This is a genomic window from Stenotrophomonas sp. GW821-FHT01H02A (assembly GCF_059422145.1).
The window spans coordinates 57,672-114,683 of the sequence record NZ_JBWKWI010000005.1 but is presented as its reverse complement, the minus strand read 5'-3'; the positions used below and the strand labels follow the sequence as shown (position 1 = coordinate 114,683).

51 protein-coding genes (2 of these 51 running past the window's edge) are annotated in these 57,012 nt (G+C 67.7%); 26 read left to right on the top strand and 25 right to left on the bottom strand.

Annotation, left to right across the window (positions count from 1 at the left end):
* From fabZ to AC07WC_RS09395, 7 genes are all read left to right on the top strand, one after another.
* On the top strand, window positions 1-417 hold the 3' portion of the coding sequence (gene fabZ, locus AC07WC_RS09425; protein ID WP_019184406.1) for a 3-hydroxyacyl-ACP dehydratase FabZ. Its footprint begins 39 nt before the window's first position; only the last 417 of its 456 coding nucleotides appear in the window; the start codon falls outside the window, past its left edge; its stop codon occupies window positions 415-417.
* A gap of 19 nt (window positions 418-436) precedes the next feature.
* A complete protein-coding gene (gene lpxA, locus AC07WC_RS09420; RefSeq protein ID WP_346490483.1) occupies window positions 437-1,228 on the top strand; it encodes an acyl-ACP--UDP-N-acetylglucosamine O-acyltransferase in 792 nt (263 codons plus the stop codon).
* A 59-nt stretch (window positions 1,229-1,287) separates the two neighbouring features.
* Window positions 1,288-2,505, top strand: a complete 1,218-nt coding sequence (lpxB, locus tag AC07WC_RS09415; RefSeq protein ID WP_495209935.1) for a lipid-A-disaccharide synthase — start codon at window positions 1,288-1,290, stop codon at window positions 2,503-2,505.
* Window positions 2,502-3,164 carry a ribonuclease HII gene (gene rnhB, locus AC07WC_RS09410; RefSeq protein WP_495209773.1) on the top strand — a complete coding sequence of 221 codons (663 nt, stop codon included), beginning with the start codon at window positions 2,502-2,504 and terminating at the stop codon, window positions 3,162-3,164. Before lpxB ends, rnhB begins: the two co-directional genes overlap by 4 nt.
* A gap of 513 nt (window positions 3,165-3,677) precedes the next feature.
* Entirely contained in the window at window positions 3,678-7,259 is a 3,582-nt protein-coding gene (dnaE, locus tag AC07WC_RS09405; protein WP_495209772.1) for a DNA polymerase III subunit alpha, read from the top strand.
* Between the two features lie 36 nt (window positions 7,260-7,295).
* Complete coding sequence (locus tag AC07WC_RS09400) at window positions 7,296-8,168, top strand: hypothetical protein (RefSeq protein WP_495209771.1); 873 nt, start codon at window positions 7,296-7,298, stop codon at window positions 8,166-8,168.
* A gap of 113 nt (window positions 8,169-8,281) precedes the next feature.
* The gene (locus AC07WC_RS09395; protein WP_019184412.1) at window positions 8,282-9,241 is read left to right on the top strand and encodes an acetyl-CoA carboxylase carboxyltransferase subunit alpha; all 960 of its coding nucleotides are present in this window, start codon (window positions 8,282-8,284) and stop codon (window positions 9,239-9,241) included.
* Between the two features lie 103 nt (window positions 9,242-9,344).
* Here the strand turns inward: AC07WC_RS09395 and AC07WC_RS09390 are convergent, their stop codons facing one another.
* Window positions 9,345-9,800: a CopD family protein gene (locus AC07WC_RS09390; protein ID WP_495209770.1), complete on the bottom strand. Its 456-nt coding sequence runs from the start codon at window positions 9,798-9,800 to the stop codon at window positions 9,345-9,347.
* 160 nt (window positions 9,801-9,960) lie between these two features.
* Here AC07WC_RS09390 and AC07WC_RS09385 point away from each other — a divergent pair, with 160 nt between their 5' ends.
* Window positions 9,961-10,557 (top strand): class I SAM-dependent DNA methyltransferase, encoded by a 597-nt coding sequence (locus AC07WC_RS09385; protein ID WP_495209769.1) that lies wholly within the window; start codon window positions 9,961-9,963, stop codon window positions 10,555-10,557.
* A 97-nt stretch (window positions 10,558-10,654) separates the two neighbouring features.
* The gene (locus AC07WC_RS09380) at window positions 10,655-11,971 is read left to right on the top strand and encodes a polyhydroxyalkanoate depolymerase (protein ID WP_495209768.1); all 1,317 of its coding nucleotides are present in this window, start codon (window positions 10,655-10,657) and stop codon (window positions 11,969-11,971) included.
* A gap of 87 nt (window positions 11,972-12,058) precedes the next feature.
* Here the strand turns inward: AC07WC_RS09380 and AC07WC_RS09375 are convergent, their stop codons facing one another.
* Window positions 12,059-13,039, bottom strand: coding sequence for a sensor domain-containing protein (locus tag AC07WC_RS09375; protein ID WP_495209767.1), 981 nt, complete (start codon window positions 13,037-13,039; stop codon window positions 12,059-12,061).
* A complete protein-coding gene (locus AC07WC_RS09370; protein ID WP_019184417.1) occupies window positions 13,036-13,401 on the bottom strand; it encodes a PadR family transcriptional regulator in 366 nt (121 codons plus the stop codon). The genes AC07WC_RS09375 and AC07WC_RS09370 overlap by 4 nt, the downstream gene beginning before the upstream one ends.
* 150 nt (window positions 13,402-13,551) lie before the next feature.
* Here AC07WC_RS09370 and AC07WC_RS09365 point away from each other — a divergent pair, with 150 nt between their 5' ends.
* Entirely contained in the window at window positions 13,552-14,451 is a 900-nt protein-coding gene (locus AC07WC_RS09365; protein WP_495209766.1) for a peptidylprolyl isomerase, read from the top strand.
* Between the two features lie 98 nt (window positions 14,452-14,549).
* Here AC07WC_RS09365 and AC07WC_RS09360 read toward each other — a convergent pair whose 3' ends face one another.
* A complete protein-coding gene (locus AC07WC_RS09360) occupies window positions 14,550-15,431 on the bottom strand; it encodes a DMT family transporter (RefSeq protein ID WP_495209765.1) in 882 nt (293 codons plus the stop codon).
* A gap of 159 nt (window positions 15,432-15,590) precedes the next feature.
* Here AC07WC_RS09360 and AC07WC_RS09355 point away from each other — a divergent pair, with 159 nt between their 5' ends.
* Window positions 15,591-16,541: a LysR substrate-binding domain-containing protein gene (locus AC07WC_RS09355; RefSeq protein ID WP_495209764.1), complete on the top strand. Its 951-nt coding sequence runs from the start codon at window positions 15,591-15,593 to the stop codon at window positions 16,539-16,541.
* Between the two features lie 87 nt (window positions 16,542-16,628).
* Window positions 16,629-16,922, top strand: coding sequence for a hypothetical protein (locus tag AC07WC_RS09350; protein ID WP_019184421.1), 294 nt, complete (start codon window positions 16,629-16,631; stop codon window positions 16,920-16,922).
* Window positions 16,923-16,970: 48 nt separating this feature from the next.
* On the opposite strand, the gene AC07WC_RS09345 is transcribed toward AC07WC_RS09350, so the two are convergent.
* Window positions 16,971-17,741, bottom strand: coding sequence for a DUF4349 domain-containing protein (locus AC07WC_RS09345; RefSeq protein WP_495209934.1), 771 nt, complete (start codon window positions 17,739-17,741; stop codon window positions 16,971-16,973).
* A gap of 156 nt (window positions 17,742-17,897) precedes the next feature.
* On the opposite strand from AC07WC_RS09345, the gene AC07WC_RS09340 reads away from it, so the two are divergent.
* A complete protein-coding gene (locus AC07WC_RS09340; RefSeq protein WP_495209763.1) occupies window positions 17,898-19,706 on the top strand; it encodes a DUF885 domain-containing protein in 1,809 nt (602 codons plus the stop codon).
* A 93-nt stretch (window positions 19,707-19,799) separates the two neighbouring features.
* On the opposite strand, the gene smrA is transcribed toward AC07WC_RS09340, so the two are convergent.
* Window positions 19,800-21,632, bottom strand: a complete 1,833-nt coding sequence (smrA, locus tag AC07WC_RS09335; RefSeq protein ID WP_495209762.1) for a multidrug efflux ABC transporter SmrA — start codon at window positions 21,630-21,632, stop codon at window positions 19,800-19,802.
* 89 nt (window positions 21,633-21,721) lie between these two features.
* Window positions 21,722-23,299, bottom strand: coding sequence for a serine hydrolase (locus AC07WC_RS09330; RefSeq protein ID WP_495209761.1), 1,578 nt, complete (start codon window positions 23,297-23,299; stop codon window positions 21,722-21,724).
* A gap of 111 nt (window positions 23,300-23,410) precedes the next feature.
* Between AC07WC_RS09330 and AC07WC_RS09325 the strand changes: the two genes are divergently transcribed.
* Together AC07WC_RS09325 and AC07WC_RS09320 are read left to right on the top strand one after the other, a co-directional pair.
* Window positions 23,411-23,851 carry a VOC family protein gene (locus AC07WC_RS09325; protein ID WP_495209760.1) on the top strand — a complete coding sequence of 147 codons (441 nt, stop codon included), beginning with the start codon at window positions 23,411-23,413 and terminating at the stop codon, window positions 23,849-23,851.
* Window positions 23,848-24,666, top strand: a complete 819-nt coding sequence (locus tag AC07WC_RS09320; protein WP_495209759.1) for a DUF72 domain-containing protein — start codon at window positions 23,848-23,850, stop codon at window positions 24,664-24,666. Before AC07WC_RS09325 ends, AC07WC_RS09320 begins: the two co-directional genes overlap by 4 nt.
* 4 nt (window positions 24,667-24,670) lie before the next feature.
* Here AC07WC_RS09320 and AC07WC_RS09315 read toward each other — a convergent pair whose 3' ends face one another.
* Complete coding sequence (locus tag AC07WC_RS09315; protein WP_495209758.1) at window positions 24,671-25,294, bottom strand: Pr6Pr family membrane protein; 624 nt, start codon at window positions 25,292-25,294, stop codon at window positions 24,671-24,673.
* Window positions 25,295-25,402: 108 nt separating this feature from the next.
* Between AC07WC_RS09315 and AC07WC_RS09310 the strand changes: the two genes are divergently transcribed.
* Entirely contained in the window at window positions 25,403-26,350 is a 948-nt protein-coding gene (locus AC07WC_RS09310) for a DMT family transporter (RefSeq protein ID WP_495209757.1), read from the top strand.
* A gap of 22 nt (window positions 26,351-26,372) precedes the next feature.
* On the opposite strand, the gene AC07WC_RS09305 is transcribed toward AC07WC_RS09310, so the two are convergent.
* The 5 genes from AC07WC_RS09305 to AC07WC_RS09285 form a co-directional block, all read right to left on the bottom strand.
* A complete protein-coding gene (locus AC07WC_RS09305) occupies window positions 26,373-27,443 on the bottom strand; it encodes a GGDEF domain-containing protein (RefSeq protein WP_495209756.1) in 1,071 nt (356 codons plus the stop codon).
* Window positions 27,444-27,512: 69 nt separating this feature from the next.
* Window positions 27,513-28,235 carry a pseudouridine synthase gene (locus tag AC07WC_RS09300; RefSeq protein ID WP_019184431.1) on the bottom strand — a complete coding sequence of 241 codons (723 nt, stop codon included), beginning with the start codon at window positions 28,233-28,235 and terminating at the stop codon, window positions 27,513-27,515.
* Between the two features lie 56 nt (window positions 28,236-28,291).
* Window positions 28,292-29,956, bottom strand: a complete 1,665-nt coding sequence (locus AC07WC_RS09295) for a sensor domain-containing diguanylate cyclase (RefSeq protein ID WP_495209755.1) — start codon at window positions 29,954-29,956, stop codon at window positions 28,292-28,294.
* A gap of 69 nt (window positions 29,957-30,025) precedes the next feature.
* Entirely contained in the window at window positions 30,026-32,407 is a 2,382-nt protein-coding gene (locus tag AC07WC_RS09290; RefSeq protein WP_495209754.1) for a putative bifunctional diguanylate cyclase/phosphodiesterase, read from the bottom strand.
* Between the two features lie 221 nt (window positions 32,408-32,628).
* Complete coding sequence (locus AC07WC_RS09285) at window positions 32,629-34,566, bottom strand: DEAD/DEAH box helicase (RefSeq protein ID WP_495209753.1); 1,938 nt, start codon at window positions 34,564-34,566, stop codon at window positions 32,629-32,631.
* A 266-nt stretch (window positions 34,567-34,832) separates the two neighbouring features.
* Between AC07WC_RS09285 and AC07WC_RS09280 the strand changes: the two genes are divergently transcribed.
* Entirely contained in the window at window positions 34,833-35,063 is a 231-nt protein-coding gene (locus AC07WC_RS09280; RefSeq protein WP_495209752.1) for an RNA-binding S4 domain-containing protein, read from the top strand.
* Between the two features lie 15 nt (window positions 35,064-35,078).
* Here AC07WC_RS09280 and ubiM read toward each other — a convergent pair whose 3' ends face one another.
* The 4 genes from ubiM to AC07WC_RS09260 all read right to left on the bottom strand — a co-directional run bounded on the left by ubiM (window position 35,079) and on the right by AC07WC_RS09260 (window position 38,495).
* Window positions 35,079-36,263: a 5-demethoxyubiquinol-8 5-hydroxylase UbiM gene (gene ubiM / locus AC07WC_RS09275; RefSeq protein WP_495209751.1), complete on the bottom strand. Its 1,185-nt coding sequence runs from the start codon at window positions 36,261-36,263 to the stop codon at window positions 35,079-35,081.
* An 89-nt stretch (window positions 36,264-36,352) separates the two neighbouring features.
* The gene (locus AC07WC_RS09270) at window positions 36,353-36,742 is read right to left on the bottom strand and encodes an MAPEG family protein (RefSeq protein ID WP_495209750.1); all 390 of its coding nucleotides are present in this window, start codon (window positions 36,740-36,742) and stop codon (window positions 36,353-36,355) included.
* A 17-nt stretch (window positions 36,743-36,759) separates the two neighbouring features.
* On the bottom strand, window positions 36,760-37,296 hold the full coding sequence (locus AC07WC_RS09265) for a DUF4019 domain-containing protein (RefSeq protein WP_495209933.1): 537 nt from the start codon (window positions 37,294-37,296) through the stop codon (window positions 36,760-36,762).
* Window positions 37,297-37,352: 56 nt separating this feature from the next.
* Window positions 37,353-38,495 (bottom strand): COG3904 family protein, encoded by a 1,143-nt coding sequence (locus tag AC07WC_RS09260; protein ID WP_495209932.1) that lies wholly within the window; start codon window positions 38,493-38,495, stop codon window positions 37,353-37,355.
* 175 nt (window positions 38,496-38,670) lie between these two features.
* Here AC07WC_RS09260 and AC07WC_RS09255 point away from each other — a divergent pair, with 175 nt between their 5' ends.
* The 3 genes from AC07WC_RS09255 to AC07WC_RS09245 all read left to right on the top strand — a co-directional run bounded on the left by AC07WC_RS09255 (window position 38,671) and on the right by AC07WC_RS09245 (window position 41,965).
* Window positions 38,671-40,137 (top strand): AlkA N-terminal domain-containing protein, encoded by a 1,467-nt coding sequence (locus tag AC07WC_RS09255; RefSeq protein ID WP_495209749.1) that lies wholly within the window; start codon window positions 38,671-38,673, stop codon window positions 40,135-40,137.
* Window positions 40,134-40,625 (top strand): methylated-DNA--[protein]-cysteine S-methyltransferase, encoded by a 492-nt coding sequence (locus AC07WC_RS09250; protein WP_495209748.1) that lies wholly within the window; start codon window positions 40,134-40,136, stop codon window positions 40,623-40,625. The genes AC07WC_RS09255 and AC07WC_RS09250 overlap by 4 nt, the downstream gene beginning before the upstream one ends.
* Window positions 40,626-40,699: 74 nt before the next feature.
* Window positions 40,700-41,965 carry an alkaline phosphatase family protein gene (locus AC07WC_RS09245; RefSeq protein WP_495209747.1) on the top strand — a complete coding sequence of 422 codons (1,266 nt, stop codon included), beginning with the start codon at window positions 40,700-40,702 and terminating at the stop codon, window positions 41,963-41,965.
* Between the two features lie 71 nt (window positions 41,966-42,036).
* Here AC07WC_RS09245 and AC07WC_RS09240 read toward each other — a convergent pair whose 3' ends face one another.
* Together AC07WC_RS09240 and AC07WC_RS09235 are read right to left on the bottom strand one after the other, a co-directional pair.
* Window positions 42,037-42,219 (bottom strand): 30S ribosomal protein THX, encoded by a 183-nt coding sequence (locus AC07WC_RS09240; protein ID WP_481477988.1) that lies wholly within the window; start codon window positions 42,217-42,219, stop codon window positions 42,037-42,039.
* 118 nt (window positions 42,220-42,337) lie between these two features.
* Complete coding sequence (locus tag AC07WC_RS09235; RefSeq protein ID WP_495209746.1) at window positions 42,338-42,751, bottom strand: MerC domain-containing protein; 414 nt, start codon at window positions 42,749-42,751, stop codon at window positions 42,338-42,340.
* Window positions 42,752-42,907: 156 nt separating this feature from the next.
* Between AC07WC_RS09235 and AC07WC_RS09230 the strand changes: the two genes are divergently transcribed.
* From AC07WC_RS09230 to AC07WC_RS09205, 6 genes are all read left to right on the top strand, one after another.
* Entirely contained in the window at window positions 42,908-45,103 is a 2,196-nt protein-coding gene (locus AC07WC_RS09230; RefSeq protein WP_495209745.1) for a TonB-dependent receptor, read from the top strand.
* Between the two features lie 116 nt (window positions 45,104-45,219).
* Entirely contained in the window at window positions 45,220-45,654 is a 435-nt protein-coding gene (locus AC07WC_RS09225) for a MarR family winged helix-turn-helix transcriptional regulator (protein ID WP_495209744.1), read from the top strand.
* Entirely contained in the window at window positions 45,651-46,889 is a 1,239-nt protein-coding gene (locus AC07WC_RS09220; protein WP_495209743.1) for an MFS transporter, read from the top strand. The genes AC07WC_RS09225 and AC07WC_RS09220 overlap by 4 nt, the downstream gene beginning before the upstream one ends.
* A 100-nt stretch (window positions 46,890-46,989) precedes the next feature.
* Window positions 46,990-47,556, top strand: a complete 567-nt coding sequence (locus tag AC07WC_RS09215; protein WP_495209742.1) for a TetR/AcrR family transcriptional regulator — start codon at window positions 46,990-46,992, stop codon at window positions 47,554-47,556.
* Window positions 47,553-49,238, top strand: a complete 1,686-nt coding sequence (locus AC07WC_RS09210; protein ID WP_495209741.1) for an MFS transporter — start codon at window positions 47,553-47,555, stop codon at window positions 49,236-49,238. The genes AC07WC_RS09215 and AC07WC_RS09210 overlap by 4 nt, the downstream gene beginning before the upstream one ends.
* A gap of 8 nt (window positions 49,239-49,246) precedes the next feature.
* Entirely contained in the window at window positions 49,247-50,431 is a 1,185-nt protein-coding gene (locus tag AC07WC_RS09205) for an HlyD family secretion protein (RefSeq protein WP_495209740.1), read from the top strand.
* A gap of 349 nt (window positions 50,432-50,780) precedes the next feature.
* Here the strand turns inward: AC07WC_RS09205 and AC07WC_RS09200 are convergent, their stop codons facing one another.
* The 6 genes from AC07WC_RS09200 to creC all read right to left on the bottom strand — a co-directional run.
* Window positions 50,781-51,266, bottom strand: coding sequence for a Fur family transcriptional regulator (locus tag AC07WC_RS09200; protein ID WP_019184450.1), 486 nt, complete (start codon window positions 51,264-51,266; stop codon window positions 50,781-50,783).
* A 16-nt stretch (window positions 51,267-51,282) separates the two neighbouring features.
* Entirely contained in the window at window positions 51,283-52,686 is a 1,404-nt protein-coding gene (gltX, locus tag AC07WC_RS09195; protein WP_495209739.1) for a glutamate--tRNA ligase, read from the bottom strand.
* A gap of 119 nt (window positions 52,687-52,805) precedes the next feature.
* Window positions 52,806-54,392, bottom strand: a complete 1,587-nt coding sequence (locus tag AC07WC_RS09190; RefSeq protein ID WP_495209931.1) for a M28 family metallopeptidase — start codon at window positions 54,390-54,392, stop codon at window positions 52,806-52,808.
* A 100-nt stretch (window positions 54,393-54,492) separates the two neighbouring features.
* A complete protein-coding gene (locus tag AC07WC_RS09185; RefSeq protein ID WP_495209738.1) occupies window positions 54,493-54,921 on the bottom strand; it encodes a hypothetical protein in 429 nt (142 codons plus the stop codon).
* Window positions 54,922-54,930: 9 nt separating this feature from the next.
* Window positions 54,931-56,250: a cell envelope integrity protein CreD gene (creD, locus tag AC07WC_RS09180; RefSeq protein WP_495209737.1), complete on the bottom strand. Its 1,320-nt coding sequence runs from the start codon at window positions 56,248-56,250 to the stop codon at window positions 54,931-54,933.
* Window positions 56,251-56,341: 91 nt separating this feature from the next.
* Window positions 56,342-57,012 carry the 3' end of a two-component system sensor histidine kinase CreC gene (gene creC, locus AC07WC_RS09175; protein WP_495209736.1) on the bottom strand. 787 nt of this gene lie beyond the right edge of the window, so the window shows 671 of its 1,458 coding nt (coding positions 788-1,458); the start codon falls outside the window, past its right edge; its stop codon occupies window positions 56,342-56,344.

Sequence of the window (57,012 nt, the reverse complement as noted above, 5' to 3'; positions counted from 1 at the left end):
CAGCAGTTGATCCCGCACCGCTATCCGTTCCTGTTGGTGGACAAGGTGATCTCGCTCGATTTCGAGAACCGGAAGATCGTCGCCACCAAGAACGTCAGCATCAACGAGCCGTTCTTCCAGGGCCACTTCCCGGGCCAGCCGATCATGCCCGGCGTGCTGATCATCGAAGCCATGGCCCAGGCCGGCGGCGTGCTGACCCAGCTCACACTGGGCCGCGATGCGCAGTCCAAGCTGTTCTACATGGTCAAGGTCGACAAGGCCCGCTTCAGCAAGCAGGTCGTGCCCGGCGACGTGCTGGAAATGCACGTGGAGATCAAGCGCGTGATCCGCAACATGGCGGTGTACGACTGCGTGGCCAAGGTCGACGGCGAGATCGTCGCCTGCGCCGAAGTGCTGTGCGCCGGCACCCGCGAATGATCCTGGCAGGAGAGCCGCAATGAGTGACAACGCCCCTCTCATCCACCCCACCGCGGTCATCGACCCGTCGGCGACGCTGGCTGCGGATGTGCGCGTGGGTGCGTTCTGCCTGATCGGTGCGGACGTGGAGATCGGTGCCGGCACCGAGATCGGTCCGCACTGCTCGATCCACGGTCCGACCCGGATCGGCCGCAACAACCGTTTCATCGGCCATGCCGCGATCGGTGGCGAGCCGCAGGACAAGAAGTACAAGGGCGAGCGCACCGAACTGGTGATCGGCGATGACAACGTCATCCGCGAATTCGTCACCATCAACCGCGGCACCGCCGGTGGCGGTGGCATCACCACGGTCGGCAACGACAACTGGATGCTGGCCTACACCCACGTGGCGCACGACTGCCACGTCGGCGACCACTGCGTGTTCTCCAACAACACCACGCTGGCCGGCCACGTCACCGTGGGCGACTACGTGATCATCAGCGGCTTCGCCGGTGCCCACCAGTTCTGTCGCATCGGTGCCCACGCCTTCCTCGGCATGGGCGCGCTGACCAATGGCGACGTTCCGCCGTTCACCATGGTCGGCAGCGATACCCTGGGCCGCCCGCGCGGCATCAACAGCGAAGGCCTCAAGCGCCGGGGCTTCGACGCCGAGCGCATCGCCAGCATCAAGCGCGCCTACCGCACGCTGTACGTGGCCGGCCTGCCGCTGGCCGAAGCCAAGGTGCAACTGGCCGAACAGGCCACCCACAGCGCCGACGTGAAGGACCTGCTGGACTTCATCGAAAGCGCCGAGAGGCCCCTGCTGCGATGACGGGTCCAGGCGGCCATACCCCGGGCATCACGACCGCCGAGATCATTCCGCTCGCTGCGATGACGACCAGCGTCGAACAGACGCTGGCCGTGCGCACCTCCGAGCGGCCGGTGCGGATCGCCCTGGTGGCCGGGGAGGCCTCTGGCGACCTGCTCGGTGCCGGCCTCGTGCGCGAACTGCGCCTGCGATTCCCGAATGCCGAGTTCGCCGGCATCGGCGGCGACGCCATGCGCAGCGCCGGCTGCCAGACCTGGTTCGATGCCAGCGAACTGGCGGTGATGGGCCTGACCGAAATCCTGCGCCACCTGCCGCGCCTGCTCAAACTGCGTCGCGAGTTCCGCGCGCGTGCGCTGGAGTGGCAGCCGGACGTGTTCATCGGTATCGACGCACCCGACTTCAACCTCGGCGTCGAGCGCTGGCTGAAGGACCGCGGCATCCGCACCGTGCATTACGTCAGCCCTTCGGTCTGGGCCTGGCGCGAGAAGCGTGCCGAGAAGATCGGGGCCAGTGCCGACCTGGTGCTGTGCCTGTTCCCGATGGAGCCGCCGATCTACGCCAGGCACGGCGTCGACGCACGCTTCGTCGGCCACCCGATGGCCGATGACATCCCCCTGCACAACGACCGCGAGCAGGCCCGTGCCGAACTCGGCCTGCCCTCCAACGCGAAAGTGCTGGCGGTCCTGCCGGGCAGCCGCCTGGGCGAGATCGGCAAACTCGGCGAACCGTTCTTCGAAGCGGCCTGGCAGGTCTCCGAACGCATTCCCGGCCTGCACGTGGTGGTGCCGGCCGCCAACGCTGCCTGCCGCCAGTTGATCAGCGAACAGCTTTCCGCCTCGGCCCTGCCGGTCGCGCATTCGCACCTGCTGGACGGCAACGCGCGCACCGCGATGATCGCCGCCGACGTGGTCGTGCTCGCTTCCGGTACCGCCACCCTGGAAACGATGCTGGTCAAGCGCCCGATGGTGGTCGGCTACCGCGTCGCCGAACTGACCTACCGCATCGTCAAAGCGCTGGGCCTGCTCAAGGTCGACCGCTTTGCCCTGCCCAACATCCTGGCCGGCAAGGACCTCGCTCCGGAACTGATGCAGCACGACTGCACCCCGGACAAACTGGCCGCCGCGATCCTGCAGTGGTTCGACCATCCGCAGCGCGTGATCGACCTGCAGGACACCTACGAACGCCTGCACCTGCAACTGCGCCGCGATGCCTCCGCACGCGCCGCCGATGCGGTGACCGACCTGCTCGAACGCGGTCCCAGGGGCGGCCGCACCGCATGAGCCGCCGCCACGCCGCTGCCGCTTCGATGGCCCTGTTCGACGGCGCCGCCCTGGCCACCGTCGCCCCGCGCTATGTGGCCGGCGTCGATGAAGCCGGCCGCGGCCCGCTGGCCGGCCCGGTCGCCGTCGCCGCCGTGGTGTTCTGCCCCGACCGCCCACGCCTGAACGGCCTGGACGACTCCAAGCAGCTCACCGCCGCCCGCCGCGACCAGCTCTACGACAGGATCCTCGACCGCGCCCTGGCCTGGCATGTGGTGATGGTGGACGTCAGCGAAATCGACACGCTCAACATCTACCAGGCCACGATGCTCGGCATGCGCCGCGCCGTCGAAGGCGTCGCCCACGTCGCCCAGTTCGCCCGCATCGACGGCAACGTCGTCCCCAAAGGCCTGCCCTGCCCGGCCCAGGCCCTGGTCGGCGGCGATGCCCTCGACCGCGCCATCATGGCCGCCTCGATCCTCGCCAAAGTCAGCCGCGACCGCTTCATGCAGACCCTGCACGACGCCCACCCCGAATACGGCTTCGACCAGCACAAAGGCTACGGCACCCCCGCCCACCTTGCCGCCCTGCGCAGCCACGGCCCCTGCCCCCAGCACCGCCGCAGCTTCGCCCCCGTGCGCGCGTGCATGGAACCCGGACTCAGCCCCCTCCCCGCCTGAGCACTGCAACGGCTGGGCACCGCCCGGCACGGCCCCCTCAACACCCGGCGGCAGCTCGCCACTGGGCATCACCAAGGGTGGAAAGGTTGGCGGTTGCTCGCCACCGTGTACCAGCTATCTCTCGAGGCGTGACGGTTGCCTGCCTCTGCGCACCAGCACCCTGTCGAACGGTCGGCTGTTGCTTACCCCAACGCACCGGCCATCTATCGAAGGGGTGGCGGGGGTAGAGGCGCGGGACCGTTAGGCAGCATGGATGCTGCCTACGAGCTTACACGGACGTATTCACAGCGTGTCCCGCGACTCTGCCCCCGCCACCCCAGCCCGCAGCACCACGCCGACGCGCCGCTCCTGCACCTGCTCCACCCGCGCCAAACCCTGCAATCGCCGAAATCGCTGCAACCGCCTCAGGAAACCTGAACCCCACCGCCAACCCGCGCCCCCGCAACACCCCTGTCAAGCCTTGTTAGCGTCCACCACCACCGCTACCCTGACCGGGCATCACATTGGTTCGGCATGTCCACTTCCCGTTTCGTACATCTCCACGTCCACACCGAATTTTCGCTGGCGGATTCGACCATCCGTGTCCCGGCGAAGCCGGATCAGGCTGACCCGAAGAAAGCGAAGCAGGCCAACCTGCTCAGCCGCGCGGTCGAACTGAAACTGCCCGCACTGGCAGTGACGGATCTCAACAACCTGTTCGCGCTGGTCAAGTTCTACAAGGCCGCCGAAACCGTGGGCATCAAGCCCATCGCCGGCGCCGACATCATGATCGCCGAGGAAGGCATGACGCCCTGGCGCATGACCCTGCTCTGCCGTGACCGCGAAGGCTACCTAAGCCTTTCCAGGCTGCTCACCCGCGCCTGGATGGAAGGCCACCGCCCCGAAGGCGGCGTCGCCGTCCACCCCGACTGGCTCAAGGCCGGCTGCCACAACCTGTTTGCACTGGCCGGCCGCGACAGCCTCGCCGGGCGCCTGGCCGGTGATGGCCGCCATGACCTGGCCGAGCAGCAGCTGGCCGACTGGCAGCGCGTGTTCGGCGATGGCCTGCACCTGGAGCTGACCCGCACCGGCCGTGACGGCGAAGAAGCGTTCAACCAGTTCGCCCTGCAGGCCGCCGGCCAGCGCGGCCTGCCGGTGGTCGCCAGCAACGATGTGCGCTTCCTGCAGCCGGAAGACTTCAACGCCCACGAGGCGCGCGTGTGCATCTCCTCCGGCCGCGTGCTGGACGACCCCAAGCGCCCGCGCGACTACAGCGACCAGCAGTACCTCAAATCCGCCGAGGACATGTGCGCGCTGTTCGCCGACATCCCCGACGCGATCGACAACACGCTCGCGCTGGCCGAACGCTGCAACATCGAAATGCGCCTGGGCACCTACTTCCTGCCCAACTACCCGGTGCCCGAGGACGAAACCCTCGACAGCTGGATCTGCAGCGAATCGCGCAAGGGCCTGGAAGCACGCCTCGAAAAGAATCCGCTGGCACCGGGCAAAACCCGCGCCGAATACTTCGAGCGCCTCGAGTTCGAACTGGCCACCATCATCAAGATGGGCTTCCCCGGCTACTTCCTGATCGTGGCCGACTTCATCCAGTGGGGAAAAAACCAGGGCATTCCGATCGGTCCCGGCCGCGGTTCCGGTGCCGGCTCGCTGGTCGCCTGGGCACTGCAGATCACCGATCTGGATCCGATCCCGTACAACCTGCTGTTCGAGCGGTTCCTCAACCCCGAACGCGTGTCGATGCCCGACTTCGACATCGACTTCTGCATGGACCGCCGCGACGAGGTCATCGACTACGTCGCGCGTAAATACGGTCGCGACCGGGTCAGCCAGATCATCACCTACGGCACCATGGCGGCCAAGGCCGTGGTGCGCGACTCCGGCCGCGTGCTCGGCTTCCCGTACGGCCTGGTCGACGGCGTGTCCAAGCTGATCCCCAACATCCTGGGCATCTCGCTCAAGGACGCGATGGGCGAAGGCAAGGATTCGGAAATGGCCTCGCCGGAGTTGATCCAGCGCTACCAGAACGAAGACGATGTCCGCGACCTGATCGACCTGGCCCGCCAGCTCGAAGACCTCACCCGCAACGCCGGCAAGCACGCCGGTGGCGTGGTGATCGCGCCCGAACCGCTGGCCGAATTCTGCCCGCTGTTCGCCGAACATGACGAAGGCGGCCGCGGCCGCAACCCGGTCACCCAGTTCGACAAGAACGACGTCGAAGAAATCGGCCTGGTGAAGTTCGACTTCCTCGGCCTGCGCACGCTGACGATCATCGACTGGGCGGTCAAGGCGATCAACAAGCGGCACGAGCGCGCCGGCATTCCGCCGGTGGACATCACCGCGCTGCCGCTGGATGACGTGCCCACCTACAAGGACATCTTCGCCAACGGCAATACCGGTGCGGTGTTCCAGTTCGAATCCTCGGGCATGCGCCGCCTGCTGAAAGACGCGCGTCCCGACCGCTTCGAAGATCTGATCGCGCTGGTGTCGCTGTACCGCCCCGGCCCGATGGACCTGATTCCTTCCTTCAACGCGCGCAAGCACGGGCAGGAAGAAATCATCTATCCCGATCCGCGCACCGAAGCGATCCTGAAAGACACCTACGGCATCATGGTGTACCAGGAACAGGTGATGCAGATGGCGCAGATCGTGGGCGGTTACTCGCTCGGCGGCGCCGATCTGCTGCGCCGTGCGATGGGCAAGAAGGTGCCGGCCGAAATGGCCAAGCACCGCGAGATCTTCCGCGAAGGCGCGGCCAAGGACGGCGTCGTCGAAGCCAAGGCCGACGCCATCTTCGACCTGATGGAGAAGTTCGCCGGCTACGGCTTCAACAAGTCGCACGCCGCCGCCTACGCACTGGTCAGCTACCAGACCGCCTGGCTCAAGCGTCATTACCCGGCCGAGTTCATGGCCGCGACGCTGTCCTCGGACATGGACAACACCGACAAGGTGGTCGGCTTCCTGGCCGAAGTGCGCAACCTTGGCCTGACCGTGCTGCCGCCGCGCGTGAATGAATCGGCGTACATGTTTGAAGCCTCCAGCGCCGACACCATCGTGTACGGCCTGGGCGCGATCAAGGGCGTCGGCCAGGGTGCCTGCGAAGCGATCGTCGAAGAACGCCAGCGCGGCGGCCGTTATGCATCGCTGCTGGATTTCTGCATGCGCGCCGAATCCGGCAAGCTCAACCGCCGCACGCTGGAAGCGATGATCAACTGCGGGGCGATGGACGGGCTCGGCAAGAACCGCGCCTCGCTGATGCTGCAGCTGCCCGAAGTGCTCAAGGCCACCGACCAGATGGCGCGCGAGAAGGCCTCCGGCCAGAACTCGCTGTTCGGTGCGCCCGATCCGGTCACCACCGCGATGCAGCTGGAACTGCCCGAAGCCAAAGAGTGGGCGCTGGGCCAGCTGCTGGAAGGCGAACGCGAAACGCTGGGCTTCTACCTCAGCGGCCACCCGTTCGATCCCTACGCCGATGACGTCAAGGATCTGGTCGGCACCGACCTGGGCATGCTCGAGAAGCTGATCCCGCCGGCACGCCCCGGCAAGGATGGCGAGAAGCGCGCCTGGCGCCAGGAAACGCCGGTGATCCTCGCCGGCCTGGTGGTCGGTGTGCGCCGCAAGGGCGAAAGCCAGATCTTCATGCAGCTCGAAGACGGCAAGGGCCGGGTGGAGTGCAGCGCCTTCACCGATGGCCTGGCGGAGTTCGGCCACCTGATGACCAAGGACCGCATCCTGGTGGTCAAGGGCGGCCTGCGCGAAGACGAGTTCAACGGCGGCTACGCGCTGCGCATCCGCCAGGTCTGGGACTACGAAGACATCTGCGCCAACTACGCCACGCGCCTGTCGCTGCGGCTGGACCTGCGCCAGGACGGTGCGGTGTGGAACCGCGTCAACGCCCTGCTCGACCGGCACCGCCCCGGGCGTACGCCGCTGCGCCTGGACCTGCTGCTGGGTTCGGAGCAGGGCCCGGTGGCCGGCATGCTCGATGTCGCCGGCGAGATCGCCGTGCGCGTGGACAGCCAGCTGGTCGACGCGCTGCGCGCCGATCCGGCGGTCCGCACGGTGAAAGTGCGCTACAGCCCGCCCTGGGCCAACTGATTTCCTTTTTTTCTGTTGCAACACAGGTGTTTTGTTTTGATCAAGCGTTTTACCGGGCTGCTGATCGCAGCCGCCGCCCTCACCGGCTGTTCCAGCCCCGCCCAGACCTTCGAGATCGACAATCCGGGTGATACGCCGCTGACCCTGCGCATCGATGGCAACGAACTGCCGATCGCCGCGCACGCCTCGCGCCCGGTCAAGCTCAAGCCCGGAGAGCATCACCTGCAGACCGACCGCCTCGGCGACGTGCGCTTCATCGTCTACGCCAAGGGCAAGGGTGGCTTGATCAACCCGACCCTGGCCGAGTACGTGATCGCCAACGAGATCTACGTCACCGACGAAGACAAGCTGAAGAACTTCGGCAGCCTGAACAACCAGATCGAGCTGGGCGGCGTCAACTTCGAGGGGCCGTACCAGAGCACCCACGACCTGTTCATCGACAAGACCTGGAACTTCGGCGTCCACGAGTCCTTCCCGGAGGTGCAGACCGTGGTCCACGTGGACGCCAGCGGCGGCCGGATCAACGCCAAGATCTTCACCGCCCCGGCCTTCATCGACTACGTTGAAGACAACCTGGGCGACCCCGGCGTCTATGTACGCCACCAGCCCAAGGGCTACGTCGCGCCCACCTACGCGCTGGAAGCCGCCCCGACCGCCCTGCCTGCGCTGGATCCCGCCTTCGAGGCCCATGCCGGTCCGTTGCGCGAGCTGTACACCCGCTACCTGCATGCCACCACCGCCGATGCGCAGCTGCAGCTCCAGCAGGAGGCCTTCCAGGCGCAGATGGCCTTCACCGCCGCGACCGCCACGCTGGGCTCGGGCCTGTCCAAGGAGGCCAACGAGGGCTACAACACCTTCGTCCGGACCCGCAGCACGCTGATGGGCAGCGCGGCGCTGGTCGTGCCCTGACCTGACTGGCGCCCCTGGCCCCGCTGCGCTACCGTCGGTTTCCAGACGACGGCGTACGGGGCTTTTCGGCGCATTCGGCTACACTTTCCCTCTTTTCTTCACGACGGTTTCCGATGAATCCGAACTACCTCGACTTCGAGCAACCCATCGCTGATCTGGAGGCGAAGATCCAGGAACTGCGCAGCGCCAGCGCCGGACCTGCGGTCAATGTCGAGGCCGAGGTCAATGCCCTGCAGGACAAGCTGCGGGTGCGCACCGCGCAGATCTTCCGCAACCTGACCTCCTGGCAGGTCCTGCAGCTGGCCCGGCATCCGTCCCGCCCGTACACCGAGGACTACATCCGCATCATCTGCGATGAGTTCCAGGAACTGGCCGGCGACCGCGCCTTCGCCGACGACAAGGCGATCATCGGCGGCCTGGCCCGTATCGGTGGCCGCTCGGTGATGCTGATCGGCCATCAGAAAGGCCGCGACACCAAGGAAAAGATCAAGCGCAACTTCGGCATGCCCAAGCCGGAGGGCTACCGCAAGGCACTGCGCCTGATGAAGATGGCCGAACGCTTCGGCCTGCCGGTGCTGACCCTGATCGACACCGCCGGTGCCTGGCCGGGTATCGACGCCGAATCGCGCGGCCAGTCCGAAGCGATCGCGCGCAACCTGATGGAAATGGCCGAACTGAAGGTGCCGGTGGTCTGCACCGTGATCGGTGAAGGCGGCTCCGGTGGCGCACTGGCGCTGGGCGTGGGCGACCGCACCGTGATGCTGGAATACAGCGTGTACTCGACCATCAGCCCGGAAGGCTGCGCCTCGATCCTGTGGAAGGACCCGGCCAAGGCCAAGGACGCCGCCGAGCAGCTCGGCCTGACCGCCCCGCGCCTGAAGAGCCTGGGCCTGGTCGACAAGGTCGTGCGTGAGCCGACCGGTGGCGCGCACCGCAACCCGAACCAGATGGCCAAGCGCCTGAAGGCCGTGTTGCTCAACGAGCTGGACGTACTGGAAAAGCTGCCGGTCGATGAGCTGCTGCAGAAACGTTACGAGCGCCTGCGCAGCTACGGGACCTACGAAGTAGCCTGACCGGGCTGCGGCGCAAACGAAAAAGCCGGACGCGCAAGCGCCCGGCTTTTTTCGTGGACGATGGGTAGTGCAGGCCCCAGCGACCGGAACCGCCGTGGATCGCTTAGAACGGCTTGGCGATCACCAGCCATACCACGCCGATGAACAGCACCAGCGGCAGTTCGTTGAACCAGCGCAGCGCACGCGAGGACGGCAGCGCTTTGCCCTTCACCGCGCCCTTCAGCAACCGCCCGGTCCACGAGTAGTACACCAGCAGCAGCACCACCAGGCCGAGCTTGGCATGCAGCCAGCCCGCCGCCCCGGGGGCGACCATGGTCGGGAAGTCCGGAATCACGCGATAGCCCAGCCACAGCACCACGCCCAGGATCAGCGCGAAGCCGAACATCATGTGGCCGAACTTGTACAGGCGCAGGCCCATCAGCTGCAGCCGTTCGGTCACCGGCAGCTGGCCGGCGGTCTCGCTGAGGTTGACCAGGATCCGGGGCAGATAGAACACCGCCGCCATCCACGCCACCACGAACAGCAGGTGGAAGGTCTTGACCCAGTAATAGGACTGCATGCGCTTGCTCCCGCGGCTGGCGTAGATTAGCCGCCATTCTCGCATGCCCGGTAGGGCCACCCCATGGGTGGCTGACGCGACCAATCGCCACACCTCAACGACGCATCCGCGCGCGCCACGCCGTACGATAGGCGCCGCTTTCGCCCACGTGCAGATCCCCATGGACAAAACCTACGACGCCGCCTACTTCCAGCGCTGGTACCAGCCCGACCAGACCGGTGGCGCCGCGCGCCTGGCGCGCAAGGTGGCACTCGCCGTGGCCAGCGCCGAGTACTACCTGGAGCGCCCGATCCGCAGCGTGCTCGATATCGGCTGCGGCGAAGGCGCCTGGCGCGCGCCGCTGCTCAAGCTGCGCCCGCGCGTGCAGTACCTGGGCTTCGACAGCAGCGACTACGCGGTGCACCGCTACGGCCGCAGCCGCAACCTGCACCCGGCCAAGGTCGGCGATTTCGCCTGGCTGCGCCCGTGCGCGCCGGTCGATCTGCTGATCTGCTCGGACGTGATGCACTACGTGCCCAGCCGCGAACTGCGCCCGGCACTGGAAGGCTTCGCCGAACTCAGCGCCGGCGTCGCGTTCCTGGAGGCGTTCACCGCCGAGGACGAGTTCGAGGGTGACCACGAAGGCTTCCAGTCACGCCCCGCACGCTGGTACCGCAGCCAGCTCAAACGCGTGGGTTTCACTGCGCTGGGATCGCACTGCTGGCTGTCGCCGGCCTTGGGCGGTCATGCAGCGGCACTGGAACGCGGCGCGCCCTGAGTCTCGATAACAAATGAGACAGGACCCGCATTAACGCGCCCGCGCGACGGGTGCGCTATGCTGCGCGGCAACATAAGACCATACATATTTGGACGTCATGCTATATCAGCTGCATGAGTTGACCCGCAACCTGCTCGCCCCGTGGGTGCACCAGGCCCAGGCCAACGCGAAGTTCTTCGCCAATCAAGGTCATTGGTGGTCGCAGATGCCCGGCGCGGATCGCCTGGCCGCTGTGAACGAGCTGTTCCACCGCATCGGCAAGGATTACGAGAAGCCCGAGTGGGGCATCAACGAAATCGACGTCGAGGGCGAACGCGTGCCGATCGTCGTCCACGAAGAAATCAGCAAGCCGTTCTGCAAGCTGCTGCGCTTCAAACGCCACAGCAACGAAGCCGACCAGCTGCACACGATGCTCAACCAGCCGTTCGTGCTGGTGGTGGCGCCGCTGTCCGGCCATCACGCCACGCTGCTGCGCGATACCGTGCGCACCCTGCTCCGCGACCACCGCGTGTATGTGACCGACTGGGTCGATGCGCGCATGGTGCCCGGCAGCGAAGGCGAATTCGGGCTGGATGATTACATTGCCTATGTGCAGGAATTCATCCGCCACCTCGGTGCGGAGAAGCTGCACGTGGTCAGCGTCTGCCAGCCGACCGTACCGGTGCTTGCCGCCGTCTCGCTGATGGCCAGCCGCGGCGAAACCACGCCGCGTTCGCTGGTGATGATGGGCGGCCCGATCGATGCGCGCTGCAGTCCGACCGCGGTCAACAACCTGGCCACGCAGAACCCGATGGCGTGGTTCGAGAACAACGTCATCCATACCGTGCCGGCCACCTTCCCGGGTGCAGGCCGCCGCGTGTATCCGGGCTTCCTGCAGCATGCCGGCTTCCTGTCGATGAATCCGAGCCGCCATTTCAGTTCGCACTGGGATTTCTATGCCGACCTGGTCAAGGGCGACATGGAAGACGCCGACGCGCACCGCCGTTTCTACGACGAGTACAACGCCGTGCTCGACATGCCGGCCAAGTACTATCTGGATACGATCCGCGTGGTCTTCCAGGAATTCCTGCTGCCGCGCGGCGAGTGGTACGTGCAGGGTGAACGCGTGGATCCCAGCGCGATCACCGGCACCGCGCTGCTGAGCATCGAAGGCGAGCTGGACGATATCGCCGGCCTCGGCCAGACCGAAGCGGCGCAGGAACTGTGCACCGGCATTCCGGCCGGACACCGCGAGCATTTCATCGTGGAAGGCGCCGGCCACTACGGCATTTTCAGCGGCCGCCGCTGGCGCGAAACGGTCTACCCGAAGGTGCGCGATTTCTTCGCGGCGCATGCGCAGACCGTGGCCAGCAAGCCGAAGAAGGCCGCGAAGATCGCCAGCAACGTGACGCCGCTGCGGCGTAAAGCGGGCTGAGCGATCCGTACTGACCCACGGTCGGTACCCCGCAGCGCCGGTAGGTGACGACCGTTGGTCGTCACCCTCGCCATCCTCGTGTCCCGTTTACAGCCGCACCAGCAGGTGCTTGGCCATCATCCCGTGCAGGCGGCCGATGCCGCGGGCCAGGTGCAGCGTGGCGAACAGCAGCAGCACGCCGACCACGGCCAGCAGCGGCGTGACCCAGACCGGCAGCAGCTGGCTGCCGTCGAACTGGAGCGCCACGTAGTCGCTGGAGAACAGCGCCGCCACCGGTGCCCAGATGAAGCCGATCGAGGTCGACAACAGCGTGGTGGCGATCGTGAAGTAGAGGATGCCCAGCGGCAGCATCATCACGAAGTACAGCAGGGTCAGCCAGGTACGGCCATCGGTGAACATGTCGCCGATCCGCTGCAGCCAGCTGCGGCTGCGGTCGGAATACGTCGGCCGGCGTGGCATGCGCTCGCCCAGCAGGGCTTCCACCAGGCGACCTTCCAGCAGCGACAACCCACGCACCGAACCGAAGAACAACACCGCCACCGGGATACCGATGATCAACACCATCAGGCCCAGCGACAGCGACAGGCCGGTCACCACCCAGGTGAAGAAGAAGGTGCCGGTGGCCAGCGACAGCAGCATGTAGAACAGCGCGCCGTAGGTGCGGGCCTCCAATGCGACGCCGAAGAAGCTGGCCAACGCCGAGCGCGGCCTGGGCGGGGACTGCGGCGGTGCTACGGCACCCATGCCGGGGGTGTTGACTGCGGACTGACGCAGCGGCGCCGCGCCGGCGCTGGGCGTGCGCAGCGCGCGGTTCACCGTGATCTCGGTTTCGCGGTAGATCTCGGCTACTTCTTCCGGCGCCCCGTAGCTGCCGGCGACATCGGCGATCACCTCGGCCTCGCTGCGGCCCGGCTGTGCCGCCAGTTCCGAGCGCAGGTATTCCTCGGCGTCGTAGAGCGCGTCCTGCACCATCGCCGGATCGGCGTCGTGCAGTGCCGCACGCAGTTGGGCCAGATACGCGGGAATGGTGGTCGGCAAGGCCCGACCGGCCACGGACTCGATGTTCATTCGGTTACCCCTTCCAGGACGGAATCGACGGAATCACGGGTGGCACGCCACGCGGCGGTCCAGTGCCGGAGCACTTCGCGCCCCGTGTCATTGATGCGGTAGTAGCGACGCGGCGGACCGGCCACCGACGGTTCAACATGGCTTTCCAGCAACCCGGCCCCTTCCAGGTTGCGCAGCACCGGGTACAGCGCGCTCTGCTTGCCGCTCAGCACGCCCTCGCCGACCCGCTCCAGCTCCTTGGCGATCAGGTAGCCATAGAGCGGCTCGCCGGCCTTGGCCAGGACCGCCAGCAGGGCCAGGGAGACCGTGCCGGAGCTGAGCTCTTTCTGGAACTTCTTGAGGTGGACCTCGTGGTCGCTCATGGCGGTCTCCGCTAGCGTGGAGTCCACACTAGTCCGAAGTTCGCTATAGCGGATGTGTCGTTAGTCACCGTGCCGGTTGGGCATGCCCGGCTGGCGGTGGCCGGCGTGCTTCGCGCACAATCGGAGCACATCTTCCTGAACGGGTCTGCCATGTCGCCACGTCGTCCTGCCCTGCTCGCCCTCGCCCTGGCCTCCCTGCTGCCCAGCCTGGCCAGTGCGGCTACGCCCTACCGCAGCCCGCAGCAGATCCTGGACGCCTCGCCGGACAGCGACTGGCGTACACCGGATCCGGCTAACCTGCTGTACATGAACCTGCCCGCCGGCCGGGTCATCATCGAACTGGCCCCGGCATTCGCTCCGCAGCACGTGGCCAACATCCAGACCCTGGCCCATGAGCATTTCTGGGATGGCGAGAGCATCTATCGCGCGCAGGACAATTTCGTGGTGCAGTTCGGCGATGCCGACGCCGATGATGCGGCCAAGGCAAAGCCGCTCGGCAGCGCCAAACCGAAGCTCCCGGCCGAGTTCCAGCGCGACAGCAAGGGACTGAAGGTCAGCCTCCTGCCCGATCGTGACGGCTGGGCCGACCAGACCGGCTTCGTCGATGGCTTTCCGGTGGGCCAGGACCGCAAGGACGGCAAGACCTGGCTGGCCCATTGCTATGGCGCGCTGGGCGCTGGCCGCAACAACGAAGAAGACAGCAGCATCGGAGCCGAGCTGTACGTCGTGACCGGGCAGTCACCGCGCCAGCTGGACCGCAACATCACCGTGGTCGGCCGCGTGCTGCAGGGCATGGAACTGCTCAGCGCCCTGCCGCGCGGCCCGGCACCGATGGGCTTCTACGCCGATCCGGCGCAGCGCACCGCGATCCAGTCGATCCAACGTGCCAGCGATGTGCCGGCCGCGCAGCGACCGAAGCTGCAGGTGCTGCGCACCGATTCGAAGACGTTCGCCGACGCGACCGAAGCACGCCGCAACCGGGTCGATGACTTCTACAAGCGCCCGGCCGGTCACATCGACCTGTGCAACATCCCGGTGCCGGTGCGATAAGGCCGAGCCACCGGCGCGTTGAACGTGCATGGTGTTGGACATGCAGGTCTCGGTAGTGCCGGCCGCTCGCGGGCCGATCGCCTCCGCGGAAGCGATCTCTATCGCTTCTGCGACGCCGCCACGCTGCCAAGGATCAGCACACCCGCCACGATCATCGCGCCGGTCACCGGTTCGCCCAGGAACAACCAGGCGAACAACGCGCCGAACATCGGCACCAGATAGGTCACGGTCGAGGCGCGCGCCGGGCCGATGCGGGCGATCAGGCGGTAGAACATCAGGAACGCCAGGCCGGTGCAGACCACGCCCAGCGCGATCGCGCAGGCCCAGGACAGCACCGGGATCGGGGCGGTCGGCCAATGGGTCAGCGCCATCGGCAGCAGCAGGATCGCCGCGCAGCCGAGCGTGGCCCCGGCGGAGGCCGCCGGCGGCAGGCCGGTCATGTGGCGCTTCACCAGGTTGACGCCCAGGCCGTACAGCAGCGCCGCCAGCGCGCCGGCCACCACCGCGGCCCCGATGCTCAGGCCGGAGACCTTGGCCGTGGCCAGCACCACCACCCCGGCGAAGCCGACCAGCAGGGCGATCGCGCGGCGCATGCCGATCTTTTCGCCGAAGAACAGGAAGGCGATCAGCGCAGCAAACAGCACGGTCATCGCGTTGCAGATCGCCCCGATCGCGGCTGGAGCGCGCTGGGCGGCCCAGGCGAACAGCACGAACGGAATGGCCGAATTGATCAGACCGATCGGCGCCAGCCACAGCCACCGGCGCGCCGGGAACTGCGCCCGCGCCTGCCACAGGAACGGCAGCAGCACGAGCGCACCGAGCAGCAGCCGGACCTCCACCAGCGCATACGGTCCGAACGCCGGCACGGCCACGCGCATGAACAGGAACGAGCAGCCCCAGATCGCGCCGAGCACGGTCAGTTCCAGCGGCGTACGCCAGTCACGCTCTACCGTGCCTGCGGCCAGCGGCGCCCCGCTCACGGCCGGCCTCCGGAGGAACGCTGACACGCAGGGCGAGCGGTAAGGGACGGCAACATGCGCGTGAATCCAGGGAGGAAGGGCGACAGCATCCGCCTGCCGTCGCGCGCCCACAAGCGCGTAGTATCCGTGCAAGCCACAAATATGATTTGGGTCTCGACCATGATCCTTCGCCCTGCCCTGCTGCCCGCGCTGGGGGTGTTCGCAGTTGCCGCACGCCACCAGAATTTCGCCCACGCCGCCCAGGAACTGCACCTCACTGCCAGCGCGGTCAGTCACCATGTGCGCCGCCTGGAAGAACTGCTCGGCACGGTCCTGTTCCAGCGCCACGCGCGCGGTGTGCGGCTCACCGCCGAAGGCCGCCAGCTCGCCGACGCGGCGGCCGCAGCGCTGAGCGACCTCAACGCCGTGGCCGGCAACCTGCACCCGCAGGCGGATGTCGTGCCGCTGCGGGTCACCACCATCCGCTCGCTGTCGTACTGCTGGCTGATCCCGCGCCTGCCACGCTTTAGCCGGCAGCACCCGCGGATGCGCATCGAGCTGCAGACCAGTACCGAACTGGTGCGCTTCGACGAGAGCGGCCCGGAACTCGGTATCCGTTACGGCCTCGGCCAATGGCCGGGCCTGGCGGCCCATCACCTGATGGACGACGAACTCTGTCCGGTCGCCTCACCGGCGCTGCCGGGGGTCTCGGCACTGCGCGAACCGGCGCAGATCGCCGCGCTGCCCCTGCTCGGCGACATGTCGCCGCAGGGCTGGCGCGACTGGTTCCGCGCGGCCGGCGTGCGCGGGCTGGACCTGCCCTCGCTGCACACCTTCAGCGACAGCACCGATGCGATGCGTGCGGCGGTCTACGGTATCGGCGCGGTGCTGGCGCGCAAGCACATCGCGCAACCCTATCTGCAGCGCTACGAGCTGGTACGCCTGCCCGGGCCGGCCCTCAAAGCGCGCTATGCCTACTACATCGTGCACGCCGAGCACCGCCCGCTCAGCCCCACTGCCCAGGCCTTCATGGACTGGCTCAAGCGCGAGGCACAGGAGGAACGCACGCCGCTGCCGGCAATGCCCGATGAACTGCTGGGCCTCCCGCCCGCGGATGGCACGCACGACTGAACCGGACGCCACGACCCGGCGCGCATCCTCACCCGACCTTTTCCGTCCGCTGGCTAGGCTGGAATCCCTTTCCCCGAGGCTTGACCCATGGCCCTGTTGCGACTGCGAATCACCGGCACCGAAGACGATGCACGTGCCATCACCGACCTGCTGCAGAGCATCGAGGGGATCGAACACGTCGAAGAGACCGACGACCTGATGCCGCACATGGACGACGACGATTCCAGCTCGGCCGGGCTGTCCGACGACATCGGCCCGGGCACGCACGAACTGGAAGTGGAAGTGGGCAACGCGCTCGGCGCCCAGCGCGTGCGTGATGCCGTGCAGGAACTGGCGCTGGAGCTGGATGTCTTCGTCGAGTACGAGCAGGACGAAGGCTGATCCCACCGTCGTGCCGCGCCTGTCCGCGCGGCACGACAGGCGCCACGGTCAGCGCGCGGCCGGCGCAGCCTTGCGGCGCTTGCGACGGCGCCACAGCGCCATGACCACGGCCCCCAATGCCCATGCCACCACGGCGACCGGCAGCAGTGCCGCCACCGCGCGGATCACGAACGCGATGCTGGTGGTGAAGATCGACCCGAACTCACTGACCGCCTTGCCGATCTCGCTGCGGCTGCGCTGCCCTGCCGGACCCTCGAAGCGCATCGTCACCAGTTGGGTATCGATCCGGCGACGCTGCTGCGCCGCATCCTTGTTGGCCTGTTCCAGCCCCGCTTCGATCTCGGCCATGCGTTGAGACACCGCCAGCAGATCGGCGACCTTCATGTCGCTGCGCTGCTGATACGCCTGCAACTGGGCATGCTCCTTCTGCAGCCGTGCCTGGGTCAGCGCGGTGTCGGCGACCTGCTGGGCCAGATCTTCGGCATGGGTATTGCGCGAGGCCACATCGCCGCCTTCGCCGGCCAGCGCGATGATCGATTCGACGCCCTTCGGCGCGATGCGCACGCGGATCGAGCCCGAGCGGGTCTCACCGCCCTCCTCGCCCACCTGCAGCACGGCGCAGTCGCCGAACCGGTTGCTCTGGCAAGCCTCGGAGACCGCCTTGACCCGTTCGCTGATGCGTTTGGCATCGAGCTGGATGCGGACGTCGTGCTCATAGGCCAGGAACGCGCCTTCCGGTGACGCAACCGCCCCGGCAGCCGCATCGGCCGCGTAGTCCTGCCCGCTGCGGCCACAGGCCACCAGGCCCAGCAGCAGCATCCCCGCCAGCCCGGCGCGGGCCCGTCCTGTCCATCCAGTCACAGTGCAACTCCATCCAATGCGGTGATCTTCACGGCGCATGGTAATCCAATGGCACGGGGACAAAGGGGGCCATCGGCCCTATGCTCGGGGATTGTCCCCAGTACAGGAACACCGATGCGCCAGCATCTGCTTGCCCTCGCCCTGATCGCCGCCCTTGGTGGCTGCCAGCAGGCTGACTCCCCGACGCCCGCCACCGGCACCGAAGCGGCCGCTCCGGCCGGCGATGCCGCGGTCGATGCGGCCTTCGCCGACCTGTCCAAGCGCGCCCTGGATACCTGGATGCAACTGTCCCCGATCAGCGCCACGCAGATCGGCGACCACCGCTACGACAGCGAGATCGACGACCTCAGCGCCGCCGGCCAGCAGAACGTGCTGACCGCGTACAAGGCCCTGCTCGCCGACCTGGACAAGATCGACGTCAGCAAGCTCTCGCGCGAGAACCAGGTGGACGCGGCGATCCTGCGCAACCAGCTGCAGTCCGAAGTCTGGACCGCTGAAGTGCTGCAGTCGCCGAAATGGGATCCGCAGATGTACAACGGCATGGCCGGCAGCGCGCTGTACGGCCTGATGGCACGTGAGTTCGCCCCGCTGCCGGAGCGCCTGAAGTCGGCCACCGCGCGCATGGAGAAACTGCCGCAGATCTTCGCCCAGGCCCGTGAGAACCTGGACCCGGCCCGCGTGCCGAAGATCCATGCCGAAACCGTGGCCAAGCAGAACCGCGGCATCCTGAGCATCGTCGATACCTTCATCACCCCGCATATCGGTGAGCTGCCGGCCGAAGACCAGAGGCGTCTGCAGGCTGCGATCGAGGGCCTGAAGAAGGCCGTCGACGAACAGCAGACCTGGCTGGACAAGACCCTGGTGCCGAACGCCAAGGGCGACTTCCGCATCGGTGCGGACCTGTATGACCAGAAGCTCAAGTTCGCCCTGAACTCCTCGCTCTCGCGCGCCGAGATCGGCGAGCGTGCGCGCGCCGAACTCAAGCGCGTGCGCCAGGACATGTACGGCATCGCGCAGACCGTGCTCAAGGACAAGCCAGGCGCCCCGGCGCTGCCGGCCAACCCGAGCGATGAACAGCAGCAGGCCGCGATCGAAGCCGCGCTGGAGCTGGCCTATGCCGACAAGCCGGCCCGCGACAAGGTGGTCGACGACGCCAAGGCCGCGCTGGAGCAGTCCACCGAATTCGTGCGCAAGCATGACCTGATGACGCTGCCCGATTCGCCGGTCGACATCATCCTGATGCCGGAATTCCAGCGTGGCGTAGCCGTGGCCTACTGCGATTCGCCGGGTCCGCTCGACAAGAACCTGAAGACCTTCTACGCGGTCTCGCCGATCCCGGACGACTGGACCGACAAGCAGGTCGATTCGTTCCTGCGCGAATACAACAGCCGCATGATCCACCTGCTCAGCATCCACGAAGGTACCCCGGGCCACTACCTGGAAGGCTGGCACTCGGGCAAATTCCCGTCCACGTTGCGCGCGGTCCTGCGTTCGGGTCTGTTCGCCGAAGGCTGGGCGGTCTACACCGAGCGGATGATGCAGGAGCAGGGTTACCTGGACAACGATCCGCTGTTCCACCTGGTGCAGCTGAAGTTCTACCTGCGCACCATCTCCAACGCGATCCTGGACCAGGGCGTGCACGTGGACAACTGGACGCGTGAGCAGGCGATGCACCTGATGACCCACGACGCCTTCCAGCAGGAAAGCGAAGCCTCGGGCAAGTGGGTGCGTGCGCAGCTGACCTCCGCACAGCTGCCGACCTACTTCGTGGGTGCGCAGGAACACTTCGACACCCGCAAGGCCGTGCAGGAAAAACAGGGCGCGAAGTTCAACCTGAAGGCCTACCACGACCAGATGCTGTCCTACGGTGCCCCGCCGGTGCGCTTCGCGCGCCAGCTGATGCTGGACCAGCCGATCGAGTAAGTACTGCCTCGTTCCTCGTCAGACAGGCAAACGGCCCGGGGTGACCCGGGCCGTTCTTTCATCTGCCGGGCACGCATCGCGCCCGCCCGGGGGTTACGCGTCGGCAGCCACGAATCCACCGGTCTGCCGCGCCCACAGGCGTGCATACAAGCCGCCGGCCGCGATCAGGTCGGCATGCGTGCCGGTTTCCACGATGCGGCCCTGGTCCATCACCACCAGCCGGTCCATGCGCGCGATGGTGGACAGCCGGTGCGCGATCGCGATGACCGTCTTGCCGGCCATCAGCTCGTCCAGGTTGTCCTGGATCGCCGCTTCCACTTCCGAATCCAGTGCCGAGGTCGCCTCGTCCAGCACCAGGATCGGCGCGTCCTTGAGCAGCACCCGCGCGATCGCGATGCGCTGGCGCTGGCCACCGGACAGCTTCACCCCGCGCTCGCCGACGTGGGCGTCATAGCCCTGCCGACCTTCGCCATCGCGCAGTGTGTCGATGAAGGCCGACGCCCGTGCCTTGGCCACTGCGGCATGCAGTTGTTCCTCGCTGGCATCGGGTCGCCCATAGAGCAGGTTGTCGCGGATCGAACGATGCAGCAGCGAGGTGTCCTGGGTGACCACGCCGATCTGCCGGCGCAGGCTTTCCTGGGTGACACCGGCGATGTCCTGGCCGTCGATGCGGATCTGCCCGCTTTCCAGGTCGTACAGGCGCAGCAGTACGTTGACCAGGGTCGACTTGCCAGCCCCCGAGGGGCCGACCAGGCCGATCTTCTCGCCCGGCTTCACCTGCAGGTCCAACCCGGCGATCACGCCACCGCTTTTGCCGTAGTGGAAATGGATGTGATCGAAATGCACCCCGCCCTGGCTGACCACCAGCGGCACGGCATCGGCGCGGTCCTGCACGGTCAGCGGCTGGGAGATGGTGGTGATGCCGTCCTGCACCGTGCCGATGTCCTCGAAGATGCCGTTGATCGTCCACATGATCCAGCCGGACATGTTGTGGATGCGGATCACCAGGCCGGTGGCCAGGGTGATCGCACCGACCGTGATGTGTCCGCCGTTCCACAGCCACAGTGCCAGGCCGCAGGTGCCCACGATCAGGAAACCGTTGACGATGGCGATGGTCACTTCCAGCCCGGTGGTGACCCGGGTCTGGCCACGGTGCTTGACCGCCAGCTCGTCGATCGCCTCGGCCACGTACGCCTGCTCGCGACCACCATGGGCGAACAGCTTCAGCGTGGGCACGTTGGTGTAGCCATCCACGATGCGCCCCATCGCCTTGGAGCGCGCTTCGGAGGCGATCCACGCGCGCTCTTTGGCCCGTGGCACGAAGTACCACATGATCACCGCGTAACCGGCCATCCACAGCCCCAGCGGAATCATCAGCCGCCAGTCGGCCTGCGCGAACAGATACAGCGCGGTACCGGTGTAGACGATGATGTACCAGAGCGAGTCCACCATCTGCACGGCCGATTCGCGCAGCGAGGTCCCGGTCTGCATGACCCGGTTGGCCATGCTGCCGGCGAAATCGTTCTGGAAGAAGCTCAGGCTCTGCCGCACCACGTAGTTGTGCATCAGCCAGCGCGAGCGGTTGCTCAGCCCCGGCACGATCGCCTGGTTGACCAGCAGGCTGTGCAGTGAGACCAGCAGCGGCCGCGCGACCAGGGTGATGCCGGCCATCCACAGCAACGTGTCGGCATGCCGGGCAAAGAAGCCAGTGCCGGGCTGCTCGGCCACCATGTCGACGATGCGGCCGAGGAAGTCGAACATCGCCACTTCCACCAGGGCCAGCAGCAGGCCGGCGATCAACGTGGCCAGCAGCACCGGCCACACCGGACGCAGGTAGTGGATGTAGAACGGCACCACCTTGCGCGGTGGCATGCGCCCATCGATCGGCGGGAAAACCGGAATCAGCGATTCGAACCAGCGGAACATCGCAGTGCACCGAAAACAAAACAGGCCGCGATTATCCCACCGCGGCCTGCTGTTTTACTCTCGCCCTCATCACACGGGAGCGACGGGGATCAGCCGGTGCTGTCGGGTGCGATCGGGGTCAGCAGCAGGTCCTGGAAATCGAAGCTGAAATCAGTGAGCGAGGACGCCGCCTGCATGCGCACCTCGCGGACCTTGCCGTCGGGATCCAGGCTGAAGTTCACGAACGCATCGGCGTTGAGCGAACGGTCGTCCCAGCGCACCAGGAAGGTGTCGTGCTGCCAGTGTTCCAGCGTGCCGATCAACTGCGCGGTCTTGCCGAAGCGCAGGCGCAGCTTGCCGCCGCGCTGTTCAACGAATACGTCGCCGTACCACGCGTCGCGGTAACCGCCCGCATAGCGTGCCAGCGGCAGCGACGGCCTGGATTTCGCATCGCGTGCGGCCTGGTGCCTGGCCCAGCCCTCGTCGGCCTTCTCCTGCGACTTGGCCACGGCGGCCGCATAGGCGGCGACCCAATCGGTGGCCGGCGCCTTCAGGTACGCATCCAGCGCTTCCATCGTGATCGCATTGAATGCCGCCCCCACTTCCTGGTTGGTCAGCACCACGATGCCCAGGTTCTGTTCGGGCACCAGCGTCACGCGCGAGACCATGCCCGGCCAGCCGCCGGTGTGCCAGACCAGTTTCTGGCCACGGTAATCACTCAGGCTCCAACCTTCACCGTACCCGGCGAAATTCGGCCGTGCCGCCGCCAGCTGCGGCACGCTCGGTTCGGGCACGACCTGCGGGGTGATCATCTGCCACATCGCCTGCTGGGTCTTGGCGGTGAACAACGGCTGGCCGTTCTCCAGCTTGCCCTGGGCCAGCTGCACGTTCATCCAGCGCGCCATGTCATGCACGCTGGAGTAGATCCCGCCGGCGCCGGCATTGTTGGACCAGGTCAGCGGCGCGACGGTGCGCAACTGGCTGAAATCATGTTTGGCGTGACCAACCGCGGCGTTGTCGCCCGGCTGGAGATGGTCCGCGTTGTAGCGCGTACCGCGCATGCCCACCGGGGTGAAGATGTGCTGTTGCAGGAAGTCCGCATAGGTCTGCCCGGATACCTGCTCGATCACCTGCTGGGCAACCGCGTAGAGAATGTTGTCGTAGGCGTAGCGATCACGGAACCCGGCCTTCAGCGGCACCTTGCCCAGCCGCTGCACGACCTCCTGGTTGCTGTAGGAGGTGGTCGGCCAGAACAGCAGGTCGCCGGCGCCCAGGCTCAGGCCGCTGCGGTGCGAAAGCAGGTCGCGGATGCGCATTTCGCCGGTCACATACGGATCGGACATGCGGAAGCCGGGCAGATGATCGATCACGCGATCGTCCATCTTGAGCTTGCCCTGCTCGGCCAGCAGGTTCAGCGAGGTGGCGGTGAATGCCTTGGTGTTGGAGGCGATCGCGAACAACGTATCGGCCTGCACCGGGTCCGGCTTGCCCAGCTCGCGCACGCCGTAGCCGCGCTCCATCACCACCTTGCCATCCTTGACCACCGCCACGGCGATACCGGGGATGTCGAACTCGCTGCGGGCGCGTTCGATGGTGGCGTCCAGCCGCTGCAGTTCGGCCGGTACGGCGGCCGATGCCAAGGGTGCGCATGCGAGCAGCACGGCGCCTCCGATCCAGGATGTGTTCAAACAGTGTCTCCGGTTGCGTGTGGCGGGGGCGTCGAGGGTGCCGATGCCCCGGTTTCGCACGATGGTAACGCGGCCCGGATCAGGCTCGCCTGTGCCAGAAGGAGGCCCGCCATGACCGCGCCCGCCGAGACCACCGCCACCATCGTTCCGTGCCTGCGCTACCGCGATGCACACGCCGCGATCGCCTGGCTGCAGCGCGCGTTCGGCTTCCAGCAACACGCGGTGTACGCCGAAGGCGATACCGTCCACCATGCCCAGCTGGTGTATGGCCACGGCATGATCATGCTGGGCTCGGTCGACAACGCCAGCGAATGGGGCCGCTACAGCGTGCACCCGGACGAGGTCGGCGGCCGCCAGACCCAGAGTGCCTGCGTGATCGTGGCCGACCCGGATGCACACCATGCGCGCGCCGTTGCCGCCGGTGCGCAGATCGTGATCGACATCGCCGACCAGCTTTACGGGGGACGCGGTTACGCCTGCCGCGATCTGGAAGGCTATCTATGGTGGTTCGGCAGCTACGACCCTTGGGCCGACCACGCGGGCAGCGCATGAGCGCACCGCCCGGCACCATCCGCACCGGCATCGGCGGCTGGGTCTTCCCGGCGTGGCGCGGCGGCACGTTCTATCCCGCCGGGCTGCCGCAACGCGAAGAACTGGCGCATGCCAGCCACCAGCTCGGCTGCATCGAGATCAACAGCACGTTCTACCGCGCGCAGAAGCCAGCCATCTATGCGCAGTGGCGCGAGCAGACGCCCGAGGGCTTCCGCTTCTCGGCCAAGGCGCCGCGTACGATCACCCAGACCCATGACCTGACCACCGTCGGCGAACGTGCCGAGCGCTTCATCGAGGGCATCAGCGCCCTGGAGGATCGGTTGGGCCCCCTGATCTGGCAGTTCGGGGAAAGCCATCCGGCCGCTGCAGCCGAGTTCGATGCGTTCCTGGGCATGCTGCCGCGCAAGGTCGCCGGCCACCGCCTGCAGCACGCCCTGGAAGTGCGCAACCCCGCCGCGTGGACGCCGGAGCTGTTGGCCGCCGCCCGCGCCCACGGTGCCGCACTGGTGTTCAGTGGCTCGGACGAGTACCCCAGCTTCGCCGACCCGACCACGGACTTCATCTATGCACGGCTGATGCGCTCGCGCGCCAACCTGCGTGCCGGCTACCCGGCGCGGGCCATGGAGCAGTGGTGCCTGCGGGCGATGCGGTGGGCACGCGGCGAAGACAATCCGGACCTTCCCCACCTCGCCGGCGACGTCGCCGCGCAACCACCGCGCGAGGTCTATGTGCTGTTCATCGGTGCCGCCAAGCAGCGCAATCCGGGCGCGGCGATGGCGCTGCGCGACCAGCTGCAGCAGCTCGGCGGCGGGTGACCGCTCAGCGGTGATGGCGGCGTGCTGCCAACGTCGCGTCCAGCCACCACAGCAACGCACCGACCACGCCGAACACCAGCCCGACGGCCAGCGCATTGCGCACGACCAGCGCGATGCCGAGCGCGCTGAGATCCAGGAACGGGTATGGGTATTGCCCGCTGAGCCGCCCGACCAGCAGCGCCCAGCCGAAGTAGACGGCCGGGAACGCCAGGACGGCCAGCAGCCCGCGCCGATGCAGGCCGCCATGCGGGCCGGCCAGCCAACCCAGCAGGTACAGCACCGGCACCGCGTAGTGCAGGCCGGTGTCCGCCCACCATTGCGCCCCCTGCGGGTGCCACAGGGGGCGCAGGACGATCACGTAGATCACCCCGGTGATGCCGATGAACAGCGCCACCGCGGCGCGTGGGACCGGCCCGGCCAGCCCATCGCGACGGCCGCAGGCAACGGCCAGGCACACCGCGGCCACGCCGATGTTGCTGAGGATGGTGAAGTACCCCAGGTAGCGCAGCGTGGCCTCGGCCGTCCCCAGGCCCGGGACGCGCAGCAGCAACTGGTACTGCAGCAGCAGCGAGGCCAATGCCACCGCGGCGGTGAGCGCGGCCCAGCCGCGCAGCGCGGGAGGCGTCATGGGCGCGACGTAATCGCTGTGGGGAGGTGTCATGGCCGCAGGATGCCACGGCCCGGCGAAGATCGGGGGAAGCGTCCGTCACGGCGTGGCTTGTCGCACAATAGGCGGATGCCGATGACCGATACCCGCAGAGCCCTGCTGCAAATCCATTTCTGTGTGCTGCTGTGGGGCATCACTGCCATCCTCGGCAAGCTGATCACCCTGCCCGCCCTGCCACTGGTGTGGTGGCGGATGCTGCTGGTGGTGGCGATGCTGGCCCTGGTGCCGCGGGTGTGGCGTGGGCTGCGCCAACTCTCGCCGCGATTGGTCGCCGGCTATTGTGGCGTCGGCGCGCTGGTCGCCCTGCATTGGCTGACCTTCTATGGGGCGGTGAAGCTGGCCAATGCCTCAGTGGCCGCCACCTGCATCGCGCTGGCGCCGGTGTTCACCGCGGTGATCGAACCGTGGGTGGCCAAGCGTCCCTTCCAGTTCCGCGAACTGGCCTTCGGCATCCTGGTCCTGCCCGGTGTCGCCCTGGTGGTCGGTGGCGTGCCCGATGGCATGCGCCTGGGCGTGCTCATCGGCGCCCTGTCGGCGCTGCTGGTGGCGATCTTCGGCTCGCTCAACAAGCGCCTGGTCAGCCACGCCGACCCGCTCACCGTGACCGCGCTGGAACTCGGCGCGGGCACGCTCACCCTGACCCTGCTGGCACCGGCGCTGCCATTCCTGCTGCCGGCCCTGGCCAGCGATCTGTGGGTGATTCCCAACCTGCACGACGGCGTGCTGCTGTTGGCCCTGGCCGGGCTGTGCACGCTGCTGCCGTTCGCGCTGGCGCTGGTCGCCCTGCGCCACATCAGCGCCTACACCTCGCAGCTGGTGACCAACCTGGAGCCGGTCTACGCGATCCTGCTGGCGATGGTCCTGCTCAGCGAGCAGCGAGAGCTCACCCCGCTGTTCTATGCCGGCGTGGCGATCATCGTCGGGGCGGTGTTCCTGCACCCACTGCTCAACCGTCGCCGGAAGGTGCAGCACCCGGAACTGCTGGCAACGTCGGAGGCGCGCAACATCGCCGACTGACGGGGGATCGGCGTCCGCCGCCTCACTCGGCACGGACGACCCGGTTGCGCCCCTCGCCCTTGGCCCGGTAGAGCGCCGCATCGGCGCGGGCCAGGGTCTGGTCGATCGCATCGCCGTGGCGGTGCGCGACCACCCCGATGCTGATCGTCAACGGCAGGCCCAGCGGCAGATCGCATACCGCCATGCGCAGGAAATCGCACTGCAGCTCGGCGGTCGCCAGCGGGGTGTCGGGCATCAGCACCACGAACTCTTCGCCGCCATGGCGGGCGGCCAGGCCGTGCCCGGCGAAATGCGCGCGCAGCAGCCGCGCCAGTTCGGCCAGCACGTGATCGCCGGTGGCATGCCCGTAAAGGTCGTTGACCGTCTTGAAGTGATCGATGTCCAGCAAAGCGACGGCGGTCGCGCGTGGCTGCCCGTCGGCATCGACCACCGCCGCTTCCAGCGCGGCGCTCATCGCGCGGCGGTTGGGCAGGCCGGTAAGCGGATCGGTGCGGCTCTGTTCGGCCAGGTCGGCGTTCTGCTGTTCCAGCAGTTCGTTGTACTCGGCCAGACGCTGCTCGTACCAGGCACGGTCGGTCATGTGCTGCTGGATCTCGTGCGCATAGCGGCGCAGTTCCATCACCAGCGACACCTGCCGGGACAAGGCCGACAATGCATCGCGTTGGCCGCTGCTCAGCTGCCCCGGCACGGCATCGAACACGCACAGCGTGCCCAGGGGCAGGCCGTCGCTGCTCAACAGCGGCGCGCCGGCGTAGAAACGGATGTGCGGCTCATCCACCACCACCGGGTTGTCGAAGAAGCGGGGGTCGGCGCTGGCATCCTCGACCACCATCACCTGGTCCGGCTGCAGGATGGCATGGCCGCAGAACGAGATGTCACGGCTGGTTTCGGCCGCTTCCAGCAGCTGCCGTGCCTTGAACCACTGGCGCTCCTGGTCGACCAGGGTGACCGCGCCCATGCGGGTGCCGCACAGCGCCGTGGCGATCGTGACCAGATCGTCGAACGACCGCTCGCGGGGGGAATCCAGGATCTGATACCGCTGCAGCGCCAGCAGGCGCTGTGCTTCGTTGTCCGGCTTGGACGGCTTGATCATCGTGGCAGGGCAGTAGCGTGTACCTGCGCAGTCTAGCCCGAGTGTCGCGCCGTCACGTGACGCAGGGCATCACCAGTCCAGCTGCTTGGGCAGCAGGCCCTTGAGCTCGGCGTCGGTGAGGTTGCGCCACTGGCCCGGCTTGAGCGCACCGAGCTTGATGTTGTCGATGCGCACGCGGCGCAGCTGGGTGACCCGGAAGCCGAACGCCGCCGCCATCAGGCGGATCTGCCGGTTCAGGCCCTGCTGCAGGGTGATGCGGAAGCCGAACTTGGCCAGCTTGCTGGTCCGGCACGGCAGCGTGACTTCATCACGGATGCGCACGCCGCGGGCCATGCCGCGCAGGAACTCATCGGTGACCGCCTTGTTCACCGCGACCATGTATTCCTTCTGATGGCCGTTCTCGGCACGCAGGATCTGGTTGACGATGTTGCCGTTGCTGGTGAGCAGGATCAGGCCTTCGGAATCCTTGTCCAGGCGGCCGATCGGGAAGATGCGCTGCTCGTGGCCGACGAACTCCACGATGTTGCCCTTCACCGAGCTTTCGGTGGTGCAGGTGATGCCCACCGGCTTGTTCAGCGCGATGTAGACGTGCTTGCGGCCACCGGCCTTCTTGGCTTCACGGGCGCGCAGCGGCTGGCCGTCGACCAGCACCACGTCCTGTTCGCCCACCACTGCACCGGTACCGGCCGGGTGGCCATTGACGGTGACGCGGCGCTCGCCGATCAGGCGGTCGGCTTCGCGACGGGAACAGAAGCCGGTGTCGGCGATATGCTTGTTGAGTCGGGTTGTCATCGGCCCATTATCGGGCAAAAGGCGGACCGCGCTGCGTTTTTCCGCGCGCTGGCGGTTCAGGCCGGCAGCGGCTCGCCGGCGGTCGTGGTGCGTTCGCCATCGTGGATCTGGTTGCGGCCGTTGCGCTTGGCGCAGTACATCGCGTGGTCGGCCCGGCGCAGCAGTGCGGCCAGGTCGTCGCTGCCGGGCTTGAGCACCGCCAGGCCGATGCTGGCCGACACGTTCAGGCCCGGAATGCCGAGCGCCTGGGTCACCGCCGCCACCTGCTGGCGGACCGCCTCCAGCCGGGCCACCGCCGCGGCATGGCCGGCCCCGGGCAGCAGGACCAGGAACTCTTCACCGCCCATCCGGATCACATCGTCGTGATTGCGCACCGAGCCACGCAGCGCGCGCGCCACGGCGACCAGCACCTGGTCGCCCAGTTCATGCCCGAACTGGTCGTTGATGTCCTTGAACAGATCGATGTCCAGGAAGCCGATCGCCAGCGCATGCGGTTCCTGGCGCGCGCGGTCCAGATACTCTGCCAGCAAGCGCAGGCCGGCACGGCGATTGGGCAGGCCGGTGAGCATGTCGGTGTCGGCCAGCTGGCGCATTTCATCACGCTGGCGGCGCAGCCGGCCCAGCCGCAGGTTCAATGCGTACGCGGCCATCATCAGGAACCAGGTGGCGGACAGCTGCAGCGCCTCGATGCGGTAGGCCACCAGCCAGCGCGCATCCAGCGCATCGGCCACGATCATGATCCACCAGGGAGCCAGCGCCGCCAGTCCGGGCACGGCATGCGCATCACGTCGCCACAGCCCCCACAGGCCGGCGCCCAGGCACAGCGTACACACCGCCAGGAACGCCCACTCCAGTAGGAAGGCCACGCTGCCCAACCCGTCCAGCCCCCACAGCGGCACGCTCAGTCCGATCGCGATCAGCCCCCACAGCACGGCGTGCTGCGCCGGTCGCGAGCGCGGCCAGCGCCGGTCGCCGCCACTCAGTCGCCACAGGATCGGCAACAGCAGCGCCTCGCTGAATGCCGTCAGGGCGACCAGCCACCAGGAGGCCCGGTCCTGCACCGGCAGCCACGGCTCGGGGTAGCCGCTCAGCCCGCCAAGCACCGCCTGCCAGAGCACGAACACGAAACACGCCCCCACATAGACCAGGAACGAGCGGTCACGGGTGGTCGCCCAGCCCATCAACGCCGACAGCGCCAGCGCGATCGCCACCGCGATGCAGGCCGCGCGCACCAGCAGCCGGGCCGTATCGTTCTGCTGCACCGGGCTGGGCGCACCCAGCTGGATGGTCGGCACCCAGCGGGCCTTCAGCGGGCGCGTCCAGGACACGACGATGGGTTCGTGGTCGCCCTCCGCGGGCACCACCACCAGCCCCACCCCGGCGCGGAAGCGCGAATCGCGCGTGCGGGCATCGTGCATGCTGCCGCAGATCTCGCGGTCGCCGTGACTGATGCGGACCTCGCCGGTGAGGACCCCGAACACATCCACGGCCTGGGGCTTGCCCGACCAGCCGGCGGCCGGCGCCGGGATCGAGAGCACTTCCTGGTGGCGTGCCAGCACATCCGCGGTACAGGCGCGCTGCGGCGTCGTTTCATCGGTGGCCGCGCCCAGCAGCAGGAAGTCCTGCCCCACGCGCGGCGCGGCCTGCACGCCCCATGGCAACAGCCACAGCAGCAGCGCCAGCGCCACCCACCCGATTGACCCACCACCCCCGTTGCTCACGCCTGCGCCCTGCCCGCCCGTGATCGTCCGCGCACACCGTGTCCGCAACCGTCGGCGCCGATTATCGCATCATGGCATGCCCCGCCAGGCCTCGGACGGGCGACCCGCGCCTACCGGCCGCATCGCCAGCTGGGTCATCCGTTCCAGCGGAATCGGTCGCTCGATGGCATACCCCTGCAGGCCCTCCACGCCCATCTGCGCGAGCTGGTCGGCCACCACGGCCGATTCCACCCACTCGGCGACCACCATCATGTGCAGCTCGCGGCCGACTTCGGTGATCGCGCGCACCGCGGCGCGGTTGACCGGATCCAGGTTCATGTCGCGCACGAAGACGCCGTCGATCTTGAGCATGTCCGCCGGCAACTGGCGCAGATAACCGAACGAGGACAGCCCCGAGCCGAAATCATCCAGCGCCATGCGGCAGCCGCGTGCCTTGACGGCGTCGATGAAGGCGCGCGCCTGGGCCAGATTGCTGACCGCCGCGGTTTCGGTGATCTCGAAGCAGAGCTTGCGCGCCAGCCCCCGGTTGCGTTCCAGCAGATCGGTGACGAAGGCCAGGAAGCTCGGTTCAGCGATCGACTGCGCCGATACATTGACGTTGCACAGGCCCAGCTGCTGCACATGGCTGGGGCAGACCTGCAGGTGCCGGAACAACAGGGACAGCACGTGCCGGTCCAGCGCCATCCCCATCCCGTAACGCTCCACTGCGCCCATGAACTCGGCCGGTCCCTGCAGCGCACCTTCCGGGCTGCGCATGCGTACCAGCACTTCATAGTGCAGGAACTCCGGATCGCCGACCCGCTCGATGCGCTGGGCGTACAGCAGCATGCGGTTCTCGGCCATCGCACTGGAGACATTGGCCAGCCGCTCTGCTTCGCGCCGACGCTCGTCCAGCGCCATGCGGCTCTCGTTGTAGCAATGCACGCGGTTGCGGCCTGCTTCCTTGGCCGCGTAGCAGGCACTGTCGGCCGCGCTCATCAACCAGTTCACGTCCGGTGCCTCGGCGGTCACCTCGACCACGCCGACGCTGCAGCTCACGCGGGGCGCGCCGTCGCCATGGTGGACGCTGACCTGGCCCAGCGTGCGGATCACCCGCTGCAGCACCTGCTTGGCTTCTTCCTGGCCGGCGTTGGCCAGGAACAGCGCGAACTCGTCGCCGCCCAGGCGGCCGACCCAGTCCCCATCGCGCACCGCGCCCACCAGGTAGTCGGCGAAACTGCGCAGCAGCTGATCGCCGGCGGCATGGCCGAGCCCGTCGTTGACCAGTTTGAAGTAGTCCAGATCGATGTAGCACAGTGCATGGGTCCCGCCCTCGGCGCGCACCGCCAGCAGCGCCTCCTCGAGCAACCGCTCGATCTCGCGCCGATTGATCAGGCCGGTCAACGGGTCGTGGCTGGCGTGGTGTTCCACCTCGCGCGCCAGCGCGTGGTTCTGCGAGACATCTTCGACCAGCGCGAACACCGTGGGCGCACGTGCCCGGGTATGCACCACCGTCCCGCTCCAGCGCCCCCACATCAGGCTGCCATCGGAGCGCAGGAAGCGCAGCTCGCCCGGGCGCAGCTGCCGGGGCCAATCGATCCTGCCGTGGGCGTCCAGGATCAGCTCGCCTTCCACCAGCAGATCGGCCAGCGACAGACCCAGCAGCGCCTCGCGCCGGTGGTCGAGGATATCGGCCATGGCCTGGTTGGCCTCGACGATGCCGCCGTCTTCATCGAGTTTGAGCATCCCGACCGTGGCCTGGTAGAAGGCCGCGCGGAAACGGCTTTCCTGTTCGGTCAGGTCGTTGCGGACGCGGCGCGCCAGCAGCACCGCGATCAGGGTGATCGCCAGCACCGACAGCCCACCGACGATGAAGGTGGTCATGCGCACCATCGCCGCGGTATGCAGCAGGGCACTGGAGAACGCACGCGCCTGGTTCTGCATGCCCACGTCCAGCGCCTGCACCCGGTGCAGCAGGGCGTGCTGCACCGCTGGGCTGAGGCTGCCCGCGGCATGCCCGGCCTGGACCCGGTCGGCGATCGCCACCAGTTGCAGCAGGTCGTCGTCGGTATCGCGCCACAGGCGCACCGCGTCGCGGAAGTACGGCTGGTCGCGCAGGTAGCGGTAGGACAGGATCAGGCGGTTGATGTCGCCGTGGGCGTTTCCCCCCTCGATGAAGCCCTGGCGTGCCGCGGCGATGTCCGGATCGGCCTGCTCCAGTGCACGGCGGGCAGCGAGATCACCCAACGGCACCCGCAGTGCCTGCCGGGTCGTGCCCAGGTCCCCGGGGTCGCCAGAGGTGATGTACCGGGACAGCGCGTGGGTGGCCTGCTGCTGGCCACGCGACCAGTGGCTCTGGCCCATGATCCACGCGGTGGAGGCGGCCTGCAGTTCCTGGATCAGGGCGGAAATCCCGACCAGGCCGATCGCCGTGCCGGTCAGCAACACGAAGCGCAGGGTCAACCCCCGCATTGAATACGGTATCGCGGTGCCGCCATTCTCCCTGCGACCTCCAGACATCGCCGATCCCCCCGGGGCTGCGGATGTGGAAACTCATTCCATTGGAGCATGGTCCAACCCTGAGGCTAGGGCCAGCACTGTTGAAACGGCGCGAAACCCCGAGGCCGGCGCCCGGGTCCGGAAACGACGACGCCAGCCCGGAGGCTGGCGTCGATGCGATCACCCGGCGGCGATCAGAAGTTGCGCGGACCGCGCGGCTTGAAGCCGTCACGACGCGGCGGACGGTCGTTACCGCCGGGGCCGCTGCGCGGGCCACCCGGACCACGCGGCTTGCCCTGGCCGAACTTCGGCTTGAACGGCGGACGCGCCGACGGGGTCAGGTCCTCACCCGGCTCGACCTTGCGCATCTGGAGCTGCTGGCCCGAGACCCACACCTTCTTCAGGTGGGTCAGCAGGTCCTGCGGCATTTCGGCCGGCAGGTCCAGCACCGAGAAGTCGTCATGGATGTCGATGCGGCCGATGAAACGGCTTTCCAGGCCGGCTTCGTTGGCGATCGCGCCAACGATGTTGCCCGGCTTCACACCGTGCACGTGGCCCACTTCGATGCGGAAGGTTTCCATGCCCGGCTCGGCGGCACCGCGCGGGGCGATGTCACGGCGCGGCGCGCGCTCGAAGCCACCATCGCTGCCGAACTCGCCTTCCGCACGCGGCGGACGCGGACCACGATCATCTTCACGGCGCGGGCCACGCTCGAAGCGCGGCTCGAAACGGGCCGGACGCTCGCCGCGGTCGTTGCGATCGTTGCGCTGGTGCGGCGCACGCTCTTCACGGGCACCGCGCACCGGCGGGGTCAGCAGGAACGGAGCATCGCCCTGCAGCAGCTTGGCCAGCGCAGCGGCGATGTCGATCGCCGGGACGTTCTTTTCGGCTTCCAGGCGCTGCAGCAGATCGCGGTAGAACTCGGTGCCACCGGCATCGAGCGCATCGCTGATGCGGCTCATGAACTTGGTGATGCGGGTGTCGTTGACCGCGTCCACGCTCGGCAGCTGCATCTCTTCGATCGGCTGGCGGGTGGCGCGCTCGATCGCACGCAGCATGCCCTTCTCGCGCGGGGTGGCGAACAGGATCGCGTCACCGGTGCGGCCGGCACGACCGGTGCGGCCGATGCGATGCACGTAGCTTTCGGTGTCGTACGGGATGTCGTAGTTCAGCACATGGCTGATGCGCTCCACGTCCAGGCCACGGGCCGCCACGTCGGTGGCGACCAGGATGTCCAGCTTGCCTTCCTTCAGCTGGCCGATGGTGCGCTCGCGCTGGGCCTGCTGCATGTCGCCGTTGATGGCGGCCGCGGCCAGGCCACGCGCCTGCAGCTTCTCGGCAAGTTCTTCAGTGGCCGCCTTGGTACGCGAGAAGATGATCATCGCGTCGAACGGCTCCACTTCCAGGATCCGGGTCAGGGCGTCCAGCTTGTGCATGCCACTCACCCACCAGTAACGCTGGCGGATGTTGGCCGAGGTCGTCGTCTTACTGACGATGGTGACTTCGGCCGGGTTCTTCAGGTAGGTCTGCGCGATGCGGCGGATCTGCGACGGCATGGTGGCCGAGAACAGGGCGACCTGGCGGGTCTCCGGCAGCTTCTTCAGCACGGCTTCGACGTCGTCGATGAAGCCCATGCGCAGCATTTCATCGGCTTCGTCCAGCACCAGCGTCTTCAGCTCGGACAGGTCCAGGGTGCCGCGCTCGAGGTGATCGATCACACGGCCCGGGGTGCCGACGATGACGTGCACGCCACGGCGCAGGGCCTGCAGCTGCTGGCCGTAGGGCTGGCCGCCGTAGACCGGCAGCACGCGGAAGCCGGGAATGCCGGAGGAATAGGTCTGGAACGCCTCGGCGACCTGGATGGCCAGTTCGCGGGTCGGCGCCAGCACCAGCACCTGCGGCTTGGTCTGGTTGAAATCGAGGTTGGACAGCACCGGCAGCGCGAAGGCGGCGGTCTTGCCGGTACCGGTCTGGGCCTGGCCCAGCACGTCACGGCCTTCCAGCATGGCCGGAATGGTGGCCGCCTGGATCGGTGACGGGGTTTCATAACCGACGGTGGCGACGGCCTGCATCACAGCGTCGGACAGGCCGAGGTCTGCGAACAGCAGCGGCGCGGGGGATTCTTGGGACATGGGAAACTCCGAAGCACTGCCGTTTTACGCGGCAGTGAGATAAAAAAGGGGGATGGTCCGCGCTTTGGGCGCCCTTTCTTATCGCGTGCCCTGGCGCTGCTCGGTCGGAGGAGAATTCACTCACTCAGGGGGCGATGATACCGCATCGTTCCTGAACAACGTGTACAGATTGCCACGTGGATCCCGTTCTGCCGCGCGCTGGCGCACAATACGCGCCCTCCCCGGCCGGGCCCGACGCCCGCGCCCCTTCCCAGGATACCCGTTTCATGCAGACCCTCGAATTCGAACTGGACCGCGACTACGTCGAGCTCAAGCAGCTGCTCAAGCTGGCCGACCTGGTCACCAGCGGGGGCGAAGCCAAGACCGTGATCGGGGACGGCCAGGTGCTGGTCGACGGTGCGGTGGAACTGCGCAAGGCATGCAAGATCCGCGCAGGCCAGCAGGTGCAGTTCGCCGACACCGTCATCCACGTGATCGCCGACAGCGACGCGCCCTGACCTGCCCGGCCTTGCTCAGCGCAGTGTATCGCGCTGGGTCAGGTGGGCCGCGATCAACTGGCGGAACGGGGCCACGCCGTGCGCCAGCCGCAGCCCGGCCCGGCGCAGCAGCCGTGCCGGCAGGCGGTCATCGGTGTACAGCGAGGCGATCGCATTGGTCGCCTCATAGAGCGGGCGCGAGGCCAGCCGGTGCCCGCGCTCGTACGCAGCCAGGCCGGACGGTGTGGCGATATCGCGTCCCTGAGCCGCCGCCCTGCGCACGATCCCGGCCAGCCGATGCTGGCTCTGCAGCCCCAGGTTGAACCCATGGGCAGTGACCGGATGCATCCCGACGGCGGCATCGCCGATCAACGCGCAGCGATCACCAGCAAATGCGTGGGCATAGACCCCCACCAGTGGATACGCCACAGGCCTGGCCAGCGGACGCATCGCGCCCAGCCGATGTTCGAAGAAGCTGCTGATGCTGCGGCCGAAGTCACCCTCGTCCTGGGCCATCAACCCCGCGATCTGGCGCGGCGGCAGCGTGATCACCGCCGACGCCCGATCGCCGTTGAGCGGCAGCAGCGCCATGGTGCGGCCATAGCCGAACCATTCCCAGGCGGTGTGCTGGTGCGGCACCTCGATCTGCATCCGGCACACCAGCATCGATTTGCCGAAGTCGCGCATCTGCGCGCCGATCCCGAGCAGGCGGCGGGTCGCCGAGAAGCGGCTGTCGGCGGCGACCACCAGGCGCGCGGCCCACTGGCGGCCATCGGCGAGGGTGACCGTGCTGTATGTGGGGCCAGGGGTGACGGCGCTCACGCTGGCCTGGTCCACGATCTCCAGCCCGGCCTGGCCCTGCACGCTCTGCCAGGCGGCACGACGGATCAGATGATTGGGCACCAGCCAGCCCAGGTCATCTCCCGTGCGCTGGTGCGCGGCGAAGGTCAGCGCGAACGGCGAGCCGCCGTCCATCACCTTGGCGTCGCGCAGCGGGGAGATCTCGGCTGGATCGAGCTGCGCCCACAGGCCCAGCGATGCCAGGATCTGGCGGGAGGCGTGGGTCAGGGCGATCTCGCGGCCGTCGAACGCGGCTTCGGCCAGCGCCGCGCGCGGCTGCTGTTCGACCAGGGCCACGCTCAGGCCGCTATCGGCCAGCGCACGTGCGAAGCACAAGCCGGTCGGCCCGGCACCCACTACCACCACATCCACAGACTGCATGATCCCATCCTGCCGTTACGTGTCCGGTGCAGCTTAGCGCCGCGTCACCGGCGCCGTCCTTGATCTGGATCAGGGGCGCAAGCGCCGGTTCACAGCAACGCCCACAGCAGCATCAGGATCCCGAGCAGCGACACCAGCCACACCAGACTGCGCAGGTACGGCACTCCGGCGGCGTACAACGGCAGATAGATCAGGCGCGCCCAGAAATACAGCTGCACGGCCACGGCGGTGAGCCCGTCCTGGCGCTGGGTCAGCACCACCGCCAGCACCGCGGCGGCGAAGAACGGGAAGGTCTCCATGAAATTGCTCTGGGCACGCTGCAGGCGCCCGGCCAGCGGCCCCGGCGGCGGCATCGGCTGATCACGCGCGGAGGCGTTCCAGCCGATGCCGCGCTCGCGGGTGATCAACGTGGAGGGCGCGAACACGTGCACGATGCCCAGCAGCATCGACCACACCAGCATCTGGATCTCGATACTCATCTGCGCAGCTCCGGCAGTCAGGGGGTAGCGGCACGCACGCTGTAGCCGGCCAGGCGCCAGACACGGTCCTCATCGAACCGGAAGGAGACCAGTTCGCGCACCGGCTGCGCACTGTTGGCAAAGCGCGTGGGGAAACTGACGTTGATGTAGAGCCCTTCGGGCACGGTCGCCCCGGCGGCGTACTTGACCCGGGTCACCACCGGTTGGCCACGTGAGGCCAGGGCGCCAAGGCGCTGGCGATCCGCGTTGAGCTGGCTGACGAAGGCCTGCTCGGTGACCGATTTCCTGGCCACGGCCGACGCGCCTTTCCACGCTTCGCCGGCGCGGTTGCCATCCACCAGGTGCGCGACCTGCAGCGCAGCAGCGGTCATTTCAGCGTCCTGCTTCTGCACCTGCGCCTGCTGCGCGGGGCTCAGCGTCGGGCGCGCCGAGGGGGCGGCGGCGGGCGCCGGCCGGGCCGGGGCGGGCGCTGGCGTGGCCGGCGGTGGCGGCGTCTGCGCCAGCGTGGCGAAAGGCAGCAGGGCGGACAACAGCAGCAGCGGAACACGCATCAGGACACCGTTGGCTGGAAGGAACGGACCCAGTCTACGGGAAGGACGTGAGTCCTCCGTCAGTTGCGTCCGGCGGCCTCCGCCGGTGTTGGGCGGGCATCGCCGAGGGTGCGCTCCGCTGCTGCCGGCTGCTCCGGGGCCACCGTGGTCGGCAGCAGCGTGGAGACGTCGATTTCCGACAGCGGGCTCTCGTCCGGGCACGTCTCGTCGGGGAAACCAAAGCGCTGCTTCAGCGCCTGCCCGCAGCTGTTGACGGCCTCCAGCTCGCTGCCCTCGCGCTTGCACTCCTGATCGAAAGCGACCAGGAACGCATCTTTGCGGCGCACGAACGCATCCCCGCATTTGCGCATCTGCTTGATCCGCTCCAGGTCGTCCTGCACGGCATTGGTGCCATCCAGCCCGAACTGACGCAGCTCCTCGGCCGTCAACAACCGCAGGCTGCGGTTGGGCACGGTCATCATCAGGTCGGCCACGCCCACCGCCACGCCGTTGCGCTGCAGATAATCCTTCACGTTGTCGTAGACCTCGTGGAGTTCGCGGTTGAGTTCGGCACGCGAGGTCGCCTTCGAACTGATCCGCATCATGCGATGGATGCCGACCTTGCCCGAGACGAGCCGGTTGTCCCCGGCCGCGAGCACGAACACGCAGGCGCTGTGGCAGACCGAGCCTTCACGCACCCAGATGGTCCAGTTGGATTCGCCAATGCGGTCGCCGGCAACGATGGCGGCTTCGACCTGCCCACCACTGGAATCCAGGTCGAGGATGCGCCGGGAAATCCGCTGCGCATCGGCGACCACGGCCAGCCGTGCGACCAGCTCCGAGAAGCCGGGATTGATCTTGCCCACGTAACGGACGCGCAGCAGGCCGCGCTCGGCGCAGGGCTGCAGCGCGGCATCGATGCTGGCCCGGTCCAGCGCCTCCAGCGGCGCACCATCGCCGGCCTCACCGGCGTAGTCGGTGTCGCAGCTGATCCAGGCCTTGCCGTTTTCCAGCGCGGCCTGCGGCCAGCTCAGGTCGCCCCGCTTGGGCGCGGGCGGCGGCGGTGGTGGCGCGTCGGCCGCGTTGATCGACACCATGTGGTCGCCATCGGCGGTCTGTGCCCGCACCGCCTTGTCGGCGGCGGTGACATTGCCCGGGTTCTCCAGCTGGCTGCACGCGGCCAGGCCCAGGCACAACAACGGCAACCACCACGACTTGAGCAACATGGACAACCCGGAATCCTTGCAGGGGGAATGCGCGGCAGAACGAGCGCGGATGCACAGTCTAGTGCGCGACCGGCGCGGCGCGGCAACCTGTCCTGAACCGGGCGACGCCGGCCCGGCATTGCTGTCCGAAAATGGCGAGCCAGCGCCGACCGCCGGGCATAGACTGGCCCCCATGGAGACCGCCCTGCCCCTGGACCACACCGCCTGCGAAAGTGCCCGCCTCGCCCGCGATGCGCGCTTTGACGGCGTGTTCTTCACTGCCGTGCGCAGCACCGGCATCTACTGCCGTCCGGTCTGCCCGGCGCCGGCGCCGAAGCCGTCCAACGTGACGTACTACCCCACCGCAGCGGCCGCCGCGGCGGCCGGCTACCGCCCGTGCCTGCGCTGCCGCCCCGAGCTGGCGCCGGAAGCCCAGGACATACTCAACAACGAAACCCTGCAGCGCGCATTGGCACTGATCCATGATGGGTACCTGCAGGATGCGCCGGTCGCGGATCTGGCGGCACGGGTGGGCCTGAGTGCGCGCCAGCTGCAGCGCCTGTTCGTCGCCCGCCTGGGCGCCGCGCCGGCGCAGATCCATGCCACCCGCCGGCTGCTGCTGGCCAAGCAGTTGCTGACCGAAACCGCCCTGCCGGTGACCGACGTGGCCATGGCCTCGGGCTACAACAGCCTGCGCCGGTTCAATGCTGCCTTCGTGGACGGCTGCGGCATGCCGCCGACCGCGATCCGGCGCCAGCGCGGCGCCCTTACCGAGGGTGCGCTGACCCTGCGCCTGGGCTATCGACCGCCGCTGGATTTCACGGCGATGCTCGGCTTCCTGCGCCGCCGCGCGATTCCCGGCATCGAGCAGATCGGCGAGGACAGCTACCAGCGCGTGATCGGACCGCCCGAAGGGCCCTCGCTGCTGCGCGTCAGCGCAGACCCGCGCCGGCCTGAACTGCTGCTGCAGCTGGGCCAGGTCGATCCGCGTGCGATTCCGGGCATTGTCCGCCGCGTGCGACGCATCTTCGACCTGGATGCGGACCTGCGCATGGTGCATGCCACGCTGGCGCAGGATCCGCTGCTCGCCGCCGGCATCGCGCAACGCCCGGGGCTGCGCGTGCCCGGCGGCTGGGATGGATTCGAAGTCGCCGTGCGCGCCGTGCTGGGCCAACAGGTCAGCGTCGCCGCGGCGGCCACCCTGGCACGTCGGGTGGTGGACCGCTTCGGCGCCACTCTTGACGGCATGCCGACCGGGCTTGACCGTCAGTTTCCCACGCCGGAGGTGCTGGCGCAGGCTGCGCTGGAAAGCATCGGCCTGCCGCGCACCCGCGCCGCCACCGTGCGCGCCGTGGCCCAGGCGGTGGTCGACGGACGGCTCGATTTCGGTGCCGGCCAGTCACTGACCGACTTCGTTGAACGTTGTGTCGCCCTGCCCGGCATCGGCCCGTGGACCGCGCAGTACATGGCGCTGCGCGCCCTGGCGCTGCCCGATGCCTTCCCCGCGGGCGACCTGGTGCTGCAACAGGTGCTGGGCGGCGACACGCGATTGAGCGAACGCGCCACCGAGGCACGTTCACAGCCCTGGCGTCCCTGGCGTGCCTACGCCGTCCTCCACTTGTGGCATCTGGCCACCCCTGCTCCGGGAGTCACCTCATGAGCCTGCTCTACGACACCTTCGACAGCCCGATCGGCGCGCTCACCGTCGCCGGTGACAGCCAGGGCATCCATCACATCCTGTTCGAGAACAACCGGTACGACGCCAAAGGCCGCGAGCACTGGCAGCGCGATGCGCATGCACTGCGCGGCGCACGCGGCCAACTGCTGGAGTATCTGCGCGGGGAGCGCGTGCGATTCGACCTGCCGCTCGCCCCGCACGGCACGCCCTTCCAGCTGCGCGTGTGGAAGGCACTGGCCGACATCCCCTTCGGCCGGACCTGGAGCTACGTCGAACTGGCGCGGCACATCGATCACCCCACCGCCAGCCGCGCGGTCGGTGCCGCCAATGGCCGCAATCCGCTGCCGATCGTGCTGCCCTGCCATCGCGTGATCGGCGCCAGCGGTGCGCTGACCGGGTTCGGTGGTGGGCTGGAAACCAAGGCGGCCCTGCTGCAACTGGAAGCAAGACGCGAGTCACTGTTCGCGTAGCACGTCACGCGTCGACGACGACGTATGCCATCGGTTGTCTTCGACGCGTCACCACCACGCACTATCATGTCGCGATGATTTCCGTCCGCCTTCCGCTGGCGCTCGTCGCCGCTCTGTCGCTGGCCGCCTGCGCCACCGCACCCTCCACCCCGCCGCCCGCAGTCCCCGCAGCGAGTGTTGCAGCCGACGCCCCGGCAACCCCGCCCAGACTATTGCTGGTGTCCATCGATGGCCTGCGTGCGGACATGCTCGACCGCGGCCTCAGCCCCAACCTCTCGCGGATCATCGACAGCGGCGTGCGTGCGCAGTGGATGACGCCGTCGTATCCGGCCCTGACCTTCCCGAATCACTACACCATCGTCACCGGGCTGCGCCCGGACCACCACGGCATCATCCACAACAGCATGGAAGAAGCCGAACTGGGCAGCTTCCGCCTGAACCGGCGCGAGGCGGTCACCGATGCCCGCTGGTGGGGCGGCGAACCCATCTGGGTCGGCGCCGAGAAGGCCGGCGTGCATACCGCAACCCTGTCGTGGCCCGGCAGCGAGGCAGCGATCCAGGGCGTACGTCCCAGCCAATGGCGCGAATACGACAGCAAGGTGACCCTGCCCGACCGCGTCGACCAGGTGCTCCGCTGGCTCGGCCAGACCGACGCACAGGCGCCACGCCTGGTCACGCTGTACATGGAGCAGGTCGACCATGCCGGCCACGACCATGGCCCGGAGTCGCCGGAGTACGCCGCGGCGATCGGCGAGGTGGACAGTGCCATCGGCCGCCTGCTCGAAGGTCTGCAGGCACGCGGCCTGGCCGACAGCACCAACCTGATCGTCGTCTCCGACCATGGCATGGCGGCCGTGCCGGACGGCCAGGTCATCGCTACCGAAGACATGGTCGATCCCGCCATCGCCAAGGAAGTCACGGTGGGTCAGTCGGTCGGGTTTGCCCCCTTGCCGGGCAAACAGCGCCAGGCCGAGAAGGTCCTGCTCGGCGCGCACGCGCGCTACGACTGCTGGCGCCGCGACGCCCTGCCGCCGCGCTGGGCATACGGCAGCAACCCGCGCATTCCCCCGATCCTGTGCCAGATGCACGAAGGGTGGGATGCATTGACCCGTGATCGCATCGCCACGCGCAAGCCCGGCAACCGCGGTTCGCACGGTTACGACAATGCGCTGCCCTCGATGCGCGCGGTGTTCATCGCACGCGGCCCGTCGTTCCAGCAGGGCAAGACCCTGCCGGGATTCGACAACGTGGATGTCTATCCGCTGATGACCCGCCTGCTCGGCATTCCGGCGGCACCGAATGACGGCGATGCGGAGCGGCTGCTGCCTGCGCTGCGCTGACCCGCGGCCGCAACCCGGGCAAAAAAAACGCGGCGCAAGCGCCGCGTTCTTCATGGACCCGCCTGGCTGGATCAGCCGGCCTTGGCCACCGCTTTCTTGGCAACGGCCTTCTTGGCCGGCGCCTTGGTCACGGTCTTCTTGGCGACCGGCGCAGCTGCGCCCACGGCCACCTTGCTCACGGCGTGCGAGCGCGAATTGCCGTAGCTGGCGTTGTAGCGCTTGCCCTTGGCGGTCTTGCGGTCACCCTTACCCATGTCGTAACTCCTTAGTCTGAATGCTGCGAAATCTGATTACCCCGTACTGACACGGGTTCGGCGGGGCCGCCCTCTCAGGCGCCCCCGCGCACGATCGGAAAGCCTACCATGCGCGCTCTCAATGAGCACAGCTGGCGTCATGGACGTGGCCGTGGTTCAGCCGCAGATTGACCAGGTGGGCCACGCCGACCAGCACGCCACCCAAGGTCATCACCACCGCATGCGGCACCGCCGAGTGGTGCAACGGCGCATACAGCAGCCCCGCCCACAAGGCGCCCAGGCCCGGGATCAGGAAACCCAGCGCGCGCAGCGCACCATGCCGCCGCCAGCCCCAGACCAGGCTGAACAGCCCGAGCAGGGTCACGAAGCTGACCAACGCCAGCTCCACTCCGTCGCTCATCCAGACCGACAAGCCCAGCGACGGCGCTGCGGCCAACAGCACCGGGAGCACGGCACAGTGCACGGCACACAGCAGTGAACCGGTGGCACCGAAACGATCCAGCAGATGGCGAACTCGAGCGAACAGGGGCATGACTTCCAGCAGGGTCGGCGAAGCGTTATGGAATAATATAACATCAATCCCGACGCGCTCCCTGCCTCCCCCTGATCTGCCCTCCCCCGTTCCGTTACGGGATTCGCGCGCCCTACCATTGATATATTGTAACAATTGACCGAAGGCCCTTGCCCTATGCGCTCCAGCTACCTGCTGCTCAAACCCCACGCCCTGTCCCTGGCCCTTGCTGCCGCGATGCTGCCCTCATTGGCGATGGCCGCCGATGACGACGGCAGACACCGCGACCGCCACCTGACCGAACTGTCCACCGTGAAGGTCACCGCCTCGCCGCTGCAGGGCGATGCCGAGTCGCTGGCCCGCCCGGTCGACGTACTGGCCGGTGAACGCCTGGACGAGCAGAAGGCCGGCACCCTGGGCGACACCGTGGCCAAGCTGCCCGGCGTGCAGAGCACCTTCTTCGGCCCCGGCGTCGGCCGCCCGATCATCCGCGGCCAGGAAGGCCCGCGCGTGGCAGTACTGTCCAACGGCATGGGCAACATGGACGCCTCTACCGTCAGCGCCGACCATGCCACCAGCATCGAGCCGTTCCTGGCCGACCAGATCGAAGTACTCAAGGGCCCGGCCACCCTGCTGTTCGGCAGCGGCGCGATCGGCGGCGCGGTCAACGTGGTCGATGGCCGCATCGCCCGCGAACTGCCGGACCGCCCGCTCAGCGGCCGGGCCGAACTGCGTGGCAATTCGGTCAATGACGAGCGCAGCGGCATGTTCCGCCTGGATGGTGTGAGCGGCAACGTGGTGCTGCATGTCGATGGCCTGGTCCGCAATGGCGACGACTACCGCATCCCCGGCTATGCCGTGATCGATGGCCTGGAAGACCACAGCGGCCATGACCACGAGGAAGGCGACACCGACGAGCCGCGCCGCGGCCGCCTCGACAACAGTTCGGTCCGCACCCGCGCCGGCGGCGTCGGTGCCACCTGGCTCGGTGACGAGGGCTACTTCGGCATTTCGGCCAGCACCTATCGCACCAACTACGGCATTCCCAACGGCGCCCACGTGCATGCCGACGACGACCATGGTCATGACCACGATCACGACCATGGCGACGAGGAAGAAGGCGATGAGCACGATGTGCGCATCGACATGGTGCAGAACCGCTTCGAAGCCAAGGGCGGCATCTACCAGCCGACCTCGTTCCTGAAGAACATCAACCTGCGCACGGCATACACCGATTACGAACACACCGAGCTGGAAGCCGGCACCCCGGCCACCCGCTTCACCAACCGCGGCATCGAGGGCCGCCTGGAAGCGGTGCAGGAGCAGATCGGTGGCTGGGACGGCGCCTTCGGGCTGCAGTTCGGCAACAGCGACTTCGGCGCCAGGGGCGAAGAAGCCTTCGTACCGGATACCGGCACCAAGAACCTGGGCCTGTTCGTGCTGCAGGAAAAGCGGTTCGGCCCGTTCAAGCTCGAGCTCGGTGGCCGCCACGACCAGGTCAAGCTCGACCCGACCGGTGACTACCGCGCCCGCAAGTTCGACGCCACCAACCTGTCCGCCGCCGGTATCTGGACGCTCAACGACGCCGTCGACCTGCGCTTCGGGATCGACAGCTCCGAGCGCGCCCCGACCAACGAAGAGCTCTACGCCGCCGGCGCGCACATCGCCACCCGCTCGCTGGAAATCGGCGATGCCAACCTGAAGACCGAACGCGGCCAGCGCGTCGAACTGGGCATCCACACCCACAGCGACCGCGTCGACTTCTCCGCCTCGATCTACCAGACCAAGTTCAAGGACTTCATCTACCTGGCCGACACCGGCGTGGTCGAATCGCTGCCGGTGCGCCTGTGGACCCAGCAGGACGCCACCTTCAAGGGCGCCGAAGCCGAAGCCCTGTTCCATCTCTTCGAAGGCAGCGGCGGCGACTGGGACCTGCGCGTATTCGGCGATTACGTCAAAGCCGAACTGGACGGCAGCGGCAGCCGCAGCGTCGACATCGCCGTCCCGCACGGCGACCACAACCACAACTACACCGTGGACCTCGCCAACACCGGCTACCTGCCGCGCATCGCCCCGGGCCGCGTCGGCGCCGACCTGCGCTGGTCCAGGGACGGCTGGCGCGCCTCGGTCGGCGCGGTGCGCTACAGCAGCCAGAAGGACGTGGCCCAGAACGAAGACCCGAGCAACGGCTACACGCTGGTCGACGCCCACTTTGCCTACCGCTGGGACCGCACCGACAGCAACAGCTACGAAGTCTTCCTGGACGGCAGCAATCTGACCAACCGCGAAGTGCGTCCGCATACCTCGCTGCTGCGCGATTATTCCCCGCTGCCGGGTCGCGGCGTCGCCTTCGGCATCCGCGCCTACTTCTGATCGATTGACCGGGTGGACATTTGACCCGAGGGGGCCGCAAGGCCCCCTTTTTTGTGGCTTGACTAACTACGTGCATATGCACGTATCATCCTCCACCCGACCCCGGCGCCCCCTCCATGGACCCGCTGCCCCACAGCCCCTGCACCTGCTTCCGCCTGCGCCGCGCCGCCCGCCGGCTGTCGCAGATCTATGACGCCCACCTCGCTCCCGCCGGGCTCAGCCTCAACGCCTACTCCATCCTGCGCCGCGCGCCCGAACCGCGGCAGCTCGGCGAGCTTGCCGACGCGCTTGGCATGGACCGCACCACGCTCACCCGCAATCTCAAGCCCCTGCTCACCGCCGGCTGGCTTGAACAGCGCCGTGGCGAGGATGCGCGGCAGCGCCTGATCGTCATCACTCCCGCCGGCAAGGCCTGCCTGCGCCGTGCCCGGCCGCTCTGGCAGCGTGCGCAGCAGGAGGTCGAAACCACGTTCGGCCCCGCACCGACCGCACGCCTCAACACTCTGCTGGACCAACTCGACCTCGCCCTGCCTGCCGGAGCCGACGCATGAGCACGTCCACCCCCGCGACCCGGGCACCGACCATGCACTGGGGCCTGCTGGTCGCCGCCTCCGCCATCCTCATGGTCACCATGGGCGTGCGCCAGACCTCCGGCCTCTACGTCGACCCCATCCATCGCGGCACCGGGGTCAGCATCGTCGAGATCAGCTTCGCGCTGGCCATCGGCCAGTTCGTGTGGGGTGCCGTACAGCCCGTCTTCGGTGCCGTCGCCGACCAGCGTGGCGCCCTGCCCGTGCTTGTCTTCGGCGCGCTCCTGCTCGCCGCCGGCCTGCTCCTCGCGCCGCTGCTGACCAGCCCGCTGGGGATGACCTTCACCCTCGGCCTGCTGATGGCGGCCGGTGCCGGTGCCGGCAGTTTCTCGGTGCTGATCGGCGCCACCGCCCACCGCCTGCCCGCGCAAAAACGGTCCTTCGCCGCAGGCCTCATCAATGCAGGCGGCTCGCTGGGCCAGTTCGTGTTCGCCCCACTCGTCCAATGGATCATCGGCACCGCCGGCTGGGCCCGCGCCATGTTCACCATGGCCGTCATCACCCTGCTCTCGCTGCCGTTGGCCTGGCCGCTGCGGCGTCGCGCCGGCGACCATGCGCACACGGCCGGGTCCGCCGACGACGGCGGCCTGGTCGCGCAACTGCGCATTGCCGCCCGCGACCGCAGCTACTGGTACCTGCACCTGGGCTTCTTCACCTGCGGTCTGCACATTGCCTTCCTGGTCACCCACCTGCCCGGCGAGATCGCCCTGTGCGGCCTCTCACCCACCGTCGCATCGTCCTCGATCGCCCTGATCGGCCTGTTCAACGTTGCCGGCAGCCTGATCGTCGGCGCGCTCGGCCAGCGCTACCGCATGAAATACCTGCTGTTCTGGATGTACGCCAGCCGCGCCGTGATGATCGGCGTGTACCTCGTTGCACCGCCAACGCCGCTCACCTTCTACATTTTCTCCGCCGCGCTCGGCTTCACCTGGCTGGCCACGGTGCCGCCCACCGCCGGCCTGGTCGGCAAGCTGTTCGGCCCGCGCTACCTCGGGACGCTGTTCGGCCTGACCCTGCTCTCGCACCAGCTCGGTGGCTTCTTCGGGGCGTGGCTGGGCGGCCTGGCGCTGGCCCACACCGGCAATTATCTGTGGATGTGGTACGCCGACATGGCCTTGGCGGTGGTCGCAGCGTTGATCAACCTGCCGATCCGCGAGGCGCGCCTGGGCTGCCACGGGATGCCCGCACCGCGCTGAGCTCACCCGCCTTCGACATTGCCCAGCGCACGCCAACCATCGCGCGCCGAAACCGACATACCCCCTTCCGCGCCGGACAGTTGTGTCCGATGATGCGCGCATGCCTACCCAACGTGCCGACGCGGCCGCCCGCCGTGCCCAGATCCTCGACGCTGCCGATGCCGTATTCGGTCAGCATGGCGTGACCGCCCCGCTGGACCTCGTGGTCGAACGGGCGCAGGTTGGCCGCGCCACCCTGTACCGCAACTTCCCCGACCGCACCGCGCTGGTCGAGGCGCTGCTCCAGCGCACCGTCAACCGCATCGCGCGCCAGGTGCAGACCCTCGGCGATCGCGACGACGCGCTGTTCGAGGTGCTCGAAGGCATGGCCAACCGGATCGTCCAGTCGCCCGCGCTGTCGGATTACTGGCGCGCCGTCGATCCCGACCAGATACCGATCCGGGCCGCGCGCGAGACCATCTACGAACTCCTGCGCGAACCGATCGCCCGCGCCATCTCCGCCGGCCTGTGCCGCCCGGACCTGGAAACGACGGACATTTCACTCATCTCAGGCATGCTGGGAGCTGCGCTGCGTGGCAAGACGCGTGACGAACGCGCCCGGCTGGCCACGCGCGCCCTGCAATTGCTGCGTGGCGGATTGCGGGGGCCTGCCGACGGGGAGGGATGATGCCGCAGTACCTCAAGCCGGTTCCGGATTGGGAAGAGCATGAAAAGCCGACCCTGCCGGGCTCGGCCTCGATGCCGTGGCATCCGCCGCACCGCCGCCTCGCCTACGCCCTGGTTGCCCTGCTGGTCGGCATCACCGGCGGTCTGGGCAATGCGCTGGTCAGCGCCAACCTGCCGTTCCTGCAGGGCCAGCTCGGGCTGACCCCGGCGCAGGGCAGCTGGCTGGTGGCCGCCTACGCGATGGTCAACGTCACCGCCAACCTGCTCGCGTTCAAATTCCGCCAGCAGTACGGCATCCGCCTGTTCGCCGAGATCGGGCTTGGCCTGTATGCCGCGCTGGCGGTGCTGCATCTGTTCGTCGGCACCTTTGAAACCACCGTGCTGATGCGCGCGTCCAGCGGCTTTGCTGGCGCGGCCTGCAGCACCCTGGGCACGCTGTACATGCTGCAGTCGCTGCCACGCAAATACACCGGCAACCTGCTGGTGGTCGGCGTCGGCATCGCGCAGTTGGCCGTGCCGATCGCCTGGCTGGTCTCCCCTGGCCTGGTCGACACCGGGCAATGGCACAACCTGTATCTGTTCGAGGCCGGGCTGGCGCTGTGCGCGTTCGCCGCCGTGGTCGTGCTGAAGCTGCCACCGGGCGCGCAGATCAAGGCCTTCGAACCGCTGGACTTCCTCACCTTTGCCCTGCTTGCCCCCGCCGTCGGGTTGCTCGTGGTCGTACTCGCGCAGGGCTATACGCGCTGGTGGCTGGACACGCCCTGGCTGGGCTGGGCACTGGTCGCCTCGATCGCGCTGTCAACGACGGCATTCATCATCGAACACTACCGCCGCAACCCGCTGCTGCAGACCCGGTGGCTGGCCAGCCTGCCGGTGATCCACTTCATCATCGGGGCGTTCCTGATCCGCTTCCTGACCACCGAGCAGTCCTATGGCGTGGTCGGCCTGATGCGCACGCTCGGCATGGGACCGGACCAGATGCGTCCGTTGTTCGCGGTGATCCTGGCCGGCGTGGTCACCGGCATCGCCGCCAGTGCGCTGACCTTCGGACCGAAGCGGCTGATCCCGCAGCTGCTGATGGCGATCCTGCTGCTCGGCAGCGCCGCCCTGCTCGACCAGAGCCGCACCAGCCAGGACCGCCCCCACGACTTCTTCGCCAGCCAGTTCCTGGCCTCGGTCGGCGCCGGCATGTTCATGGGGCCGTTGATCATGCTCGGCATCACCCAGGCATTGAAGCAGGGCGTGGACCACATGATCACCTTCCTGGTCACGCTCTCCATCACCCAGACCCTGGGCGGCCTGGCCGGTTCGGCGGTACTGGGCACCTATCAACTGCATCGCGAGCAGGTGTATTCCGGTGCGCTGGTCAGCCAGCTCGATCCGGCTGACAACGTGGTCGCGCAACGCCTGAAACAGCAACAGCAGCTCTACGCCAGGCTGATCACCGACCCGGTGCAGCGCAGCGCGCAGGGCACCGCGCAGCTGGCGCAGATCACCCGCCGCGAAGCCAACGTGCGCGCCTTCAATGATGTGTTCGCACTCAGCGGCCGCGTCGCCCTCGCCTTCCTTGGCTGGTTGCTGCTGCTGGCGGTCCGCACCGCCGTGCTCAAGCAATGGCGCAAACGCCACGCGCCGACACCTCCCCTTTCCGCGCCGACGCCTGGCAGCGTCGCGCCCCGATGAGCCCGCCCATGTCGACCCAACCCCCACACGACGACACCGCCCCGGAAAACGTCAACCCGCCGCCGCCGACCGACGCCGCGCCCGCCCCTGCGCCGCCGCCCGCAGCCGCGCCCTCGGGCGTGCCCAAGTACCTCAAGCCGAGCCTGCGCAGCGTGATCATCATGATCGTGATCGCACTGATCGGCATCGCGCTGATCCTGCGCGCGTGGTCGCTGTGGCCGTTCGAAACCTCGCGGGTGACCACCGACAACGCCTACGTCCGCGGCCAGATCACGGTGCTCGCGCCACAGGTCAACGGCTATGTCACCGAGGTGCTGGTCAAGGACTTCCAGCACGTCAAGCAAGGCGAACCGCTGCTGCGCATCGACGACCGCATCTACCGCGAGAAAGTCGTCCAGGCCGAAGCTGACCTGGACAGCGCCAAGGCCGCGCTGGCCAACTCCGATCAATCGCAGGCGCAGAACCGCGCGCAGATCCAGGCGGCCCAGGCCAACCTCTCCGCCGGCCAGGCCGAACTCTCGCGCTCGCGCACCGAACTCAAACGCTACGAAGAACTCGCCGCCCAGCAGCTGGTCGCCCTCAACGACCGCGACAAGTTTCGCACCACCACCCAGTCCGCGCAGGCCAGCGTGCTGCAGTCGCAGGCACAGATCCGCATCGCCGAAGAAACCCTGACCTCCACCCAGGTCGCCCGCAAGGGCCTGGAAGCCCGCGTCGAAACCGCCCAGGCCCAGCTGGAACTGGCGAAGATCGATCTTGCCAACACGGTGATCCAGGCCCCGCGCGACGGCCAGGTCAGCGAAGCCTCGGTGCGCCTGGGGCAGTACGTCACCGCCGGTTCGCAGCTGCTGTTCCTGGTCCCCGATACCCTGTGGGTGGTCGCCAACTTCAAGGAAGGGCAGACCTGGAAGATGCGCATCGGCCAGCCAGCCACCTTCTCCGTGGATGCCTTCGACGGCCAGAAACTGCATGGCCACATTGAACAGATCGCCCCGGCCACCGGCTCCGAATTCAGCGTCCTGCGCCCGGACAACGCCAGCGGCAACTTCACCAAGGTCGTCCAGCGCCTGCCGATCCGCATCGCCATCGACCCCGATCAACCGCTGGCCCCGCGCCTGCGCCCCGGCATGTCGGTGATCGTCAGAGTGGATACCGCCGCCGAAGGGCGAGAGCCGACCGCTGCGAAGCCCTAACGCGCCCGCGCGCAGAGCGCCATCGCCTTCCCCACCCCGGTCCGAAACCGTCGGGAAGCGGGTCGGGCAGCCTGGAACGGGACCGTTGCAGCGGCATGGATGCGGCTCACGAGCCCCCATGGATGGGTTTACGGCGCGTCCCGCTCCAGGCTGCCCGGCTCGCTTCGGTTGAGGGGAACAGAGTGGCCGCTTTACACCTGCTCTGGCGCGGAAACGAAAAAAGCCGCGCAGATGCGCGGCTTTTCACCATCAATAGCGTACCGACCAACGGTCGGTACCTACCGGCCGATGCAGCACCCCCCGATCGGTACCTACCGGCCGATGCAACTCCACCCGGTCGGCACCTGCCTTACCCGGCACACCGCGCGCACAGCCCGTGCACTTCCAGGGTCTGCGCCTGCGGCTGGAAGCCCAGCTCCTTCGCCCGCTTCTCCAGCTGACTGACAATCTCCTTGTCCTCCAGTTCCACCGCGCTGTGGCAGCTGTTGCAGATCAGGAACGGCACCGAATGCTGCGCACTGCTCGGATGGTGGCACGCCACGAAGGCATTCACCGACTCCAGCTTGTGCACGAAGCCATTGGCCATCAGGAAATCCAGCGCGCGGTACACCGTCGGCGGGGCGTCCGCACCGACGCCCTTGCCATTGCGCACCCACTCCAGCAACTCATACGCCTTGACCGGCTTGCCGGCCTCGGCGATCAGGCGCAGCACGTTCGCGCGGATCGGCGTCAGCCGCAGTCCGCGTTCCGAGCACACGCGTTCGACCACCTTCACGAAGTCGGAAGCATCGTGAACATGATGGTGCGGAGCGGTACAAGCGGTCTTTGCGGACATGCGCGGTCTCCTGTGGTCAGGCCGTCGGTACTTTAGTGAGTGCGGCCTCGATGCGTTTCAAGGCCTCTTCACGCCCGGCCAGGAACACCGTCTGCGAGATGTCCGGGCTGACCTGGGTGCCGGTGATGGCCACGCGCAGCGGCTGCGCCACCTTGCCCATGCCGATCTCCAGCGCCGTGGCAACGTCGTGCAGTGCTGCCGAGACGCTCTCCACCGTCCACTCGCTGGCCGCGCCCAACAGCTCGCGGGCCTTGCCCAGCGCCAGTTCCGCGCCCGGCTTGAAGTGCTTGGCCACCGCCGCGTCGTCGTACGCGGTCAGCGGCTGGTACCAGACCACCGCCTTCTCGGCCATTTCCTTCAGCGTCTGAACGCGGTCGCGCAGCGCCACTACTACGTCCGCCGGCGCAGGACCAGCCCTCAGATCCAGGCCCAGCTTGTTCAGCTGGTAGACCAGGTGCGGGGCGATATCCGCCGGCGCTTCGGTCTTCAGGAAGTGCTGGTTGACCCAGCCCAGCTTGGCCATGTCCAGGCGCGCCGCCTTGGAGTTGCAGTTGGTCACATCGAACAGATCGATCAGCTCCTGGCGGCTGAACAGCTCCTGGTCACCATGCGACCAGCCCAGGCGGGCCAGGTAGCTGAGCAGTGCATCGGGCAGGTAGCCGGCGTCCTTGTACTGCATCACGTCGGCCGCGCCGGTGCGCTTGGACAGCTTGGCGCCCTGCTCGTCCAGGATCATCGGCATATGGCCGAACTTCGGCACCGGCGCGCCGATGCCTTCGTACAGATTGATCTGGCGCGGGGTGTTGTTGATGTGGTCGTCGCCGCGGATGACCTCGCTGATGCGCATGTCCCAATCGTCCACCACCACCGCGAAGTTGTAGGTGGGGAAGCCGTCCGGACGGAAGATCACCATGTCGTCCAGCTCGCTGTTGGCGATCTCGATGCGGCCCTTGATCAGATCGTCGAACACCACGGTGCCCTCAAGCGGATTCTTGAAGCGGATCACGCGGTTCGGATCATCCTTGTACGGCAGGCCCAGATCGCGTGCGGCGCCGTTGTAGCGCGGCTTTTCCTGCCTGGCCATGGCGGCCTCGCGCATCGCGTCCAGTTCTTCCTTGGTTTCGTAGGCGTAGTACGCCTTGCCCTGCGCGACCAGCTGCTCGGCTACTTCCTGGTAACGGGCCACGCGCTGGGTCTGGTAGATCGGGCCTTCGTCATAGCCCAGGCCCAGCCACTCCATCGCCTCCAGGATCGCGTCGATCGCGCCCTGGGTGCTGCGCTCGCGGTCGGTGTCTTCGATGCGCAGCACGAACTCGCCGCCGCGGTGGCGGGCCTCCAGCCAGCAATACAACGCCGTGCGGGCGCCACCGATGTGCAGGTAGCCGGTGGGACTGGGGGCAAAACGGGTGCGGCAGGTCATGGGGGGCTCAGGGCGGGAAACGGAATCCCGGCAATTTTACCCCGCCCCGGCCGCAAACCGGGCACTCCGTGCCCGGGTTGGCGCGGGCCGCCCTTTCCAAGCGGCCCACGCGGCAGCCCTCAGGGCGTCAGCAATGGCTTGCGCGGCAGCTTTTCATCGCGCATCGCCGCGTTGTAAACGAACGAAGCCACGATTGCCGCCGCCTGCTTCAGGTCCTCGGGCTCGGCGTGGTCCCAGGTGTCCAGGTTGCTGTGGTGGACGTTGGTGAAGTAGTCCAGCCGGTCCTGGATGAACTGGAATCCGGGCAGGCCGACGCGGTCGAACGCGATGTGGTCGGTGCTGCCGGTATTGCGGGTCGCCACGGTGGTCGCGCCCACGTCATGGAACGGGGCCAACCACGCCTCGAAGATCGGCACCGCGGCCAGGTTCTCCTGCGCGTAGATACCGCGGAAGCGGCCCGAGCCGTTGTCCATGTTGAAGTACGCCGAGAACTTGTCGTAGTCGCGCTGGCGCTGCAGGGCCCCGGTCGGCTCGCGCATCGAGGCCGGCAGCTTGAGCTGCGCCGGGTCGGTCGGCTCGGGGTAGCGCGCGAAATGCCTGGACACATAGTCCTGCGAGCCGATCAGGCCCTGCTCCTCGCCACTCCACAACGCCACGCGGATGGTGCGCTTGGGCTTGGCGCCGACCGCCTTGAGGATGCGCATGGCCTCCATCATCACCGCCACACCGGCGGCATTGTCGGCCGCACCGGTGCCGGTGTGCCAGGAATCCATGTGCGCGCCCAGCATCACGATCTCATCGGCCTTGCCGCTGCCGCGGATCTCGGCCAGCGTGTTGTAGCCGGGCTGGTCCTGCTCGTCGGTGAAGCGGGCGTCGACATTCACCCGCAGCTTGACGGCCTGCTTCTGGTCGACCGCCCGCACCAGCTGGTTGTAGTGCTCGGCCATCATCGCCAGCTCGGGCACGCCGACCGGCTCACCCGCCTTGCGCGAACCACCGCCGCCGACGCGGATGATGCCGTTGTCCCAGCCGCTGATGCTGATCGTGGCCAGCACGCCCTGCTCGGCGAAGAAGGCGTTGGTGGCGCGGGTCAGCTCCTGCTTCTCCAGGTATTCCTTGGCCTTCTTGGCACGGTCGGCCTTGGCATCGGCGACGTCCTTGGGCACCGCGAACACCTGCAGCTCGGCCAGGCCGGCATCATCGTGGCGGTGCGAATCGGATTGGGTCGCCCGCTCGTAATCGCGCGCATCGTTGAGCAGCAGGATCTTGCCGGCAAGCTTGCCTTTGTACTGATCCAGGTCGGCCAGCTTCTTGATCTCGACCTTGATCACCTCGCCTTCCACGGGACCATGGGTGCCGGGGGTCCACGCTTTCGGCAGCGCATACAGCGGCGCCACGCGCGGGCTCAGCAGTTCCACGCTGGCGTTGCTGAACTCCCAGCCGCGGCCGAACGCATCGAAGGCCTCGTCATGCACATTGACCAGGCCCCACTCGTTGAACTTGCTGCGGGTCCAGGTATTGGCCTCGCCCATCGCGGGGGAATTGGTCAGCCGCGGACCGATCTGCTCGGTCAGATGGCTGAAGGTCGCCATCACCTGTGACCGGTGGAAGGCTTCCTGGCGGATGCGGCTGACCATGTCCAGGTCCACCGTTTCCTTCGTCTGTGCATCGGCGACGCCGCTCAATGCCAATGCCACGCTCAACATGCCCCACTTGAACACGATTACCCCCGCCTCTCGGCCAGACCACGAACAATCCCCGAGTCTATCCAGCACGGGCCCGGTGCCCCCGGGCCAAGAGTCATGGTCATTCCATCCAGCCGTACCAGAGCTGGCTGCGGGTGGGCAGCACCAGCAACCAGCGGCTGCGGTCCACCGAGGCGCTGGCGTAGACCGGCGCATGCACCGGCCAGTCGCCGGGCAAGCCGCGGATGCCGATCTCATGCAGGGCCCGGGCACCCTCGCGCCACGGCCGATACGCGCCACACCAGTGCGGCAGCGGCAGGCGCCCGCGCGCCTGCCGTGCCTGTTGCAGGAAGCGCAGGCCGTCCCTGGCGATCGCTTCGCAGGTGGCTGGGGCCAATCCGAAGCGCAGCAGTCCCGGCGTCTGCGGAGCGCCGGGCAGCGCCAGCAACGGCGAGGGCCAGCCCGGTGCCTCGCCCAGCAGCGAGGCCACCTCCAGTCGGGCGGGCAGCGCCCGGCGCACGCGTTCGTGCAGACAGCGGTGCAAGCTCATGGTCGTTCCTCAACTCAGGCGCGCGCCGAGCTCGTACCAGTCGACCCGGCGGGTCACCCACATCACCGCGGCCAGCACGGCGAACAGCAGCAGCGAGCCCATCAGCAAGGCGTTGTTCTCCGAGATCAGCAGCCCATACAGGGCGCCGTACAGGGCGCTGAGCATCACCGCAAAGCCCAGGCCGCGTTTCCAGCTTTTCAGTACGCCGGAGAGATACACCGTCTGGATGCCGATGCACGCCAGGGCCGAGAGCGCGTAGGCCTGCCAGAACGCGATGTGCTCGGAAAGGCTGAGCAGCAGCAGGAAGAAGATCGCCAGCGCCAGGCCGACCATCAGGTACTGCAGCGGGTGGATGCGCAGCTGCTTGATCAGCTCGAACAGGATGAAGCCGACGAAGGTGAGCAGGATGAAGAGGATGCCGTACTTGCTGGCACGATCGGCCTGGGTATACACGTCGACCGGATTGACCAGTTCCACGCTCACGGCTTCGGCATCGATGTCCGGGCGGTTGCGCAGCTGGTGCTGGGCACGCGAGGCCAGCGAGGACACCGCCCACTGTGCATCAAAGCCCTGCGCATCGACCTTGCGCTCGTTGGGCAGGAAGCTGCCACCGAACAGCGGATGCGGCCACGGTGAACGCAGTGCGATGCGGCTGTCGTCGCCGAGCGGCACCACCGACAGCGACCGGGTGCCATCCAGCACCAGTTCCAGCTCGACCTTGCTGCCCTTCAGCACGCCGCCGCGTTCATCCTCCAGGCCCGGCAGGCCGACGTGCAGGCCGGTGCCGATGCCGCTGACGCCGCCGGCATCGGGCAACAGATTCAGTGCGTTGCCATCCACGCGCAGGTTCGGCGAGCCGACCAGGCCGCGCACATCGGCAATACCCACGGTCAGGAACGGCATGCCATACACGCGGCCCGCCTTGACCGGGTAGTCATCATCGGCGAAAGCGGCGGTGACCGTGGCCTTCCAGCTGTAGACCGGCACGCGGAACAGGCCGACGCGGCGTTCGTCCGGCTGCATGACGCCATCCACCTTCAAGGTGGCCGGCATCTGCAGCCACTGGCCGTGTTCCACCTGTTTTTCCTTTTTCTTGTTGCCGGCCGCATCCACCACCTCGATCTCGCGGGTGTCGGTCCACGGCACCACGCGGATCGGGCCGGTCAGGATCTGCGCGCCGGCACGGCTCTGCGCCACGCGCTGGTAAGCCTCATCACGGTAGGCCTCGCGCTCGCGGATCACGCCCTTGATCAGGCTTAGCGGAATCAGCAGCAACAGGATCAGCCCGCCCACGATGGCGAACCGCAACAGCATCTTCAGGGATTTCATGGCCCGTCCTCGGTTGGGAGGGGGCCAGCTTCCCGCGTGCCGGTGTGCGGGGTTTGTGCCGAGTTTGAAGTCTGTGTGAAGTGGCGCGAGGTCAGCGCCGCGGCGGTATGACAGGAAGACGTACTGGCAGCCACAGCACCGCCTGCGCGCCGCCCTCTTCGCGATTGCGCAGGCTGACGCGGCCACCGTGCAGGCGCGCCACTTCCTGCACGAACGACAGGCCGAGGCCGGAGCTGCGCTGGCCGGTGCCCGGCCGCGCCAGCGAATAGAACCGCTCGAACACGCGGTCAAGCGCGTAGTCCGGCACGCCACTGCCACGATCGGCCACGGTCAGTGCGATGCCATCGCCTTCTGCGTGCGCACCGAGCGTGATGACCGTGCCCGCCGGTGAAAAGGCAACGGCGTTCTCCAGCAGATTGTTGAGCGCCTGGCGCAGCAGATAACCATCGCCCTGCACGCTCTCGGCCCCTGCATCCACCTGGATATCCACACCGGCGGCCTGCGCACGCACCGCCACCGCATCGGCAGCGGCCTGCAGCAGCGGCGCCAATGCGAGCCGCTCGTGCTTCTGCAGCCAGCCGTACTGCTCGACCTCGGCCAACGCCAGCAGTTTGTCGATGGTTTCGGTGAGGCGCTGCGCCTGGCCTTCGATGCTGCGCGCGAAATGCGCACGGTCGGCATCCGGCAACGGTTCCTGCAACAGTTCGGCCGCGCCGCGGATCGCCGCCAGCGGGCTCTTCATTTCATGCGTCAACGACTGCA

Bases quoted from the DNA above. Each gene is read 5' to 3' on its own strand.
- lpxA (WP_346490483.1), top strand. From the start codon at position 437: ATGAGTGACAACGCCCCTCTCATCCACCCCACCGCGGTCATCGACCCG.
- lpxB (WP_495209935.1), top strand. From the start codon at position 1,288: ATGACGACCAGCGTCGAACAGACGCTGGCCGTGCGCACCTCCGAGCGG.
- rnhB (WP_495209773.1), top strand. From the start codon at position 2,502: ATGAGCCGCCGCCACGCCGCTGCCGCTTCGATGGCCCTGTTCGACGGC.
- dnaE (WP_495209772.1), top strand. From the start codon at position 3,678: ATGTCCACTTCCCGTTTCGTACATCTCCACGTCCACACCGAATTTTCG.
- AC07WC_RS09395 (WP_019184412.1), top strand. From the start codon at position 8,282: ATGAATCCGAACTACCTCGACTTCGAGCAACCCATCGCTGATCTGGAG.
- AC07WC_RS09390 (WP_495209770.1), bottom strand. From the start codon at position 9,800: ATGCAGTCCTATTACTGGGTCAAGACCTTCCACCTGCTGTTCGTGGTG.
- AC07WC_RS09385 (WP_495209769.1), top strand. From the start codon at position 9,961: ATGGACAAAACCTACGACGCCGCCTACTTCCAGCGCTGGTACCAGCCC.
- AC07WC_RS09380 (WP_495209768.1), top strand. From the start codon at position 10,655: ATGCTATATCAGCTGCATGAGTTGACCCGCAACCTGCTCGCCCCGTGG.
- AC07WC_RS09375 (WP_495209767.1), bottom strand. From the start codon at position 13,039: ATGAACATCGAGTCCGTGGCCGGTCGGGCCTTGCCGACCACCATTCCC.
- AC07WC_RS09370 (WP_019184417.1), bottom strand. From the start codon at position 13,401: ATGAGCGACCACGAGGTCCACCTCAAGAAGTTCCAGAAAGAGCTCAGC.
- AC07WC_RS09365 (WP_495209766.1), top strand. From the start codon at position 13,552: ATGTCGCCACGTCGTCCTGCCCTGCTCGCCCTCGCCCTGGCCTCCCTG.
- AC07WC_RS09355 (WP_495209764.1), top strand. From the start codon at position 15,591: ATGATCCTTCGCCCTGCCCTGCTGCCCGCGCTGGGGGTGTTCGCAGTT.
- AC07WC_RS09350 (WP_019184421.1), top strand. From the start codon at position 16,629: ATGGCCCTGTTGCGACTGCGAATCACCGGCACCGAAGACGATGCACGT.
- AC07WC_RS09345 (WP_495209934.1), bottom strand. From the start codon at position 17,741: ATGCTGCTGCTGGGCCTGGTGGCCTGTGGCCGCAGCGGGCAGGACTAC.
- AC07WC_RS09340 (WP_495209763.1), top strand. From the start codon at position 17,898: ATGCGCCAGCATCTGCTTGCCCTCGCCCTGATCGCCGCCCTTGGTGGC.
- smrA (WP_495209762.1), bottom strand. From the start codon at position 21,632: ATGTTCCGCTGGTTCGAATCGCTGATTCCGGTTTTCCCGCCGATCGAT.
- AC07WC_RS09325 (WP_495209760.1), top strand. From the start codon at position 23,411: ATGACCGCGCCCGCCGAGACCACCGCCACCATCGTTCCGTGCCTGCGC.
- AC07WC_RS09320 (WP_495209759.1), top strand. From the start codon at position 23,848: ATGAGCGCACCGCCCGGCACCATCCGCACCGGCATCGGCGGCTGGGTC.
- AC07WC_RS09315 (WP_495209758.1), bottom strand. From the start codon at position 25,294: ATGACGCCTCCCGCGCTGCGCGGCTGGGCCGCGCTCACCGCCGCGGTG.
- AC07WC_RS09310 (WP_495209757.1), top strand. From the start codon at position 25,403: ATGCCGATGACCGATACCCGCAGAGCCCTGCTGCAAATCCATTTCTGT.
- AC07WC_RS09305 (WP_495209756.1), bottom strand. From the start codon at position 27,443: ATGATCAAGCCGTCCAAGCCGGACAACGAAGCACAGCGCCTGCTGGCG.
- AC07WC_RS09300 (WP_019184431.1), bottom strand. From the start codon at position 28,235: ATGACAACCCGACTCAACAAGCATATCGCCGACACCGGCTTCTGTTCC.
- AC07WC_RS09290 (WP_495209754.1), bottom strand. From the start codon at position 32,407: ATGCGGGGGTTGACCCTGCGCTTCGTGTTGCTGACCGGCACGGCGATC.
- AC07WC_RS09285 (WP_495209753.1), bottom strand. From the start codon at position 34,566: ATGTCCCAAGAATCCCCCGCGCCGCTGCTGTTCGCAGACCTCGGCCTG.
- AC07WC_RS09280 (WP_495209752.1), top strand. From the start codon at position 34,833: ATGCAGACCCTCGAATTCGAACTGGACCGCGACTACGTCGAGCTCAAG.
- ubiM (WP_495209751.1), bottom strand. From the start codon at position 36,263: ATGCAGTCTGTGGATGTGGTGGTAGTGGGTGCCGGGCCGACCGGCTTG.
- AC07WC_RS09270 (WP_495209750.1), bottom strand. From the start codon at position 36,742: ATGAGTATCGAGATCCAGATGCTGGTGTGGTCGATGCTGCTGGGCATC.
- AC07WC_RS09255 (WP_495209749.1), top strand. From the start codon at position 38,671: ATGGAGACCGCCCTGCCCCTGGACCACACCGCCTGCGAAAGTGCCCGC.
- AC07WC_RS09250 (WP_495209748.1), top strand. From the start codon at position 40,134: ATGAGCCTGCTCTACGACACCTTCGACAGCCCGATCGGCGCGCTCACC.
- AC07WC_RS09245 (WP_495209747.1), top strand. From the start codon at position 40,700: ATGATTTCCGTCCGCCTTCCGCTGGCGCTCGTCGCCGCTCTGTCGCTG.
- AC07WC_RS09240 (WP_481477988.1), bottom strand. From the start codon at position 42,219: ATGGGTAAGGGTGACCGCAAGACCGCCAAGGGCAAGCGCTACAACGCC.
- AC07WC_RS09235 (WP_495209746.1), bottom strand. From the start codon at position 42,751: ATGCCCCTGTTCGCTCGAGTTCGCCATCTGCTGGATCGTTTCGGTGCC.
- AC07WC_RS09230 (WP_495209745.1), top strand. From the start codon at position 42,908: ATGCGCTCCAGCTACCTGCTGCTCAAACCCCACGCCCTGTCCCTGGCC.
- AC07WC_RS09225 (WP_495209744.1), top strand. From the start codon at position 45,220: ATGGACCCGCTGCCCCACAGCCCCTGCACCTGCTTCCGCCTGCGCCGC.
- AC07WC_RS09220 (WP_495209743.1), top strand. From the start codon at position 45,651: ATGAGCACGTCCACCCCCGCGACCCGGGCACCGACCATGCACTGGGGC.
- AC07WC_RS09215 (WP_495209742.1), top strand. From the start codon at position 46,990: ATGCCTACCCAACGTGCCGACGCGGCCGCCCGCCGTGCCCAGATCCTC.
- AC07WC_RS09210 (WP_495209741.1), top strand. From the start codon at position 47,553: ATGATGCCGCAGTACCTCAAGCCGGTTCCGGATTGGGAAGAGCATGAA.
- AC07WC_RS09205 (WP_495209740.1), top strand. From the start codon at position 49,247: ATGTCGACCCAACCCCCACACGACGACACCGCCCCGGAAAACGTCAAC.
- AC07WC_RS09200 (WP_019184450.1), bottom strand. From the start codon at position 51,266: ATGTCCGCAAAGACCGCTTGTACCGCTCCGCACCATCATGTTCACGAT.
- gltX (WP_495209739.1), bottom strand. From the start codon at position 52,686: ATGACCTGCCGCACCCGTTTTGCCCCCAGTCCCACCGGCTACCTGCAC.
- AC07WC_RS09190 (WP_495209931.1), bottom strand. From the start codon at position 54,392: ATGTTGAGCGTGGCATTGGCATTGAGCGGCGTCGCCGATGCACAGACG.
- AC07WC_RS09185 (WP_495209738.1), bottom strand. From the start codon at position 54,921: ATGAGCTTGCACCGCTGTCTGCACGAACGCGTGCGCCGGGCGCTGCCC.
- creD (WP_495209737.1), bottom strand. From the start codon at position 56,250: ATGAAATCCCTGAAGATGCTGTTGCGGTTCGCCATCGTGGGCGGGCTG.